This window comes from Xanthomarina arctica, assembly GCF_014638915.1.
Taxonomy (GTDB): Bacteria; Bacteroidota; Bacteroidia; order Flavobacteriales; family Flavobacteriaceae; genus Xanthomarina; species Xanthomarina arctica.
Window position 1 is genome coordinate 173014 of record NZ_BMFQ01000002.1, and the last position, 57671, is coordinate 230684.

At 34.3% G+C, this 57671-nt stretch carries 37 protein-coding genes (2 of these 37 only partly in view); 26 read left to right on the forward strand and 11 right to left on the reverse strand.

Annotated features, from left to right (window positions below):
* From IEV77_RS07135 to IEV77_RS07190, 12 genes are all read left to right on the forward strand, one after another.
* On the forward strand, positions 1–400 hold the 3' portion of the coding sequence (locus tag IEV77_RS07135) for a helix-turn-helix domain-containing protein (protein WP_188463297.1). It extends 158 nt beyond the left edge of the window; only the last 400 of its 558 coding nucleotides appear in the window; its start codon lies beyond the left edge, outside the window; the stop codon is at positions 398–400.
* A 78-nt stretch (positions 401–478) separates the two neighbouring features.
* Positions 479–682, forward strand: coding sequence for a heavy-metal-associated domain-containing protein (locus tag IEV77_RS07140; protein WP_188463299.1), 204 nt, complete (start codon positions 479–481; stop codon positions 680–682).
* Positions 683–717: 35 nt separating this feature from the next.
* Entirely contained in the window at positions 718–1182 is a 465-nt protein-coding gene (locus tag IEV77_RS07145) for a hypothetical protein (RefSeq protein WP_188463300.1), read from the forward strand.
* A gap of 157 nt (positions 1183–1339) precedes the next feature.
* Complete coding sequence (locus IEV77_RS07150) at positions 1340–1891, forward strand: AAA family ATPase (RefSeq protein WP_188463302.1); 552 nt, start codon at positions 1340–1342, stop codon at positions 1889–1891.
* 1 nt (position 1892) lies between these two features.
* Positions 1893–2186 (forward strand): phosphoribosylpyrophosphate synthetase, encoded by a 294-nt coding sequence (locus IEV77_RS07155; protein ID WP_188463304.1) that lies wholly within the window; start codon positions 1893–1895, stop codon positions 2184–2186.
* A 1-nt stretch (position 2187) separates the two neighbouring features.
* Positions 2188–3543: an APC family permease gene (locus IEV77_RS07160; protein WP_188463306.1), complete on the forward strand. Its 1356-nt coding sequence runs from the start codon at positions 2188–2190 to the stop codon at positions 3541–3543.
* Between the two features lie 13 nt (positions 3544–3556).
* Positions 3557–6070 carry a heavy metal translocating P-type ATPase gene (locus IEV77_RS07165; protein ID WP_188463308.1) on the forward strand — a complete coding sequence of 838 codons (2514 nt, stop codon included), beginning with the start codon at positions 3557–3559 and terminating at the stop codon, positions 6068–6070.
* Positions 6071–6087: 17 nt separating this feature from the next.
* Entirely contained in the window at positions 6088–6561 is a 474-nt protein-coding gene (locus IEV77_RS07170) for a DUF305 domain-containing protein (RefSeq protein WP_188463310.1), read from the forward strand.
* Complete coding sequence (locus IEV77_RS07175) at positions 6551–8329, forward strand: efflux RND transporter periplasmic adaptor subunit (RefSeq protein WP_188463312.1); 1779 nt, start codon at positions 6551–6553, stop codon at positions 8327–8329. Before IEV77_RS07170 ends, IEV77_RS07175 begins: the two co-directional genes overlap by 11 nt.
* Positions 8330–8354: 25 nt before the next feature.
* Entirely contained in the window at positions 8355–8816 is a 462-nt protein-coding gene (locus IEV77_RS07180) for a heavy-metal-associated domain-containing protein (RefSeq protein ID WP_188463314.1), read from the forward strand.
* A 301-nt stretch (positions 8817–9117) separates the two neighbouring features.
* Complete coding sequence (locus IEV77_RS07185) at positions 9118–9594, forward strand: Dps family protein (RefSeq protein WP_188463316.1); 477 nt, start codon at positions 9118–9120, stop codon at positions 9592–9594.
* 59 nt (positions 9595–9653) lie between these two features.
* Complete coding sequence (locus IEV77_RS07190) at positions 9654–10550, forward strand: 3-hydroxyacyl-CoA dehydrogenase (RefSeq protein ID WP_188463318.1); 897 nt, start codon at positions 9654–9656, stop codon at positions 10548–10550.
* 47 nt (positions 10551–10597) lie between these two features.
* Here IEV77_RS07190 and IEV77_RS07195 read toward each other — a convergent pair whose 3' ends face one another.
* Positions 10598–11281, reverse strand: coding sequence for a Crp/Fnr family transcriptional regulator (locus tag IEV77_RS07195; protein WP_188463320.1), 684 nt, complete (start codon positions 11279–11281; stop codon positions 10598–10600).
* Positions 11282–11460: 179 nt separating this feature from the next.
* Here IEV77_RS07195 and IEV77_RS07200 point away from each other — a divergent pair, with 179 nt between their 5' ends.
* The gene (locus IEV77_RS07200; RefSeq protein WP_188463321.1) at positions 11461–11838 is read left to right on the forward strand and encodes a DUF983 domain-containing protein; all 378 of its coding nucleotides are present in this window, start codon (positions 11461–11463) and stop codon (positions 11836–11838) included.
* A 53-nt stretch (positions 11839–11891) separates the two neighbouring features.
* Complete coding sequence (locus IEV77_RS07205) at positions 11892–13541, forward strand: SulP family inorganic anion transporter (protein ID WP_188463322.1); 1650 nt, start codon at positions 11892–11894, stop codon at positions 13539–13541.
* 84 nt (positions 13542–13625) lie between these two features.
* Here IEV77_RS07205 and fabF read toward each other — a convergent pair whose 3' ends face one another.
* The 7 genes from fabF to pckA all read right to left on the reverse strand — a co-directional run bounded on the left by fabF (position 13626) and on the right by pckA (position 19152).
* Positions 13626–14873, reverse strand: coding sequence for a beta-ketoacyl-ACP synthase II (gene fabF / locus IEV77_RS07210; protein ID WP_188463323.1), 1248 nt, complete (start codon positions 14871–14873; stop codon positions 13626–13628).
* 16 nt (positions 14874–14889) lie between these two features.
* Positions 14890–16131, reverse strand: coding sequence for an aminotransferase class I/II-fold pyridoxal phosphate-dependent enzyme (locus IEV77_RS07215; protein WP_188463324.1), 1242 nt, complete (start codon positions 16129–16131; stop codon positions 14890–14892).
* Positions 16132–16164: 33 nt separating this feature from the next.
* Positions 16165–16401 (reverse strand): hypothetical protein, encoded by a 237-nt coding sequence (locus tag IEV77_RS07220; RefSeq protein ID WP_188463325.1) that lies wholly within the window; start codon positions 16399–16401, stop codon positions 16165–16167.
* Between the two features lie 185 nt (positions 16402–16586).
* Positions 16587–16958, reverse strand: coding sequence for a glycine cleavage system protein H (locus IEV77_RS07225; protein WP_188463327.1), 372 nt, complete (start codon positions 16956–16958; stop codon positions 16587–16589).
* Positions 16959–17339, reverse strand: coding sequence for a glycine cleavage system protein GcvH (gene gcvH / locus IEV77_RS07230; protein ID WP_188463329.1), 381 nt, complete (start codon positions 17337–17339; stop codon positions 16959–16961). It abuts the gene before it with no gap.
* Between the two features lie 4 nt (positions 17340–17343).
* Entirely contained in the window at positions 17344–17544 is a 201-nt protein-coding gene (locus IEV77_RS17615) for a GDCCVxC domain-containing (seleno)protein (protein WP_373282329.1), read from the reverse strand.
* A gap of 3 nt (positions 17545–17547) precedes the next feature.
* Complete coding sequence (gene pckA / locus IEV77_RS07235) at positions 17548–19152, reverse strand: phosphoenolpyruvate carboxykinase (ATP) (RefSeq protein WP_188463331.1); 1605 nt, start codon at positions 19150–19152, stop codon at positions 17548–17550.
* 137 nt (positions 19153–19289) lie between these two features.
* On the opposite strand from pckA, the gene IEV77_RS07240 reads away from it, so the two are divergent.
* From IEV77_RS07240 to IEV77_RS07295, 12 genes are all read left to right on the forward strand, one after another.
* On the forward strand, positions 19290–19970 hold the full coding sequence (locus tag IEV77_RS07240) for a Crp/Fnr family transcriptional regulator (protein ID WP_188463333.1): 681 nt from the start codon (positions 19290–19292) through the stop codon (positions 19968–19970).
* A gap of 529 nt (positions 19971–20499) precedes the next feature.
* Positions 20500–23316, forward strand: coding sequence for a PAS domain S-box protein (locus IEV77_RS07245; protein ID WP_188463335.1), 2817 nt, complete (start codon positions 20500–20502; stop codon positions 23314–23316).
* An 81-nt stretch (positions 23317–23397) separates the two neighbouring features.
* On the forward strand, positions 23398–25878 hold the full coding sequence (locus IEV77_RS07250) for an ATP-binding protein (protein ID WP_188463337.1): 2481 nt from the start codon (positions 23398–23400) through the stop codon (positions 25876–25878).
* A gap of 105 nt (positions 25879–25983) precedes the next feature.
* The gene (locus IEV77_RS07255; protein WP_188463339.1) at positions 25984–26361 is read left to right on the forward strand and encodes a response regulator; all 378 of its coding nucleotides are present in this window, start codon (positions 25984–25986) and stop codon (positions 26359–26361) included.
* A gap of 5 nt (positions 26362–26366) precedes the next feature.
* Positions 26367–30092 carry a sigma 54-interacting transcriptional regulator gene (locus IEV77_RS07260; RefSeq protein WP_188463341.1) on the forward strand — a complete coding sequence of 1242 codons (3726 nt, stop codon included), beginning with the start codon at positions 26367–26369 and terminating at the stop codon, positions 30090–30092.
* Between the two features lie 177 nt (positions 30093–30269).
* Positions 30270–30683 carry a DUF7793 family protein gene (locus IEV77_RS07265; RefSeq protein WP_188463343.1) on the forward strand — a complete coding sequence of 138 codons (414 nt, stop codon included), beginning with the start codon at positions 30270–30272 and terminating at the stop codon, positions 30681–30683.
* Positions 30684–30687: 4 nt separating this feature from the next.
* Positions 30688–31113 carry a DUF7793 family protein gene (locus IEV77_RS07270; RefSeq protein ID WP_188463345.1) on the forward strand — a complete coding sequence of 142 codons (426 nt, stop codon included), beginning with the start codon at positions 30688–30690 and terminating at the stop codon, positions 31111–31113.
* Complete coding sequence (locus IEV77_RS07275) at positions 31100–32941, forward strand: PAS domain-containing protein (RefSeq protein ID WP_188463347.1); 1842 nt, start codon at positions 31100–31102, stop codon at positions 32939–32941. The genes IEV77_RS07270 and IEV77_RS07275 overlap by 14 nt, the downstream gene beginning before the upstream one ends.
* A gap of 32 nt (positions 32942–32973) precedes the next feature.
* Positions 32974–33432, forward strand: coding sequence for a response regulator (locus IEV77_RS07280; RefSeq protein ID WP_188463349.1), 459 nt, complete (start codon positions 32974–32976; stop codon positions 33430–33432).
* A 45-nt stretch (positions 33433–33477) separates the two neighbouring features.
* Positions 33478–35469, forward strand: coding sequence for a DUF8693 domain-containing protein (locus IEV77_RS07285; RefSeq protein WP_188463351.1), 1992 nt, complete (start codon positions 33478–33480; stop codon positions 35467–35469).
* Positions 35470–35471: 2 nt separating this feature from the next.
* A complete protein-coding gene (locus tag IEV77_RS07290; RefSeq protein WP_229736607.1) occupies positions 35472–36932 on the forward strand; it encodes a phage tail-like protein in 1461 nt (486 codons plus the stop codon).
* A 221-nt stretch (positions 36933–37153) separates the two neighbouring features.
* Positions 37154–39379 carry an FUSC family protein gene (locus tag IEV77_RS07295; protein ID WP_188463353.1) on the forward strand — a complete coding sequence of 742 codons (2226 nt, stop codon included), beginning with the start codon at positions 37154–37156 and terminating at the stop codon, positions 39377–39379.
* 63 nt (positions 39380–39442) lie between these two features.
* On the opposite strand, the gene IEV77_RS07300 is transcribed toward IEV77_RS07295, so the two are convergent.
* From IEV77_RS07300 to IEV77_RS07310, 3 genes are all read right to left on the reverse strand, one after another.
* Positions 39443–40234, reverse strand: coding sequence for a DUF8693 domain-containing protein (locus IEV77_RS07300; RefSeq protein WP_188463355.1), 792 nt, complete (start codon positions 40232–40234; stop codon positions 39443–39445).
* A 433-nt stretch (positions 40235–40667) separates the two neighbouring features.
* Positions 40668–51365 (reverse strand): HYR domain-containing protein, encoded by a 10698-nt coding sequence (locus tag IEV77_RS07305; RefSeq protein WP_188463357.1) that lies wholly within the window; start codon positions 51363–51365, stop codon positions 40668–40670.
* A gap of 613 nt (positions 51366–51978) precedes the next feature.
* Positions 51979–57671: the 3' portion of an HYR domain-containing protein gene (locus tag IEV77_RS07310; RefSeq protein WP_188463359.1), read on the reverse strand. 4597 nt of this gene lie beyond the right edge of the window; 5693 of the gene's 10290 nt are visible here — the last part of the coding sequence; its start codon lies beyond the right edge, outside the window; the stop codon is at positions 51979–51981.

The following is a 57671-nucleotide window of genomic DNA, read 5'->3' on the forward strand; positions in this document are numbered from 1 at the left end:
AATCCTTAAAACACACGGTTTTGAAATCATAAAAGAGGAAACGGAAGTATTGATTGAAGATATTAAGATTGCCATCATAAAAAAAATTGAAATTCAGGATAATGAAAACATCTCATCTTTTCTACCGAAAACCTTCAAAAAATCCTATTCGGCTTTGAGCAAGCTGTTCAGTAAAACTGAAGGTATGACCATTGAAAAATATGAAATCAACTTAAAAATTGAAAAAGTAAAAGAACTGATACAGCTTGGACAGTTGAATTTTTCAGAAATAGCTTACAGTTTAGATTACCATAGTAGTGGCCATTTAGCGAAACAGTTCAAAAATGTAACGGGAATGTCTATGACAGAATTTAAAAATCTGCAAAGATGGGACAGAAAATCCATAGACCGAATTGTGTAAGGATTATCCAAGATTGTACAAATAAAGCTGGGTTAGAAAAATTAACTTTGTGTAATAATCATTTAAAATAAAGAAATAATGACACACACGTATAATTTAAAAGGAATGAGCTGTGGAGGCTGTAAAGCTTCTGTGGAAAAGTATTTGGGTCAGGTAAATAATGTAACTAAGGTGGTTGCAAATGTGCAAAAAGCAGAAGTAGAAATTACAATGAATAGCCACGTTGCTACAGAAACCTTAAAAAAAGCATTGCCGGAAAAATACACTCTTTCGGAAGTGTAAATAAAAAGCAAATTAGAAATCTAAAATTAAATATTATGAGAACATTAGTAATTATTTTATCAGTAGTAGGCTTAATAACATTTAATAGTTGTAAGCAAGAACCTAACGTTCAGGCGGTGCTTGAAAATACAGAAACAAGAAATGAAACCATGAAGGCCATTGCCGATAATTCCAATTTTATGACTGAATTTATGGAGCATATGCAAGGGAATGACCATGCGATGCAAATGATGCAGGGCAATAAAGAAATGAAGAGTCATATGATGATGGGTGAAGGAAATCAGATGATGGTGAAAGAAATGATGGGAAATAAAGAAATGATGCATTCCATGATGAGTGAAATGATGGGAAATGGAGAGATGATGGGAACAATGATGCAAATGATGCATAAAGAAGGAATGATGAACGAAGATTGCATGCAATCCTGTATGAAAATGATGGGAGATAAAGGAATGGATATGAATAATATGATGGATGACAAAAATAACCACAAACATTAAAACTAAGAAATTATGATGTATTTATGGATTTTACCATTTGTAATTCTCGTATTGGTAGTTTGGTATATGAGAAAAGAAAAATAGTATAAATAAAAAGGAATGTAATATTAAGTTCCAGCAATGATCTAAAAGATTGCTCAATTTAGATTAAAATAAAATGAAAAATAACGAAACCATACAAACCAATTGGTATGTGATTACGGGTGGTCCAAGCACAGGAAAGACAACTATGATAAATATGTTGGCAGAACGCGGTTATAAAACCACCATAGAACACGCAAGGCATTATATTGATACAATGCGCGTAGATGGACAAACCGTTGAAGAATTGAGAAGTAATAAACGTGAATTTCAACATGGTGTACTTAAAATGCAGATTGAACAGGAAGCATCCCTAAATCCAAACGATGTTGTATTTCTGGACAGGGCAATCCCTGATGGATTAGCTTATTATCAGTTTTTAGGATTGGAAGTTGACAAAATTTTAAAAGAGGCAATGCGAAAAGTGAATTACAAAATGATTTTCATTTTGGACAAATTGCCATTGGTTAATGATTATGCCCGACTGGAAAGTAAAAACGACCAAAACCAAATACATAATCTTATAACCGAAGTATATGAATCGTTACCGTTTCCAGTAATACACGTACCTGTGTTACCACCATCGGAACGCACGAATTTTATATTGAACAGCATTAAAAACAATTAAAATGGAAAATTACGACACACTTTCGACCACTATGGCGCAATTGCAAAAGAAAGGCTACACCTGTGATTTTAATTTATGTTCGGGACATATAGAATGCAATTCCTTAAAACTAAAATTACATCCAGAAGATTTTGAGGTTGATGAAATGCATCGCTTTGAAGGTATGAGCAGTACCGACGACAATAGTGTGCTTTACGCCATATCTTCCAAAAGAGGAATTAAAGGTTTATTGGTAGATGCCTATGGTGTTTACGCCGAAAACATTTCAGAAGCAATGAGAAAAAAATTAAGATAAAATGAAACCGTTAAACATAAATAATCAAAAGCTTTCATTATTGGGCTCTGTATCATTAGGTACAGGTGTGATGATAGGTGCTGGTATTTTTGTTTTAATGGGGCAGATAGCGGAATTGGTTGGAGATTTATTTCCTATCGTCTTTGTGGCTGGAGCAGTAGTTGTAGCATTTAGTTCGTATTCGTACGTTAAATTTTCAAACGCTTATCCTTCTTCTGGAGGTGTTGCTAAATTTTTGACAAAAGCTTACAAGCCAGGCACTCTTGCTGGTTCATTTTCATTGTTAATGTATGTGTCAATGGTTGTAGCCGAAAGTTTAGTAGCGGGAACTTTTGGTGCCTATGCATTGCGATTATTTCCACAAGAATATGCGGGCTATGCATCTTTATTGGGTGTTGTCCTTATTGGAACAGCCTATATTGTAAATATCTCTGGTAATAGAGTTATTGAAGCAACAGCTACCTATACCGCGATTATTAAGGTTGCAGGTATTGCTTTATTGGCGATTGCTGGCTTGGCTATTTCAGGATTACCTACTATAACGGGTAATTATATGGTTTCCAACAGCCAATCAATACCTGAAGGTTTCGGGTTTATTGCGGCATTGGCATTATCAGTTCTTGCTTTTAAAGGTTTTACAACAATCACTAATCAAGGAGGAGACATTAAAAATCCTCATAAGAATGTAGGACGCTCTATTATTATTTCAATTGCCGTTTGTACAATTATTTATGTTGCCTTGGCTTTAGCTGTTGCTGGTGGATTAAGTATTGAAGAAATTATAGTAGCCAAAGATTATGCATTGGCAGCTGCTGCAAAGCCAATATTTGGCGAATGGGGTTCTACATTAACTATTTTGCTTGCAATGGTAGCAACAGTTTCTGGCGTAATTGCCAGCGTGTATTCTGCCTCAAGAATGTTAGCAATGTTAAGCAATATGAAACAAGTTCCTAGCCTGAATAGAATAAAAAATCTTAAAAACCCTGCGCTAATTGTTACCGTTTCTCTGGCAATACTTTTAACTGTTTTGTTCGATTTGACTCGGATAGCTTCCATTGGCGCAATTTTCTATTTAATTATGGATATTGCTATTCATTGGGGCCTTTTTAGACATCTAAAGAAAGAGGTGAAATTTAATCCAATTATTCCTATAATAGCGATACTAATGGATGTCGTTATTTTATCAGCATTCGTTTATTTCAAATATATAAACGACCCGTTTGTGCTTATAGTTGCAGCAATTGGAATTGTTCTCATTTTTCTTTTTCAATTTATTTTTATGAAATCCCATACTGATAAAGATGGAAATATGCATATGGGAATGGAAAATAAAGAAGAAGAAATAATGAAAATGTAAAAATGAAGATATTATGAAACACACCTATCACATACACGGAATGACTTGCAACGGTTGCAGAAGTCACGTTGAAGAAACACTTTCAAAAGTAGAAGGAGTTTCAAATGTCACTGTCAATTTAGAACAGGCAGAAGCAACGATTGAAATGGCATCACATATTCCAATTGAAACATTTCAAGAAGCTTTAAAAAAGGATGGAGGCACATATAGTATTCATAAACCAGGTGAGCATCATAAAAAGGATGAGATTCCCACTTCCGTGGGAATTAAAAAAAGCAAAGGAACAGGAACTTTCTATTGTCCAATGCATTGTGAAGGTGAAAAAACATATAACCAAGCCGGTGATTGCCCAGTATGTGGTATGGATTTAGTTGAAGAACAAAATCTATCGACTTCCACATCAGAACAATGGACTTGTCCCATGCACCCAGAAATTGTAAGAGACGAAGCAGGCGCTTGTCCTATTTGTGGTATGGATTTAGTGCCCATGAAAGCAGATAGTTCAGCAGAGGAAAAGACCTATAAAAAGCTATTAAAAAAGTTTAAGATTGCAGTCGTATTTACCTTGCCAATCTTCTTAATCGCCATGAGCGAAATGCTCCCTAACAATCCATTATACGATGTTATGGAACAGAAATATTGGAACTGGATTCAGTTTGCATTATCCATTCCTGTCGTATTTTTTGCCACTTGGATGTTTTTTGAACGTGCTTATAAAAGTATCAAAACATGGAACCTCAATATGTTTACGCTTATAGGTATTGGTTCAGGTGTGGCTTGGGTATTTAGTGTTTTTGGTATGTTTTTTCCAGACGTTTTTCCAGACCAATTCAAAACGGATTCTGGGGCAGTACACGTCTATTTTGAAGCAGCAACCGTTATTCTAACACTTGTGCTTTTAGGACAACTTTTAGAAGCTCGTGCGCATAGTAAAACCAATTCGGCAGTTAAAGAGTTATTAAAGTTAGCACCCAACAAAGCCATAAAAATAGTAAATGGGGAAGAGGTTGAAGTAACCATCGATAAGATTGTATTACATGATATTTTAAAAGTAAAACCAGGTGAGAAAATTCCTGTGGATGGCGTAATTACTGAAGGAGATACAACCATTGATGAATCTATGATTACAGGAGAACCAATTCCTGTAAACAAATCGATAGATGATAAGGTAAGTAGTGGAACAATCAACGGGAATCAATCTTTTTTGATGAAAGCTGAAAAAGTTGGAAGTGATACGTTGTTATCTCAAATCATTCATATGGTTAACAATGCGAGTCGTAGTCGTGCACCAATTCAAAATCTAGCAGATAAAGTTTCTGGTTACTTTGTGCCTGTTGTAGTTTTTATTTCTTTACTAACTTTTGCTATTTGGGCTATTTGGGCTATTTGGGGTCCAGAACCCGTGTATGTTTATGCCTTTGTTAATGCTATTGCCGTGTTAATAATTGCTTGTCCGTGTGCTTTAGGTTTAGCAACACCTATGTCTGTGATGGTAGGCGTGGGGAAAGGCGCTCAAAATGGTGTGCTGATTAAAAATGCTGAAGCCTTAGAAAAATTAGACAAGGTAGATACCTTAATTATAGATAAAACAGGAACAATTACCGAAGGAAAACCAACCGTTGAAAAAATGGGTTCATTTAACAACGGTTTCAGTGAAAGCGACGTGCTTCAATACATTGTTACTTTAAACAGTCATAGTGAACATCCATTAGCCGAGGCAACCGTTAAATACGGAAAAGAACAGCATGTTGAATTATTAAAATCGGATGGATTTAGTGCCGTTACAGGAAAAGGTGTGGAAGCTATTATTGATGGTAAAAAAGTAGCATTAGGGAATCCTAAAATGATGGCATATGCCAATGCGGAAATTACTTCGCAAATGGAGGAAGAAGCCACGACTTATCAAAAACAAGGTAAAACAGTATCCTATTTATCTGTGGATAATACAGTTGTTGGTTATGTTGTGATAGGCGATAAGATTAAGGCAACCAGCGCTAAAGCCATCAAAGAACTTCAAGAAAAGGGTATTGCAGTCATTATGCTTACAGGCGATAATCACGATACAGCACAAGCTGTAGCTACAGAACTTCATCTTACCGATTTTAAAGCAAGCATGTTACCTGAAGATAAAATGAAAGAAGTAGAGAAACTTCAAAAAGAAGGAAAGGTAGTTGCTATGGCAGGTGACGGTATCAATGATGCCCCAGCCTTAGCTAAAAGTGATGTTGGTATTGCCATGGGAACAGGAACAGATGTTGCAATAGAAAGTGCCATGATAACTTTGGTTAAAGGCGATTTACATGGAATCGTTAAAGCCAGAAATTTAAGTCATGCTGTAATGAAAAACATTAAGCAAAACCTGTTTTTTGCTCTCGTTTATAACACCTTGGGCGTACCTATTGCAGCAGGTGTTTTATTCCCATTTTTCGGAATACTATTATCACCTATGATTGCAGCATTAGCAATGAGTTTTAGCTCGGTTTCTGTTATTGCGAATGCGTTACGATTAAGAAAATCTAAAATTTAACTATAAAAGTAATAATTATGGAAAACTCTAAACAAAACAATAATTACAGAACATTCATTATCATGTTAGGTTGCTCTTTTGTAGCCATGTATATCACCATGTATCTAAATACCTACTCCATAGACCACGTGTATTTTAGTCTCACACGTTTTTATATGAGTTGTTTAGGTATTTCAACTATGGCAGTCATCATGTGGTTTTTTATGCGAAAAATGTATAAGAACAAAAATAAGAACATCGCCATTCTAGCAGGGAGCTTTATCCTTTTTGTTAGTGCATTAAGTTTGGTTAGAACACAAGCGCCTATTGTAGGAGATATACTTTGGATGAAAGCCATGATTCCACACCATTCGATAGCGATATTGACTAGTGAAAGAGCTGCTATTCAAGATCCAGAAGTAAAAGAGCTAGCCGAGGATATAATTAAAGCGCAGAAAAAAGAAATAGAAGAAATGAAAACAATGATAAAACGTTTAGAAAATGAAAAATAATAAGGTAATCATATACATTGGTCTTTTGGCTATTGGCGTTCTTTTAGGCTGGTTGTTTTTTGGTGGTTCATCAAATATTGAAGCAAATCATAATCATGAAAAAGTAGCTGAAACTAAGGAAATGTGGACTTGCTCCATGCATCCACAAATTATGCAACCAGAACCAGGCGATTGTCCTATTTGTGGGATGGATTTAACCCTTGTTGAAAGTAATTCGGAAGGTTTATTGGCAGATCAATTTAGGTTGACCCAGAATGCCATGGCATTAGCCAATATTCAAACCACGGTTGTTGGAAAGGGTATGATGGAAGATAATGTTATAAAACTATCTGGTAAAATTGTTGAAAATGAAGAAGCTAATTCTGTACAAGTCAGTTATTTCTCAGGAAGAATAGAACGATTGAATGTTAGTTTTACCGGGGAAACAGTTAGTAAGGGACAATTATTAGCAACTATTTATTCGCCAGAATTATATGCTACCCAACAAGAGCTTATTACAACTGCTTCCTTAAAGGAATCGCAACCTGCATTATATAAAGCAGTCAGAAATAAATTAAAACTATGGAAGCTTTCAGAAAACCAAATCAATCAGATTGAAGCATCTGGTAGGGTTCAAGAAAATGTACCTGTTTATGCAACGGTTTCTGGAACGGTAACTGAAAAATTAGTAGAACAAGGCGACTATATAAAACAAGGTCAACCCTTACTTAAAATAGCAAACTTAAATACGGTTTGGGCAAATTTTGATGTTTATGAAAATCAAATCGATTTATTCAAAAAAGGGCAAGAAGTTTCTATAACTGCAAATGCTTATGCAAACAAAGAATTTAAAGCGAAAGTAGATTTTATTGACCCAATATTTGATACCAAAACAAGAACATTAAAATTAAGGGTCGTTCTTAATAATAGCGATGACGCCTTTAAACCTGGAATGTTTGTTGAAGGAAAAATAAAAGGAACAGCCTCAAATAGAGAACAAGCATTAACTATTCCTTCGTCGGCCGTATTATGGACAGGAGAACGTTCTGTAGTCTATATAAAAACAAATCCAGACCAACCCGTTTTTGAAATGCGCGAGATCGTTTTAGGCAATCAGCTAGGGAATGACTATGAAGTTTTAGACGGTTTATTTGCAGGAAATGAAATAGTTACTAATGGCACATTTACTGTAGATGCTGCGGCTCAGTTGCAAGGTAAAAAGTCCATGATGAACAAAGAAGGCGTGAGAGTTATGACAGGTCATGAAGGGCATCTTGGAACGGAAGATATGGTTTCAGTTAATAAGGATAATACGTCTAATATAAATGAAAGAATTAAAGTGTCGAAGGAATTTCAAAATCAACTAAAAGCAGTTTTTAATGATTATATTAAATTGAAAGATGCCTTAGTTAAAGATGACTCCAAAGATGTAATAAGCGAATCAAAAAGACTTTTAGATAATTTGTCAAAAGTGGATATGAAACTATTAACAGATAAGGAGGCTCATAATCATTGGATGTCTATAGAAAAAGAAATCAAATTAGCTACCACTTCAATTTCAAACACATCTAAAAGTAAAGAACAAAGTACATATTTTAAAAGTCTTTCATCCAATTTAACAAATGCTATTGAAGTATTTGGGATTAATGAAAAGGTGTACCATCAATTTTGTCCTATGGCAGATAATGATAATGGCGCCTATTGGTTAAGTAAAGAAGAGCATGTTTTAAACCCTTATTTTGGTGGGGCTATGCTGAAATGTGGAGAGATAAAACAAGTAATAGAGTAAATTAATAACAATTAAATTTAAAACAATGAATTTTTCAAAGAAAAATCACGAACACAGTAAAAACAATGTTGTCAACGTGAGTAAAAAGGTAATTTTAAGTATCGCTGTAATTGCAGCAATGGTATTAACAAGCTGTAAAAACGATAGCAAACAAGAAACGGAAACCACACAAACAGATCAAACTGAAGTAGTAAATGACATGGCTATGGCTGAGGTCTCATTTGGTGTAAGAGGAAATTGTGGAATGTGTAAAGAAACAATTGAAAAAGCGGCAAATAGTGTAGAAGGCGTGTCTGTTGCAACTTGGGATGTAGATAAAAAGATAATCGCTATCTCGTTTGATGATACAAAAACGGATCCAATGGCTTTTCATGATGCTATTGCTGCTTCTGGTTATGATACTGAAAAGGTTTCAGGAAATGAAGAAGCATACAATAATTTGCCAGGTTGTTGTAAATACGACCATGACATGATGATGAATCAATAAGTTGTTTATTGGCATATTATGATTTGAATTCAAAAATTTAGAGTCCTTTTTTAGGACTCTTTTTTTTATTGAAATTAACATTGATTTTTTAGATCCGCATATTGTAAAGCCTTATTAAAATAAAGAGTTTATTCTATTTTTTACAGTGAATTTTATTTTCTAGGAATTAAGAAAGGTATAAATAATTTAGAAAGATTAGAAGCGTTAAAGTTCTATTAAAATTTTCAATACTGATTAATATCAGTAAAATTGGTTTAAGGTTCTGATATCTTTGGGTTATTATCAAACTAAACCTTAAAAAATGAAAACACCTAACATCGGAATTTCATCAGAAAACAGACAAAGTATTGCTACCCAATTATCTAAAATATTGGCAGATGAATTCGTACTCTATTCAAAAACACTTAATTTTCATTGGAATATAGAAGGTCCGGATTTTCATACGGTACACTTATATCTTGAAACGTTGTATAAAGAGCAACAGGAAATTATCGATACTGTAGCTGAAAAAATACGTATGATAGGTCATTATGTACCTGCTAGTTTAAAAAACTATTCCGAATTAACACATCTTACTGAAAAAACAAAAGGTAAAAATGATAGCCAAAGTATTTTTTCAGAATTATTGGAAGATCATGAAAGCATCATAGTTTTTTTACGAGAAGAAATTAAACCTATTGCAGAAAAATGGAAGGCTGAGGGAATCAGTGATTATATTACAGGATTGATGGAACAACATGAGAAAACTGCTTGGATGTTACGTTCACATTTAAAGTAATCCATTTTATTCAAATTCTTTTTTTGAGCTAATTACAAAATTAAATTAAAACGATAATAATGAACTATAAAAATATAACCATTGCTGGAAGTGGTGTTTTAGGATACCAAATAGCATTTCAAACAGCGTTTCACGGTTTTCAAGTTACTGTTTATGATATTAATGATGACGTTTTAGAAAAGGCAAAGTCAAAATTTAATAGTATGAGCGAGGCTTTTAAAAAAGATTTAAATGCAAGCCAGCAACAACTAGATAAAACGCGACAAAATTTAAGTTACACTTCAGATTTAGCCGAAGCTGTAAAAAATGCCGATTTACTTATTGAAGCTGTTCCTGAAAATCCAAAAATTAAAATAGATTTTTACAAAAAACTGGCAAAAGTCGCTCCCCAGAAAACGGTTTTTGTTACTAATTCTTCAACACTATTACCAAGTCAATTTGCAGAAGTCACAGGAAGACCTTCAAAATTTTTAGCATTACATTTTGCTAATACTATTTGGATTCATAACACTGCAGAAATTATGGGACATATTAATACAGATCCAAAAGTTTTTGAAGATGTCGTTAGCTTTGCTAAAGCTATTGGCATGTTGGCATTGCCTTTAAATAAAGAACAGCCAGGATACATTCTCAATTCTTTGCTAGTGCCATTGCTAGGCGCTGCTACGGATTTGTTGGTAAATAAAGTAGCAGACCCAGAAACTATAGATAAAACTTGGATGAAAGCAACTGGTGCACCTTTAGGTCCTTTTGCCATACTAGATGTAGTAGGTATTACAACAGCATATAATATTACAAAAATGGCGGCAGACAGTACAAATGATGAGTTAAAAATTAAAACTGTAAAATATTTAAAAGAAAATTTTATTGATAAAAACAAGCTAGGAGTTTCCACGGGAGAAGGTTTTTATAAATACCCAAATCCGGCCTATAAAAATCCAGATTTTTTAAATTAGTTGGTAGACATTCGCATTAAATTAAGATAACGAATTTAGTTTGGCTTTTAATTTTTTAATAATTGAAGTAGTTGTTCTCTGTTTTTTAAATAAATCACGCGTTTTTCTATTTCAATAATCCCTTCATCTTTAAACTGCTTGAGACTTCTTCCTAAGCTTTCAGAAGATGTACCAATAATATTAGCCAAATCTTCTCTTGTTAAATCAATACCACTTTTTTTATCTTGTTTTTGAAACCGATTTTCAAGAATAAGCAAATTGATAGCCAAGCGTGCGTTTAAGTTTTTTTGGGCAAGAACAGCAATAATATTAGCAAGAACTCCAAACTCATGGCCAATATTTTTTATAAAGGTTTGTTGCAGTGCTGGAATGTCTTGTAGCAATTTAAAAAAAACATCTTTAGCAATAAAATTCACTTCTAAATCCTCCAGTGCTTCACAGGAGTCTTGATACCGTTCTTCTCCAAATAAGGCATGATATCCTAAAACATCGCCAGGCGTATAGATGTAAAAGATTTGTTCCGTTCCAGAAAAACCTCGTTTAAATTTTTTTGCTTTTCCTTTTTTAATTTGGAAAATACCTGTAGGGATACCTTCTTCATAAAACAGAAGACTTCCTTTCTTTATGCTTAATGGTTCCATGGCATTAAAAACTAATTTTTGCTCGTCTGGAGTTAGAGCGTCAAAAAGTAGTTCACTTTCAAAATCGAATTGTGAATGGAAATTTTTCATTAGTCAAATATATAATAAATAACGTATAAATATATAACATATGTTAAGTTTTTTAGTAACATTTATTATATATTTGTATTCGATTTAACTTAAGAAGCTGGTGCTTGGAACGAAAGACTTCTGAATCTAGGTATATCCAACCATTCAAAACATGTTAATATCCAGTTATAAAATAGTAAATGAAAAAGGGAACCAAGCTTTACAGTATTTTAAAATTAAAATGCCCACGTTGCCAAATAGGAAACTTATTCAACAATCCTGGATTACTAGTATTTTCAAGAGTCTTGGAAATGCCTGTTAAATGCCCTCATTGTCAGCAAGATTTTAAACAGGAACCAGGTTTTTATACGGCGGCTTTATGGATTAGTTATCCTATAGTACTTATCATTTTTGTCCCATTAATCATATTGGGATTTTCATTGGATAGTCTGAGTGGCTTTTTTAAAATTATTTATCCATTTATTATTCTCTTAAGTTTCATGTTACAGATTCCGTTAATGCGAGTCTCTAGAGCTATTTTATTGAATATGACCATTGATTATTCTACAAAATGGTAAGCTCTTATATGTGATTAAATTTAATAGCTATCAAATAATTAAACAGAAATTCAATGAGTAAAGAATTTGTACCAAAATTATTTTCTCTTTTAAAAAAAGGGATATCCAAAGAAACCTTAACAAAAGATCTTCTTTCAGGGATAATAGTGGGGATTGTTGCTTTGCCACTAGCAATTGCTTTTGCCATTGCATCTGGTGTTTCTCCTGAAAAAGGAATTTTAACAGCTATTATTGCGGGAATTATTATTTCTACTTTTGGAGGAAGTCGGGTTCAAATTGGTGGGCCAACCGGCGCATTTATTGTTATTATTTACGGTATTGTTCAAGAATATGGTACAGATGGTTTGACCATAGCTACTTTTATGGCTGGTTTTATCATAATCGGTTTTGGGATTGCGCGACTTGGGAATTTACTGAAATACATTCCATATTCTCTTATTGTAGGCTTTACAAGTGGGATTGCGCTTATTATTTTTTCCTCTCAAATTAATGACTTTTTTGGACTCCATATAGAAAAAGTCCCTGCCGATTTTATAGGAAAATGGACGGTGTATTTTAATAATTTTCATAAAATAAATTGGTACGCCATTGGTATTGCTGTGGCAACTATATTAATTACTTTATATTTTCAAAAAATAATAAAAAAGGTTCCGGGCTCTATCATTGCTATCCTATTATCTACCATTTTTGTTATACTATTCGATATTCCTGTAGATACAATTGAAAGTAATTTTGGAAATATTCCAAATCAAATAGGGCTCCCACATATTCCAAATGTGAATTTTGAGACCATCCAAGCTCTTATTCAACCAGCCTTTGCTATTGCTATATTAGGAAGTATAGAATCCTTACTTTCTGCCGTGGTTTCAGATTCTATGATTGGAGGGAAACACCGATCTAATATGGAATTAGTAGCGCAAGGAGCTGCAAATATTATGTCGTCGCTCTTTGGTGGGATTCCTGCTACAGGTGCCATTGCTAGAACGGCAACCAATGTTAAAAATGGCGGACGTACGCCTATTGCGGGTATTGTTCATGCTTTAGTTTTATTAGCTATCATGCTTTTGTTTGCTCCTTATGCGAAATTAATACCGATGTCATGTTTAGCAGGTATTTTAATTGTTGTTGCTTATCATATGAGTGAATGGAAACAATTTAGATCTATTTTAAAAGGGAATAGAATGGATATTATCATTTTGCTTACTACCTTTTTTCTAACCGTTATTTTTGATCTGGTTATTGCCATCGAAATAGGAATTGTATTATCTAGTTTTATGTTTATGAAACGGATGAGTGAATCTGTTAATATTCAGGGTTTTTCATCTGAAAACAATAATGATGAACATCTTTTTGATGACGAACTATTAGACCTTCCTAAGGGCGTTATTTTATATGAAATTAATGGGCCTCTATTTTTTGGAGCTGCTAGACAGTTTCAGGAAACCATTACCAATACCCATTTGCAACCAAAAGTCATTATTATTAGAATGCGCTATGTGCCCTTAATTGATGCTACAGGATATCAGAGTATTAAAGAAATAATTAAAACCTATAAGTCTAGAAATATAAGAGTTATCATTTCAGGAATTAGAGAATCCCTGAGAAAGGATTTTGAGAAGAATGAGATGTTCTCATTTATAGAACCTGATTTTGTAGTTGAAGAAATTCATACAGCCATTAAAATAGCTAAAAAAAACTTGTAGGATGATAATTCTATAAATATACTCAAAAATTGAAAAGAGGAGGAAGGCTATAATTTATTCATATTGTAGCCTTCCTGTCTTAATTTACTCTGTATATTTTTTGAATAATACGGAGGCACAGTGACCTCCAAATCCAAACGTGTTGCTCAAAGCATAATCCACTGTTTTGGTTGCCTTTTTTTCAAGTATCACATTTAAATCAGAAGAAATAGCTTCATCAATCACCTTTGTGTTAATTGTAGGTGCCATTTGATTTGTTTGAATAGATAAACATGTTGCTATGGCTTCAATAGCTCCGGTACCACCTAAAAGATGTCCGGTCATAGATTTTGTACCACTAATGCTTATGTTTTTCAAATGGTCATTAAATAAGGATTGAATGGCTTTGGTTTCCGATATATCTCCAGGACCAGTAGAGGTTGCATGTGCATTGATATAGTTAACGTCTTTTGGTTGAATATTACCTTCCCTTAAAGCCTCTTTCATGGCAAGATAGGCGCCTTTTCCTTCAGGATGGGTACTAGTAATATGGTAAGCATCGGCAGTTTCTCCGCCACCAATGACTTCGGCATATATTTTAGCATGTCGTTTTAGAGCACTTTCTAGACTTTCAACGACTAAAGCACCGGCACCTTCACCGAGCACAAAACCATCTCGAGAGATATCAAAGGGTCTAGAAGCTGTTTTGTAATTTTCATTGTTGGTCGATAAGGCTTTCATGGCGTTAAATCCGCCAACTGCCGACTGGGTAATGGGTGCTTCAGAACCACCAGAAATAATAATATCTGCTTTTCCCCATTTAATATAATTATAGGCTTGAATTAAACCATTGGTGGAAGAGGAGCAAGCCGTAACCGTACAGGTGTTTACACCACGTAAACCGTGTTTGATAGAGATATAGCCAGCAACAGAATTTGCGATGATCTTAGTAATAAAGAAAGGGTTGAACCTTGGGTTAAATTGGTTTTGGCTGAACTCAATAATATCTTTCTCTATGGTTTCAAAACCACCTATTCCACTTGAAAACATGACTCCGATTCTATCGGTATCTAAAGTGTCGAAATTCAATTGGGCATCTTTAATGGCTTCTTCTGCCGCAATGAGTCCATATTGATTGAATCTGTCTAATTTTCGACTTTCCTTTCTTTCGAAATAATTTAAAGCATCGTAATTCTTTACTTCACAGGCAAAATCTGTTTTAAACTTTCCGGTATCAAAACGAGAGATTTTATCAGCTCCTGATACACCATTGAGCAAATTGTCCCAATAGTTTTGAATATTATTTCCTATGGGAGTTATGGCTCCTAAACCGGTTATTACTACGCGTTTCATCTTACTTATATTTTATTTAAACAGCTGTCTCAACTTCTTGTTTGTAATGCCCTTCTGTAAGTTTTAGTCTAATCTCACTAAAAACGGAAATGGTTCTATCCACATCTTCTAAGCTGTGATCGGCTGTTGGAATTAATCTTAAAATTATCATGCCTTTTGGTACTACAGGATAGACAACCATAGAACAAAAAATGTGATGATTCTCTCGAATATCGCTTACCAATGCTGTAGCTTCGTGAATGGTTCCATTTAAATATACAGGCGTAACGGGAGAGTTTGTGTTACCTATATCAAAACCAGCATCTGTCAATCCATTTTGTAGAGCCTTGGTGATTTGCCATAGTTTTTCTCTGAGTTCTGGTTTTGTTCTCATTAACTCTAAGCGTTTTAAAGCACCAAAAACCATAGGCATAGGGAGTGCTTTTGCGAAGATTTGAGATCTCATGTTGTATTTAAAAAACATGATAGCTTCTTTCGTACTTGCTATAAAGGCGCCTATTCCTGCAAATGATTTTGCAAAGGTTCCAAAATAGAAATCAATACCGTCTTGAATGCCTTGTTCTTCGCCCGTACCAGCACCTGTTTTTCCTAAGCAACCAATACCGTGGGCATCATCTACCAATAAAGAAAAGTTGTAGTTTTCTTTTAAAGCAACAATTTCTTTAAGTTTTCCTTGATCGCCACGCATACCAAAAACACCTTCGGTAATTAATAAAATAGCGCCATTGGTTTTTTGGGTTATTTTTTGAGCACGGATTAATTGTTTTTCACAATCTTCAATATCATTATGTTTAAAAACAAAACGTTTTCCCATGTGTAGACGCGCACCGTCAAGAATACATGCGTGAGACTCAGCATCGTATACAATAACATCATTTCTATCAACCAAACTATCAATAATAGAAACCATTCCTTGGTAACCATAGTTTAATAGAAAAGCATCTTCTTTCCCTACATACTCTGAAATTTCGGCTTCAAACTGTTCGTGGAGTTTTGTGTTTCCACTCATCATTCTTGCTCCCATAGGATAGGCCATTCCATAACGTCTTGCACCTTCACTATCAGCTTCTCTTACTTCTGGGTGATTGGCTAAACCGAGGTAGTTATTAAGGCTCCACACTAATTTTTCTTTCCCATTGAAAGTCATTTTATTGCTGATTTCTCCTTCAAGTCTTGGATAGGCATAGTACCCATGGGCATAATGGGCATGTTCACCTAATGGTCCAAGGCGCGTTTGTAGTTTATCAATTATATTCATAGATTAATTTTAGATGTTTTATGGTTTGGTTTTTTAAATATCGAATTGTTTGTTAATGAGTGATTTTAATTCTTTGATAGCAAGAATCTCATCATCATTTTGTGGATTTGATCTATTTTTCAAAAAGCTTAAAAAGTATAATTGGTAAATGTCGTCCGTTAAAATATTATCGAGGTTGACATTTGCAAAGCCAATAATTTTTAATTTTTCTACTCCTTGTACTAATAGCTCCTCTTTGCTTTTTTGAATGAGGTTTAAATGTTTTTCCATAGCTATTACAATTTATTTTATTGAAAGGTTTTTTATCTATTGGTTGTTAATTTTATACTCTATCTATCCGCATACTCCAAATAGGGACCAGGGTTAATACCACCAGGTTTTTTGATTGATTTTATTAATTTAAAGTATTAAAAACGGGAGGTAATAGATAAAAACTCCATTTCGGATTTAAACAGTTATTGTGTGAGTTGCTTATAATCCTGAAAAGTTAATAAGGAATTGGGATCTATCTTAGTTGTTACAATAGCAAACCAATACTTGTATGGAGCCGTATTTACATAGGCCGTTTGATTTTGCAAGTCTTTGTTCTTTTCTATAATTTCGCAATCAAATGGTGCTATTAGATTAAATGTTTCATTGATGCCATAAACCGTACCCCAAGTAGCTCCTTTTTTTATTAAGTTTCCCTTCATGGTTAGTTCAATTAAATCAATTGTTCCAATCTCCTTTTGACCGAAATCAGTAAGTCCTACATAAAAATCATACAGTCCTATTTTCTGCAACCATAAATGTTGTTTTGTGTAATAGATGTTTTTGGGAATCTGCATTTAAGAACCAATTAATAAGGCATAAACATCTGCATCTAATAAATCTTTAAGATCGGCATTGGCTTCCATTTTTAATTTGATCATCCAGCCTTCACCATAGGGATCGTCATTAACTAATTCTGGGCTATCTTCTAATTTTGGGTTCGATTCTAGCACTTCTCCGTTAATAGGTAAAAAGAGATCTGATACCGTTTTTACAGCTTCTACAGTACCAAAGACATCATTTTGATTTAATGTTTCATCTACGGTTTCAATTTCTACATAAACAATGTCTCCTAGTTCGCTTTGTGCAAAATCGGTAATTCCTATATAGGCTATATTATCTTCTATACGAAGCCATTCGTGGTCTTTAGTGTATAATAAGTTTGCTGGTATTTTCATTTTTTTAGTTTTTTTGAGGTTTAGGACAGGATTTATCACTGTAAGTGCAATAAACGCAGCAATCGTTTGCGGTTTTTATTCCAAAAACAGTATGACAAAACACACATTTACTATTAATATGCTTGCCTATCTGCGGCATTTTTTGTTTGTATTTACTACCACAGATAGGACAGCAGATTATAGCTTCGCTATCAACTTTTGGCATGCGCTATGCTTTTTGAAGTTTTGAGACTATTTTTGGTGCTCCAGAACGAATTTCATCGTTTGCAAAAGATTGATATGTTTTAAAGTTTTCGTTGAATTGCGTTGCTAGACTATTGGCAGTTTCATCATATTCTTGTTTGTTCTCCCAAGTGTTTTTTGGGTTTAATATGTTGGAGGGCACGCCTTCACAAGTTGTTGGCATTTGTAAACCAAAAACGTTGTGTTTTAAATAGTCAACTTGATCTAATTTTCCGTCTAGAACAGCAGTAATCATTGCTCTAGTGTAGCTTAGTTTGATTCGTTCTCCAATGCCATAAGAGCCACCAGACCAACCCGTGTTAATAAGCCAAACGTTTACCTTGTCTCCTTTAAGTTTTTGACCTAATAATTCGGCATATTTGGTAGGATGTAAAGGTAAAAAAGGTTCGCCAAAACAGGCTGAGAACGTTGTTTGAGGTTCTGTAATTCCAGCTTCAGTTCCTGCTACTTTTGCAGTATATCCAGAAATGAAGTGATACATTGCTTGTCCGACTGTCAGTTTAGAAATTGGAGGCAATACTCCAAAGGCATCACAGGTTAAAAAGAAAATATTTTTAGGAGCGCCACCAAGGGAAGGGTTTATTGCGTTGTCTATAAAATTAATAGGGTAGGCTGCTCTCGTGTTTTCCGTTACTTCTATATTATCATAATCAACAATATCTGAATTTTCATAGAAACGCACATTTTCAAGAAGTGTTCCAAAACGGACAGCTGAAAATATCTGTGGTTCTTTTTCTTCACTTAAATTAACGCATTTGGCATAACAGCCACCTTCAAAATTAAATACGTTTTTAGAATCCCATCCATGTTCATCATCTCCTATAAGAGCTCTTGATGGATCTGCAGATAAGGTGGTTTTTCCTGTTCCTGATAAACCAAAGAAGACGGCGGTATTTCCATCTTCACCAATGTTTGCAGAGCAATGCATTGAAAGTACATTCTTATTGTGTGGTAGAATGTAATTTAAAATACTAAAAATTCCTTTTTTAATTTCACCTGTGTAAGCGCTACCTCCAATAAGAATCACTTTTTTTGTAAAATTAATAATGGTGAAATTATGTTGTCTGGTTTTATCTATTTTTGGATCTGCCTTAAATTCTGGAGCAGCTAGAATAAGCCATTCGTGCTCAAAAGTTTCCAATTCTTTTTCTGTAGGTCTTAAGAACAGGTTATTGGCAAACAAACTTTGCCAAGGCGTTTCTGTGATGACACGAACGTTTAATTGATACTCTTTTTTGCTACCTGCTTGTACATCTTTGATATAAATTTCTCTATTAGAAAGGTGTGCTGTAACTCGATTATGTAGTTTATCGAAATCTTCTGTTGAAAAGGGATGGTTTACATCTCCCCACCAAACAGAATCTTCGGTAATGCTATCTTTAACAATATATTTGTCTTTAGGCGATCGGCCTGTAAATTCGCCTGTATCACAAGCTAAAGCGCCTGTGTTGGTTAAAACACCTTGCTTTTTTTGAAGCGTATGTGTTACTAATTTAGAAACTGGTAAATTCCAGAAGTATTCTTTTGTGGGATGAATTCCAATAGCTTTTAATTGCTCAATTTTTTTCATAAAAATGATAATTTAATTGTTGTTGCAAAGCTACCATGCTAAAAAAGATTAGCAGTTGACAGGAGTCTTTGTAAAATTTGATTTAAATCAAATTTTAGATTAAAAAATAAATAAGGTGTAACTTTGTAAGCTCAATTATGATAAAGAAATTCACATTCAATAGCCAGTTTATTTTAGACGAATTACCTACGATTGATAGGGAGTTTCTTGAAAATATTATGGTTGATAAAAAGTATCGCAAAAACCAACCAATATTCACCGAAGGCACCTTGCCTTCTGGTATTTTTTACTTGCAAAGTGGTAAGGTGAAAAAATACAAAATGGACAATGACGGGAGGGAACAAATCATTTATATCTATAATGCAGGGGAGTTTTTTGGTTATTCCTCCGTTTTAAGTGAAAGTACTTATGGAGATACGGTTGTTGCTATAGAAAATTCTACCATTTCCTTTATTACCATAACGGATTTTAATGAGATCCTTAAAGATTCTTCATCCTTTTCACGTTTGTTATTAAAAAGTTTAAGTCATGAATTTAGTGTGCTGGCAAATCTTATGGCAGTATTGTCCCAACGTACGGTAAGGGAACGCGTCGCTCTTAATTTATTGATTTTACATGATAAGTATAAAGTTGATGAAGTGGAAAACACCTATATTATGTTATCGCGCTCTGACTTAGCAAATATGACAGGAACTGTTATTGAAACGTTGGCTCGCGTACTTCATGATTTTAAACATGACAAGCTTATTTCTACAGATGGACGTAAAATTCAATTACTAAATATTGAAGGCCTTATTAAAGTTGCTAATTTTTATTAACGGATTATATTTCTAAAATATACCTGAAAAGATGGTGGTAGACTATAGTTTAGAACTAGGGGATTGACTTATGCTTTTATTTATCTAACTTTTATGATACTTAGATCTAATCTAAGTGAGGTATAAATAAATCACGACATAACCACGACATAGATATAACGTTCATGTTGCAGGTGTCTATTTTAGTTTGAGAAGACAATAGGACGCTGTACTATTTAAAAACTTTAGAGTGCTTCTTTGTTTTTTAGCACCTAGATAAGCAATGGTTAACAATGTTTAGATCGTTCTTCTTCAGGTTTTTGGTGGCAGGACAAGATGCATTTTATTTGTAATACTAAAAAAAGTGTCTTATATTTAAGTTCTCCCAATTAAGGATTCATTACGAATGCTTGCTATTTATATGCAAAAGCCTGTTATTTATACCTGCCTTTATTAGCTATTAGAGTTTTTAATTTTTTATGCAGATGTGTTTTTAGGTCTGTTATTTAAAAAAAAATATTAACTTGTTAACTTGCCCAAATCCTACTATATGAATATATACTTTACTATTCTATTCGAGCTATTATTTCTCTCCTCCAGTATTCTTCTATTGTTTAAGCTTAGAACAAAACTAGGCTTAGCTCCACTTTACATTTTTTTAGGTGCTATTCAATATTTGCAGGCCCTTACAGGATCTTTGGTGAGTTTTCAAATTTTAGGAGATTTTACAGCTAGTCTAGGAACTGTAATTGTATTTAGCGCTGTGTTATTTGCTGTATTATTAATTTATATTAAGGAAGGGGTGTCTAGTGCTAGAGCACTAATTTTAGGTATTGTTATTTCAAACCTCCTTATAACAGTTTTGTTTAAGATAACATACATTCAAGATTTAGCTACGCGAAATTTGAACAGAATAGAACCATTCTCTCTTTTTACAATAGACTATAAATATTTTATTATAGGGACTATTATTCTGTTGTTAGACTTTATTTTACTGGCTGTTGTCTATCAGTTTTTAATTTCAAAAATAAGAAAACAGTATTTCTTTTTAATACTCTTTATTTCGCTTTTTACAGTATTATTGTTTGACTCTTTTACGTTTAATATAAGTCTTAATTATTTCTCAGAGCATTTTGTTACGTTTCTTTTAGGTGATATTATTGGAAAAACTATTTTAGCGCTTGTATTTTCTTTCATTTTATATACTTATTTAAAGTATCTAGACACGGAGAAGTACAATGCCTCTTTTATTGCCAATCAACATCGAGATGTCTTTTCAATATTAAGGTATCGTAAAAAATATTTGGACCTAAAGGTGGAAAAGCAAGAAGTTGAATTAAAGTTAGTTTCTCAGTCGGAAACTGCATTGAATAATATTTCAGATGGATTTGTATCTCTTGATACTAATTGGCGCTATGTTTTTGTTAATAAAAGGGCCGGAGAAATTTTAGGTAGATCGCCAGAAAGTTTAATTGGCAAGCATATTTGGACCGAATTTCCTCAAGCTGTAGATACTATTTTTTATAAAGCCTATTTAAAAGCTGTAGAAAGCCAAGAAACACAACATATTGAAGAATATCATGAGGCATTAGACAGATGGATAGATGGTAGAGCCTATCCTTCAGCAAATGGTTTAACTATTTATTTAGCGGATGTCACCGAGGAAAAAAAGGTAGATATAGAAAATAAAATGTTGCTTTCCTTAATAGAAACGAGTGACGATTTTATTGGATTAGCATCACTAGAAGGGAAACCAATTTATTTAAATGTGAATGGGAGAAAGCTGGTTGGTCTAGGTAGTGATGAAAAATTGTCTGCTTCTATGACAGATTTTTTTCCAGAACATTTTACAGATAAAATATTAAACGATCATTTACCTAATATTTATAAAAACAATAAATGGAGAGGCGAAGTTCAACTTAAAAATTTTAAAACGGGCAGTTTGACTCCTATTGAAATGTCTGGTTTTTTAATAAAAGACAGCACAACAAGTAAACCAATGGCTTTAGGCATTGTTGCTACAGACATTTCGAAAGGTAATGAGGCCAAAGAAAAATTAATAAAAAGCGAACAATTATTTAGACGCTTATCCTCTAGTGCACCGGTGGCTATTTTTCAAACAGATAAAGATGGTGGTTGCAATTATGTCAATGAACAATGGATAAAATATTCTGGATTATCGTTTGAAGAAGCCATGGGTTTAAGTTGGACTAATGCTTTACATCCAGAGGATAAAGATAGGATGATGCATGAGTGGCAAGAAACGGTTTCTAAAGAAACGGATTTACTAACGGATTTTAGATTTCTTAATAAAAATGGAATGATAACATGGCTTTCAGCCAAAACAACTGGTTTGTACGATTCTAATAATAATTTATATGGGCATATAGGGACGCTTGTAGACGTTACTGATCGTAAGAAGGCGGAAGACCAAAGAATCAAAAGTGAGAAATATCTAGACAGCATTATTAATAATATTGGAGATCCTGTTTTTGTGAAGGATGAACAAAGTCGCATGTTATTAGTAAATGATGCCCTTTGTTCCATTTTTAACCTTAATAGAGCTGATATTATTGGTAAAACCTTAGCTGAGCACGTGCCTCTTAAAGAAAGAGAAAATTTTTTAAAGAATGATAAACAGGTAATTCTAGATGGTATTGAGAATGTTAAAGAAGAAACGTTAAGTTTCGACAAAATGGAAATGCGTACCATTTCCACAAAAAAAACGCGTTTTATTGATAGTACTGGTAATAAATTTCTAATTGGTGTTATAAGAGATATTACTGAGCAGAAAAAAGCAGAAGTAGCATTAAAAGAAAGTGAAGAAAAATTTTCTAAAGCTTTTGAATCTAATGTTATTGGAACGGCGATACTAAACAAAGAAAAAAAGATTATTGAAATTAACGAGGTGCTGACAAACATTGTAGGATTTAAAAGAGAAAACATGTTAGGGAAGACGGCAGAAGAAATAGGGTTATTCAAATTTGATAGCCAAAAGAACCTGGAAAATGAAAATAAGCTATGGAGTCAGTTTAGTAAAAATGGATATGTCTCTAATATTGAATTAGAATACCTAATGCAAACTGGAAGAGAACTTTTTATATTAATCTCTTTACGAGCGCTTCGGCTAAATAATGAAGATCATATTTTAATCACTGTTTTAGATATAACTGAAAAGAAAAATGTTGAAAAAGAATTAGAAAAGCATAGAAATAATCTTGAAGAATTAGTTAAAATAAGAACCGAAGAGGTGAATTCTAAAAATAATGAATTACAGCGTATGAATAAATTGTTTGTTGGAAGGGAGTTAAAAATGAAAGAACTAAAAAATATTATTAAAGAATTGCAGTCAAAAAATGATAATTAAATTAACTATCAAAATAAGAAATCCCTTTAATTTTATTTTACTATGAAGCGTAGTTCTATATATCTTTTTTTTAAGAAACCTATGGTAGCTGGTTTTTCCATTTTTATTCTCCTGCTTTTTATTACCCAATATATTGCTTACCAGAAGTATTTAATACATGAAAATGAGCAGAGAAAAGAAACCCTTATCCAAGTAAATGTTATTAAAGAGAAACTGCAGGCTTTGGTTATGTATAGTTATTCCGCTACCAAATCTTTACAATATATTGTGGAAAGAAATGGGATACCACCGGATTTTGAGAAGATAGCTACCGAATTATTAAATAGAAATAAATATTTTGATGTTGTAGAATTAGTTGATGGAGATGGCTTTATAACGCATGTGTATCCATTAAAGAATAATGACGTACTAGGATTAAATATTTTAACAAGTTCTGAATCTAGTAGTGGCGCACTAGCTACTTTAAAAAGGAAAGATTTTTTTATAGCGGGACCCGTTAATTTAAAGCAAGGTGGCATTGGCATGATTAGTAGACAACCTATTTTTATAGAGAACAAGTTTTCAGGATTTACTGCCGTTGTTACCAAACTTTCCACTTTTTTTAATGACCTGAGTATCGATAGCACCAATGATAACGGTTTTATATATCAATTATCGCGGGTAAATCGTGAGACAGGGAAAGAAGATTATTTTTTTAAAAGAGACATCTCGGCTTTTAAAGAATTTGCAGTACCTATAGAAATGCTTTATGGCGAATGGAAACTATATGTTATACCTACAAAGCACGAATTTAATACAGGAATTCGGTTTGCTTTAGTTGGGTTTTTAATAGCCATTGTTGGAGGTTGGCTTGTTTGGTTTTTTGCAGGACAATCTGTGAGGTTAAATAAACTTATTAATCTGAAGCTAATAAAGCAAGAATCGGAATTAGAATTAATTCATAAATCTTCTAGAAAACAAATAAAAAAGAGTGAATCAAATTTAAATAGAGCACAGCAGATAGCCAAGCTTGGAAATTGGGAGCTGGATTTAACTTTAGAGAAAGGCAATTTAACTTGGTCCAAAGAAATGTATCGGATATTCGAAAAAGATCCTGAAAAATTTGAGGTTACTAACGATACATTTTACGAAGCTATTCATCCAGATGATAGAGCTAGGGTTCTTGACATATTCACAAATGGTGTTAAAAACAATAAAGGGTATCGCATAACATATCGCTTAAAACTCGATAATAATGGTATTAAATATGTAGAGGAACAATGCGAATTTATTTATAATGAAAACCAGAACCCTAAAAAAGCTTTTGGTACCATACAAGATGTTACTGACAGAAAAAAAATTGAAGAAGTATTAAAAAATAGTGAGTTATTGTATAGAAACCTTGCTTCTAATGCACCTGTGGCTATTTTTAATTTAAATAAAGATGGTGAGTGTACCTATGTTAATGAAGAGTGGATGAGCTATTCTGGTTTGACATTTAATGAAGCTATGGGGTCCGGTTGGCAAGTTGCTTTGCATCCAGATGATAAAGAACGTATTTTAGGAGAGCTACTAGAGGCTATTTTAAAAAACATAGAGTTTAAATCTGAATTAAGATTTCAAGATAAAAAAGGGAAAATCACTTATTTAGCAGTAAAAATCACAAAACTATTAGATGCTAATAATAGGGTTTATGGTCATATTGGGATTGCATCAGACATTACCGAAAGATTTGATATAGAACAAGAACTGCTTATTTATAAAAATAATCTTGAGAAATTAGTAGATATAAGAACTGAAGAACTCAATGAGAGTAAAGAAGCTTTATTAAATCTTTTAGAAGATATTAATTCTCAATCTATAGAGTTAGAGAAGGAGAAAGTGAAAGCGCAATCGGCAGATTTAATGAAATCTGCATTTTTAGCGACCATGTCTCACGAGTTAAGAACACCTATGAATTCCATTATAGGTTTTACCAGTATCTTGCTAAAGGAATTTGCTGGCCCTTTAAACGAGGAGCAAGCAAAACAAATAGGGATGGTTAAAACCAGTGGACAACATTTGTTAGGGCTGATCAATGATGTGTTAGATATTTCTAAAATTGAAGCTGGGGAATTGAAGGTATCTCTTTACCCTTTTAATTATATCGATTCTCTTCAAAAAACAGTAGAATTTTTATTGCCTCAAGCATTAAAAAAAGGATTGTCCATTGAATCTGAAATTTCTATAATAGATATCACTCTTATAAGCGATGAAAGAAGAATAGAGCAAGTGCTCTTAAATTTGCTTTCCAACGCTATTAAATTTTCAAATATTGGTGCAATTAGAATAAAAGTGGCTGTTAAAGATCATTTTGTTGTAACTCAAATTATAGACCAAGGTATTGGAATAAATAAAACGGATTTAAATAAATTATTTATGCCTTTTATTCAATTGGAAGGCGGTTTAAGCAGGAGTCATGAAGGAACGGGGCTTGGCTTAGCTATTTCGAAAAATTTAATTGATAAATTAGGAGGTCGAATTGAAGTAGAAAGTATCGAAGGGAAAGGCAGTACTTTTACGTTCTATTTACCCATAGAATGATTTGCTTTTCAATGAGCTTTTTAATTATATTGATAATTACAATATCTAATTTATTATATTTATCAGCTATACACTTAATGTTTTAGAACTATTCACTTAAAAAATATGAAATTATCGGTTTTAATAATTGAAGACAATGAACAAAATATGTACATGTTGTCTTATCTGCTCGAAAAAAGTCATTATAATGTCATAAAAGCTTATAACGGTAATGACGGCTTAACGTTAGCACATGAAAATAAACCAGATATTATTTTAATAGATATTCAATTACCGGATATGGATGGTTATGAAATATGTAGTAAGCTGGCATTTAATGGCTTACCAAAAAACACGGTATATATAACAGTTACTTCCTATGCTATGGGAGGTGATAGAGAAAAATCTATGGAAGCTGGTGCAGATGGATATATAGAGAAGCCTATAGATCCAGACTTATTTGTAGAACAAATGGAACGTATTTATAAAGCAAAAAATAGTTAATTGTAATGAGTACGGTTTTAATAGTAGATGATACGTTCGAAAATTTATACTTGCTTAAGGTTATTCTTGAGGAGGCAGGTTATTTGGTAATAGAAGCTAAGGATGGAAAAGAGGGATTAAAACAATTGCACAAACATGATATAGATTTAATTATATCAGATATTTTAATGCCTGTAATGGATGGCTATATGTTTTGTCAAGCTTGTAAAAAAGACGATTTATTTAAAGATATTCCTTTTGTTTTTTACACTTCTACCTATACTGAAAAACTTGATGAAGATTTTGCCTTAAAACTTGGCGCTGTGCACTTTTTAAGAAAACCTACAGATCAAGAGAATATACTAAAGGTACTTAAAGATATATTTAATGGAGAAGAACCAAAAACAAAAACTACCAAAAAACCTCAGTTTACCGAGGAAGAAGTTCTAAAACTCTATAGTAAGCGCCTAATTAGTAAACTGGAACAAAAGAATTTAGATCTCGAAAAAGAAGTATTTGAACGACAAAAAGCAGAACACTTATTAATTCATGAAAATGAAGTTTTGGATTTAATAGCTGTAAATACTCCTATAGAAAAGATTTTTGACCGGTTGCTTTTAAATTTTCAATCCTTACATCCAAAATATTTTGGAACTCTAAGTTTACTAGATAAAGATGGGATTCACCTAGATTTAATCTCAGCGCCATCTATGCCAAAAGAATATGGCTTAGCTATAAAACGTATTGTAATAGGTGAAAGCGTTGGTTCCTGTGGTACGGCTGCTTTTAGAAAACAGCCTGTAATTGTTTCGGATATAAGTACAGATGCCTTGTGGCTGAATTATAAAGATCTTGCTGTAAAACATGGTTTATTGTCTTGCTGGTCTTTGCCAATAGTATCCAAAAACAATATTGTTTTAGGAACCTTTGCTATTTACAGTATGGCTATTAGTACGCCATCCTTAGAAGATATACGCGAACTAGCATTAGCTGTTAACTTAGCTCATGTGGCAATCGAAAAATACCGTATTGTTACTGAAATTAAAAAGAAAGACGAATCTTATAAATCTTTAATAGACCAAGCAAGTGATGCTATTGTAACTTATACATTGGATGGTACTATTTATAATTTTAATAAAGCTAGCTATACTACTTTAGGCTATACGGAAAAGGAATTTTTGAAATTAAAAGTCCAAGATTTGATAGTAGGAGATATCATAGATAATCCATACACTATAACTCAGTTACAAAAAGAGAAACCTGTAATTTTTGACAGGCAGTTTAGGCATAAAAATGGATCGATACTAGACGTAGAGATTTCTGCGAAACTACAGAAAGAAGGTAAGGTTGTTGGGATTGTTCGCGATGTTACGGAGAAGAAAGAAAATTTAAATAAAATTAAAAGAGCTAAGGAGTTTTCAACAGGGCTATTGAAGTCGATGAGAGAAGGCTTAGTTGTAATCAATTTAGAATCAGAAATAATTAGTGTGAATCCTGCATTTTGTGAAATGACGGGTTTTACTGAAAAAGAATTACTAGGTGTTAAACGTCCATTTCCGTATTCTCCACCAGAATTAAGAAAAGAAAATGATAAGCGTTATGCAATGTTATTAAAAGGAGAAAATAAGGGTGATTATGAAAATACGTATATGCGTAAAAACGGAGAGCGTTTTCCTGTACATGTTTTAATTTCAAGTATTTATGATGAGAATGGCGTGAAAACGGCCAATTTCTCAACTGTTCAAGATATTACACAACGGAAGAAAGCTGAAATAGATTTAAAATTGGCCAAAGAATTTACAGACAACCTGGTTATGTCTATGCAGGAAGGGCTAATAATAATTAATCTAGATGTGAAAATTATTCTGGTAAATAATTCTACTTGTAGAATGCTAGGTTATTCTAATGATGAGTTAATGAGTATGGAGTTTCCTTATCCATTCATTAAGCAGGAAGATTTTGAAGAAATTATTAGAAAGAGAGAAAAAATGATTCGTGGCGAACATAACTATTTTTTGTTTGAATTTAAAAGGAGAAATGGCGAAACGTTTTTAGCATCATTCTTAATAGGAAATATAAAAAATGATAGTGGAGAGGTCATTGCTTTGTTTGCAACCATGAAAGATGTTTCTGAAGAAGAAAAAGCTAAAAAAGTGTTACAGGATAATGCCAGAAAATCTTTAGAACGTAAAAATGTTATTTTAGAATTAGCCAATTTAGTAGGAACAGATTATAAAAGTGCCTTGAGACGCATTACGGCACTCTCCGCAGAAACTTTAAATGTTAGACGTGTTGGGGTTTGGAAATTCAATTCTGAAAAAAATAAGATTGTTTGTGAGAAACTGTTTGATTTAAAAGATCAAACTTATGGAAATCAAGGTTTAGAACTAATAGAAAAAAGCAATCCTAATTATTTTGAAGCCCTATTTAAAAATAAAACTTTAAGGATAGATGATGCTCTAAAAAATGATGTTACTAAAGACTTTGCAAAAGATTATTTACTACCTATAGGTATCACTTCCATAATGGATGTTGTTATTCGGGTTTCTGATGATTTTTATGGGGTGTTGAGTTTTGAACATATTGGAGCTAAACGAAAATGGAGTGAGGATGAAGAGGAATTTGCTACCTCTATCTCTAATTTGGTTTCTTTAATGATTGAGAGCTCACAAAGAAAAATAGCTGAAGAAGAATTGGTTGTCATTAATAAACAACTTAACAATACTCTAAATGAGGTCATTGAATTAAAAAGTCAATTAGAACAAGAAAATATTTATCTAAGAAATGAGTTAGACCTAGTGTTTAACTATGAAGAAATGGTTTATGGAAGTGTGGAATTTAGTAATGTTTTAAACGAAGTAGAAAAAGTTGCGCCTACCAATGCCACTGTATTATTGTTAGGAGAATCTGGTACGGGAAAAGAGTTGCTTGCAAGAGCCATTCATAATATAAGTTCTAGAAATAAAAAACCATTAATAAAAGTGAACTGCTCTGCTATTCCAAGAGAGCTTTTGGAGAGTGAACTATTCGGACATAAAAAAGGCTCGTTTACCGGTGCGTTTAGCGATAAAATTGGAAAGTTTGAATTAGCAGATGGGGGTACGTTATTTCTAGACGAAATTGGAGAGTTGCCTTTAGATATGCAACCTAAAATATTAAGGTTCTTACAAGAAGGAGAAATAGAGGTTGTTGGAGGTGCTGGTACAAAAAAGCTAGATGTAAGAGTTATGGCCGCCACAAACCGAAATCTTTTGGAAGAGATTGAAAAGAAGCAATTTAGAGAGGATTTATATTTTAGGCTTCATGTATTTCCTATAGAAGTTCCAGCACTACGCAAAAGAAAAGATGATATCCCGTTGTTAGTGGAGCATTTTGTCGATAAATTTAATAAAGCCTATGAAAAGCATATTAAGTTTATTTCAGATGAAGCCATGAGTCAACTAAAAGCTTACAACTGGCCTGGTAATATTAGAGAGTTGGAGAATTTAATAGAACGTGCATCCATACTCTCAACCAGTGACACTTTAGTTATACCTGGTTTTGAAACTACCAATCAAAAAACCAAACATCGAATAGATAGTAAAGACGTCTCACTTGATTCTATTTTACGAAATCACATCCTTCAAATTCTCGAAGAATGCCAATGGAAAATTAGCGGACCAAAAAGCGCTAGTGAAATGTTAGGTTTGAAAGCGAGCACTTTGCGAGATAAAATGGCCAAATTGGACATAGTAAAGCCGGAAAAAATTTAACGGTATACCGTGACTTTGGTTTATTGACTTGAATAGTAACGGTATACCGTTACCGTGTTAATTGGTTAAATTATAAATAAAAAACACAAAACACTTGTAATGAGGGTTTTGTGTTTTTTTTTATGCTTTATTTAACTCTTGGCACTTGTATTGGAGTAAGCTTTCGAAATGAAACACATGGAAAAACAATTACTCATCGGTCATTCTAAATTTTGGATAGATAAAAAAATTATCTATTGCAAAGTAGATAGTGATTTTAATACTGAGAAAGTTGATGAAAATGTAGAGGTTCTTTTTGTACAAACTATAACGGTTTTATCTCAGGGTAAATTTTTACCCTTCTTAATTGATGTAAGAGAACTTGATTTTAATCAATCAATAAAGTTATTAAAGCTTCTTTCTAATTGCGCTAGAATTAAGTCATTAATACTATCTAAAACATTCCTAGTAGATTCTTATAAGTTCAAGGTTCTATTATCCATATATAGTTTTATATGTAATCCTATTGTTCCAGATTTTGTTTTTAAAAACGTTAAAAGGGCCGTTGAACATTGTGATGACGATAACATGATATTTAATGCAGTGAACTAATCATATGAACAACGAGGACAACATTATTACTATAGGATCAACAAAGCTTTGGACAGACGCCAAGGACATCCTTTATTGTAAATTTAGTAGTAATGACCCTAACTCACAATTAGATTCCATTAGAGCAAATAAATACATAAATGCCATTGCTCTTTTGTGTAATGGTAAAGCCATGCCATTTTCAATAGATTTAAGAGGCTCTCGTGGCACTTTTTTACCAAACGCCGCCATTCTTATTGCTAATTCTCCCACACTAAAAAAGCTCCGGATTTCTGAAGCTTTTATTACAGATTCAATAGGTATTAAATTGCTAATAGCTTCATACAAAAGGATTTATGACCCTACAACACCATATCGTATTTTAAACAATACGGAGCTTGCTCAGCATTATTGCAAAGAAACAAAAAACAAGTTCTATGGAAGCAATTAAATACTATTTACCAACAAATTTAAATGAGAGTGTGCTGTCTTTAATTAAAGACAATACCATTTTTACTCTTACAGATTCATTAGGCAGAATAGAATATGCCAGTAATGCTTATTGCTTACTTGTAGAAGTTCAGGAACATAGACTTATTGGTGAAACTCACAAATTATTAAAATCTCATTTACATTCAAGTTCGGTTTATAAGAGTTTATGGAGAACCATTAAAATGAGAAATAAATGGCATGGTGTTTTAACAGAAACTTTAAATAATGGCAAAGTTATTTGTTTAGATACAACCATCATACCTATAAAAGATGAGATTGAAAACAATATAAAGTATGTCGCTTTATATCAAGATATTACAGAGCAGTATTTGCGTAATAAAGACATGGTTGCTACAAATACTAAAGATGAAGACTTTCTAAAAAGTATGCCATATCATGTGTTTTCCATAACGAAACACGGTAAAATTTTAAATGCAAATAAGAGCTATCATCAGCTAGAAGTTTCAGAATTAATAGGCACGTATGTTTATGATTATATCAAATTAACCTCTTTAGAAGATTTTAAAACACATATTGATTTAGTGTTTTCTAAAAAGGTGCCTAATCAATTTGAAATTCGTGAGGCTGATTCAAACGAAGTTATAAAGCCATATACGGTTTTAATCTCACCAATTTTTAATGAATTGGGAGGTGTGTTTTCTGCTACTGTTACAATTCAAGAAAGCTTTAAAACGGATATAATAAGTAAAGAAGAAAGAGAAGCTGAAACCAAATGCAAATTAATTTATCAATCTATTAATGTAGGAATTATAGTTGTAGCAGATAGTAATGGAAATATTACGGAATGGAACAAAGGAGCAGAGTTAGCATTTGGCTATTCTGAATCGGACATCTTAGGAAAACCTCTGACTATTTTAATCTCTAAAAACTTTAGAAAAGTGACTATTAAAGAGTTGCTTAAAGTGTCTCATAAACTTAAAAACAATCAAAATATTGATTTAATTGAAATGTACTGTCTGAATAAAGATGGACAGGAATTTCCAGTCGAATTTGCTTTAAGTAGTTTGAATTTTAGAGGTGAGAGAATATTTTGTGCCATGATGTTGGATATCACTAATCGTAAAGCATTAGAAAACAAATTAAAGCAAAAAACGAAAGATTTAGAGTTGTTTTTATACCGTTCTGCTCACGATTTAAAAGCACCTTTTTCTTCGGCAGAAGGCTTGTTAAATTTATTAAAAGACGAAAAAACAAAAGATAGACTCAAAATATTAGACATGCTTGAGACTACTATATCTCAAGGGAAAATTTTATCAGATAATTTAGCACAAGCTTCTCTTAGCTCCATAAGTAAGAGAGTTCATCATAAAATAGATTTTCATGATATTATTAAAAATATATTAGATGTATTTTCATTTACTAACAAGCTGGATCTTTTTGATATTGATATAGATATTGATGCACCTTATACTTTTTATTCTAACCCAGATTTACTGAACTCCATATTTCATAATTTAATTCAAAACTCCGTAAAGTATTCAATTGAACCTAACCAATTGCATAAGCCTTACATCAAGATATCTGTTAAAACCTACAACGATATTGCACTAATTAAAGTGCGTGATAATGGCGTTGGAATGAATGAAAATGACTTGAAAAATATATTTGATTTATACTATAGAGCTAATAAAAAAGACATTCCCGGGAATGGTTTAGGTTTATATGTTGTTAAGAATATTATAGAAGATTTAGAAGGAGAGATAGGTGTTAAAAGCACTCTAAATAAAGGCTCCTGTTTTGAAATTACTTTGCCCAATCCCAAATAAACTTATTTTCTAACCCCAAATAGAACCTACTTATGAAGTTAAATATCATGCTCATTGACGATAATAAAATTGACTTATTCGTCAGTAATAAAATTATTGAGAGAACCTGCGTTAATTCGAGTGTGAGAACATTTGAAAGAGGTAGCACGGCCATTAACTTTTTAAAAATCTTTGAAAAGATTAATAAGCACCAAGACCAATTTATACCTGATGTTATTTTATTAGACATCAATATGCCAGAAATGAATGGCTTTCAGTTTTTGAAAGAATTTAATAAACTGGAAATTCTAAGAGACAAACCTATTAAGATCTTTATGTTGTCTTCATCAACTCATTTACATGATGTTATTAAGGTGAAGAGAGAGAAGCATTGTGCTGGTTTTTTGAGCAAACCATTAACAATGAAATCGTTAAATAAGGTTTTGAGCGAATCGCAACCTTATTTTAACAGAAAATATTATCAAAATTATACGATGACTAAGTCGTATTAATCGCCCCCTAACAAATCTATTACTAACCATTAAAAACACCTACTTATGAGATTAAAATTTTACTTATGTAACATTTTTGCTTTTTCAAGTTTTATTTGTTGCTATTCCCAAATTGTAAATGAGGGCATACTGCAAATAGATTCAGCAACAAATGTCTATTTCGAAAACGAATACACTAATACAGTTAGTGGTATTCACAGCAGTGATGGCAATTTATATTTAAACCATAATTTTATTAATGATGGTTCAACTATGGCATTATCTGGAACAACTAAATTTAAGAGTGCTACAAATCCGTTATCAAGTATTTCTGGTGCCACAAAAGCTATTAATTTTTATAATTTAGAAATTGATATTACAGCTCCAAATACTAAAGGGTTGTCTGTAGCAGATAATTTTGAGTTGAATGTTAAAAATGCCATTCATTTGGCACACGGAACGCTTCGTTTAATTGGAAAGGCGCAACTTATTCAAAGCCATACGGGTTTGGATGCAAACACGAGTACTTCTGGTAACATGTTAATTGACCAATATGGCTATGCATCAGCATACAAATTTAACTATTGGTCTTCTCCTGTTAACAATAGTGGGACATTTTCCTTATCAGGAGGTCAGTTTGATGGTACAGATTCTAGTATCAACCCATTTGAACCACAGCAAGTCCTTTTTAACTCTGGTTCTCCATATAATGGAATTCCATCTGTTCTTGATGGTGGTAATAATGTTACTACAGCTTTAACCATTAACACACAATGGCTTTATCGTTATGGACAAGGAACAGGATCTTATGCAGATTGGATTAGTATAAATGCTTCTACCGTTTTAAATCCAGGAGAAGGATTTACCATGAAAGGAACTAATACCTTACTGACTGATCAAAATTATGTGTTTTCTGGAGCTCCAAACGACGGAGATTATTTTTCACCTATAGTTGCTGGCGAACAATCGTTATTGGGGAACCCGTATCCTTCAGCACTAGATGCAACTGAGTTTATTACAGATAACCTGACCTTACTTGAGGCTGTCTATTTTTGGGTAGATGGAGGTTCCACTTCACATGCTTTATCAGATTATTTAGGAGGTTATGCCATTCGTAATTTAACAGGAGGAACGCCACCTTCTATTGCCTCTCCATTAATTAGTGGTGTTGGTACTTCTGGTAGTGTCACTGACCCTTCTCAATATATTCCAGTAGGTCAAGGTTTCTTTGTAGAAGCTATTGGAAGTGGAGATATTACTTTTAAAAATTCTCAAAGAGTCTTTAATGTAAATACAACAGAAGATACCATTATTCCTATAGAATCAGAGGAGTATGAAGAGTCTGCAGTAGCTGGAGAACCTACATTTGTTATGGAAAATCAATACCTACGAATTGGTTATGAAGATCCAGAAGGTTTTCATAGACAACTTCTTTTAGGTTTTTTACCAAATTCTAATGCAGATTTGGATTATAACGTTGGTTATGATGCCATTTTAACGGAACATAGAGATGACGATTTATTTTTTGTTATTGAAAACGATTCAGAAAAGAAATATGCCATTCAAGGTTTAAGCAGTTATTCCAATGTTTTGGAATTACCCTTAGGGATATTAATTTCAGAATCGGGTACACATAAAATTATGTTAGATGGTATTGAGAATTTTCAAGATACTGTTTATCTAAAAGATCATGTATTGAATATCACTCATAATTTAAGCGAGTCTAGCTTTGATGTTAATTTAGCCTTAGGAGAACACTTAGACAGATATTCTATTGTTTTCTCACCAGCAACAACCTTATCAACTACTAATGAAACCGTATCTAATATTGATGTGTTTTATGATGGTCATGGTCAGATTGTAGTCAATAACATTGAAAGAACCCAAATAAAAAATATTAAAATATTTAATGTTTTAGGACAAGAAGTTTTAAAACTAAACACCAATCTTAATAGTGTCAATAAATTACAAATACCATTTAATAATAGTCATGGTATCTATTTTGTAAACGTCGAAACTATTAATAGCAATTTTACTAAAAAAATCCTAAACTACTAATTATGAAAAAATTAAACCTACGATTAAGAATACTAACTTTAGCAGTTTTTGCTAGCTTTAGTTTTAACGCCATATCTCAAGTTGGTATTGGTACATTAACTCCAGATGCTTCAGCCATGTTGGATCTAAGTTCTACAGAAAAGGGGCTTTTAGCACCAAGAATGACTTCTGCTCAAAGAATTGCAATAGCAAGTCCAATAGAAGGTTTATTGGTATATGATATTACAGAAAGTGCTTTTTACTTTTATAAATCTAGTGCTTGGACAAAACTTGGTTCAGAGTCGAGAAACAATCATAAAATTATTAAATCTGCTGCAGATTTAAGTGCAGAACTTACAGCAGGTGGTGGTAGTAAATATTTATTATCATCCAATATTTTGTATGAAATAAATGGTACAATTACTTTAGCTCAATCCATAGATCTAAATAATGCTTATATAGCTGGTATAGATACAAACGAAGATGTTTTAGTCAAAATTGGAGGAACCATGTTTGTAGGAAATACAGGTGGAAGTATCAAAAATGTTACGCTTTCTGCTCCTGGAGGAACCATTTTTAATCTAAGTGGAAGCAACACTGAAAATATAATTTTTAGAGATTGTTTTGTTGCTAATTCAGGATCGGTTGGTTCAATAAATGGTTATGGCTTAGTTTTCTTAAGTGTTGTTCAATTTGTTGGAAATACGGCTGGAATTACTTATAGTAATATAACCGATTTGTTAATGAGTAATACGGGTTGGTCTGCTTCTAATGGTGGAACGTATGAAACTTTTACTGGAACTTTTGGTTTTATTGAAAAACAAGGTGGATTTTCTAAAGTTGATGGATCTGCTATAGGTGTAGATTTTAGTAGTAATCCTGTTGTAAATGAAGGTGTATTAACTGGAACTAGCTTTAGTGGAACGAGTGCACAATATGTAAAAGGATATACTGTAGGTTCGTATACTGGTTTTAATTTTAATAATGCTTGGACAGTAAATTGTCCAGGAATTCCAGTAGAGTCAGATCAGGTTGCATCTGGTAATATTTATTATGATGGTTCAATAACAAATGGGTTCGGACAAACATTTAATAATGGGAATGCTCGAAATTTAGCTGGAAATAGCAATACCAATTCTACAACAGCTGTAAACTTAATGAGGGTATCTTCACCAGTAGACAATAGAATAACCTATTTAGGTAAAAAAACAAGAACATTTCAAATAAATGCATCTTTGTCTATTAGGGGAGAAAATGGTCTTGGGAATTATTACGCATTTTTTATAAGAAAAAATGGGTCAACTACTTTAACGGAAACCAATACGCTGATGAGAGTTAACAATGTAGATGACGTTTCAAGTAATTCAATTACTGGTACTGTTGAGTTAGATCCAAATGACTATATAGAAATATGGGTAAAAAGATTAACAGGTACCGGTTCAACTGAAATAGCTGTGTTTTCATTAAATCTAAATATGAAATAAACAAAAATAAATTTCCCTAAGTATATTAATAGTGTTAATTGAAGGTTTGTATCCCTATAAACCGAATAAAACATCTTCTCTAAATTTTAATAGAGGAGATGTTTTTATTTTATATAGCTATTAATTATAAAGAAAAGTTTAAAAGATGCTACTATATTCCCACAAAATATTATCCGTTGGTTTTGTTGCTAAGTTGTACCTTTGTCAATTAAACGATTAATTTGGATCAGGTAGCTCAAATTTTCTCTTCAAATTTTAAAAAACTCCTGCAGTTTTTAAAAAGCAACGATTTCTCAAAAGCCGTTTTGATGGGAATTGCGGTCACTGCACCCATAATTTTGGGATTAACCCTAGAACATTTGGAGGTAGGATTAGCACTTTGTTTTGGAGCTTTTTGGTGTTCCCCTAGTAATGTTAGTGGAAGTCTCAACCACAAAATGAAAGGAATTTTGCTTTCAGCCTTATTGATTATGGTGGTCAGTTTTTTTGGAGGTTATTTACATTATAAAACTTGGCTAATACTTCCTGTTTTAGGATTTCTAACTTTTGGCATTGCTTTTATTTCTGTTTATGGATTTAGAGCCTCCCTGATTAGTTTTTCAGGGTTATTAGCACTAGTTCTTAGTTTTGCTCATACCAGTCAAGAACTTGAAATTTATCAATACGCTTTGTTAATTGGAGTAGGAGGGCTGTGGTATTTGTTATTAGTGGTTATCTGGCACTATATCAATCCGAAAGCTCAAACCGAAGAGATTTTAGCCGAAACCTTTATTTTAACTGCTAAATTTCTAGAAACTAGAGGGCAACTTGTAGGACAGCAAACAAATAGAGAGGCCTTGCAAACCAAATTATTAAATTTGCAATCGGAATTAGTAGAACATCATGCCACTTTAAGGGATATTTTAATACAATCTAGAAAAAGCTCTGGAATTTCTTATTATAAAGGAAAACGCTTGTTGGTTTTCGTTCAATTAGTGGAAATGCTTGAAACAGCCATTGCTAATCCGGTAAACTATGAAAAAATGGATGTGCTTTTTAAACAACATCCTGGTTATATAAATAGCTTTCAGGATTTTATTTTCGAAATGGCACAACAGCTTAGGTTTATTGCCGAATTTGGAAACGATATTAAAAAACTTCCTAAAAGCAAGGAATTAAGTATTTGTTTTGAAAAAATAAAGGAGGAAGTAGGACTGCTTAAAACTTCAGAAGGCAAGGCAGATTATGAAGACTACTTAATGCTCCAAAACTTATTGGAATATCAAGAAAAACAATTTAATAAAATTAAAAAAATTAAATGGCTTTTAGGAAATCCGGATATGGATGCTAAAGATTTTATTGATAGAAACGAATCTAAGCGTTTTATAGTTTCACAAGATTACAATCCTAAAGTATTGTTGAGAAACCTGAGTTTTAGATCCAATATATTTAAGCATTCGTTGCGTTTAGCCGTTACTGTAATGATTGGTTATGTGGTAGGTAATTTCTTCGCATTTCAAAATCCGTATTGGATTCTTTTAACTATTATCGTGATTATGCGTCCTAGCTACGGACTTACAAAAACACGTTCTAAAGATCGGATTATTGGGACTCTTATTGGGGGAGCGATTGCTTCTGGGATGGTGTTATTGATTCAGAATCCTTATATATATGGCGGATTAGGAGTAGTTTCTTTAATCATAGCTTTTTCTATGGTACAGAGAAATTATAAAGCTTCGGCTGCTTTTATTACGTTGAGTGTTGTTTTTATTTATGCCATTATTCAGCCTGATATTACTGCCGTAATACAATTTCGTATTATAGATACCATACTAGGTGCAGCCTTATCTTTTATGTCTATGCTTTGGCTGTGGCCAGCTTGGGGTTTTCTGGAAATTGGAAAGAATATTGAAACAAGTGTGGTGGCTAATAAAGATTTTTTAGGAAAGATATCTCATTTCTATCAGCATAAGGGCAAGGTGCCTACAAGTTATAAGTTATCGCGTAAAACGGCTTTTTTGGAGACTTCTAATCTAAATGCCGCCTTTCAAAGAATGACTCAGGAGCCTAAATCGAAACAGAAACATTTGGATAAAATCTATGAGCTAGTCGAATTGAATCATACATTTTTATCGTCCTTAGCTTCGTTGAGTTCCTATATCCAATTTCATCCCACTACGGAAGCTTCGGAGAGGTTTAAAATGGCCATTACTAAAATAGATGATAACTTGTCTCAAGTTATCACATCCTTAAACGGAGGAAAGTCGCAAAATATGGCTTCAACGATTCTTCAAGGGGATGTCTTTTTTAAAGAACAGTTAGCTCATGAAAAACTATTTCTGGCACAAGAAGACAAACATCTGGAAAGACATGACCAAGAAGCCCATTTGGTTTGGGAGCAACTTAGATGGTTATACACCATTAGTGGAAGCATGTTAAAACTAACTTCTTCTATTGATTTTGATTAACCAAGTTTCAACTTGAAACTATTAGAAGGCTTATTATAAATTAGTTTACTAAATAATAACTAATTATTGGAGCGCAAGTTTTTTATTTGTGGCACCTAGATTTGTATGCACTCTAACAATGCTAAAAGTTTCTTTTGTAAATAGAAATGGTAATCTCAATTCTCTTTTATTAATATTATTAATATCTAAGATTCGTTTCCCCATTAAATTAAAAATTTCCATTTTGGTAATTGTTTTATTTGAAAGCACTAATATCTCTTGAGACTTTCTTAAATACGAAATAGAAGTATTTGGAACGCTACTAACATAATCATTTATGTTTAAGCCGTTGTCGTTTAAGTTGTTAGTAAAGGCAAGAGAGTAACGATCTAAATAAGTTCCTGGACTTACATTCTCTTGGAAGTCCATTTCATTTAAAAGCGTGTAGGTATTATTGAAAGCATCAAAAATAAAGATATCAATATCCGTGTCAAAATTTTCCAAAGAATTGAGCGCAATTGTTATATCTCCTGCATTTGTAATAAACATACCTAAAGGATAGTGGTTTGTATTATCAAATTCTCCAACACCTTGAATTACATAGCGTTCTCCTTCAATCATCCAATTTAAATCGTCTGGAAAATTATCTACATTTTGTGCATCGTAACCATAGTCAATTCCTTCTGTAGCAGCATTATCTGGTGTGAATGCTAACAGTAAATGACGTACATAACCATTTGGCATGGTGAAATCTAATCTGACACGTTGAATCTCGTTAAAATCATAGGTTTCAGTTATTTCTTTTGAAAAGGGATTTGCATTTGTAAGTGTTGTAGTACACAGTGAAATAAGTAATAAGTAGATTAGTTTGTTCATTTTCTTTAGGGTTTAAATGAATTGGTATAATTTGGGTTTTACAAATATAGAAAAGCATTCCAAAAAACCTTTGAAATACAGATTAATTCGATTAAATACATCCTTTTTGTAAAGTTATTCGTGATTTTGTAGGAAGATTAATATGTAAATGCCTTATTTATTGGCTGTTGGATTAAGCTTTGAGCTTTCGTGAATAAGCTTGTCTTTGTTTATACACTCTTCATACATTAGCCATACTTGAGCTATACATTAGCTATACATGAGCTATGCAATTTAGCAAAGGCATGTTGATAACGATGTTGTTGGTTGTTTGTTGTTAAGTTGTTTAGGCTTCCTTGTATGAGATTGTCGCGTTCGTTCCTCTCTCGCAATGACACAGCAAAAAAAATGGCGACCAATTGGTCGCCATTTTAAATATATTTAATTTAAAAAATTAATTCTGGTCTATTACAATCTTCTTGTTAATCATTTTGTTATCTGAGGTTCTCACTTTAATGATATACGATCCTTCAGAAATTTTACTTACAGGAATTTTACATTCATCAGACAGTGGCGCATTGGTAGCATTCCAAGATCTTACCGTTTGTCCTAACATGTTTACTAGATATACTTGTTTGATATCCATTGATGATGGCACATGGATATAAATTTCGCTTGTTGCACTTAAGAAATTTACAAGTACATTAGAGAATTCTTCGTCAACAATGTTTAATGTGGCATCTTCTTTAAAAGTTATAAAATATCTATTGGCATGACTTCCGGCGTCTAGGACTATTTGATAATTAACAGCGTTGATTCTAGAATAGGTACCTAATAAGGCATCATATACATAGACGTCTATTGGATCCTCAAAATTTTCTAAGGCTGTAAGTTCTATTTCTATATTTCCAGAGGTATCCAAGTCTATAACAAGGGGATACATGTTATCACTATTAAATTCACCAACCCCTTGAATGATATACTTATCATCTTCAATTAAGAATGACATATCACTTGGGAATAACTCTTCATTACGTGCGTCATAACCGTAATCAACACCCTCTGTAGCAAGGTTATTCGGTGTGAAACCAAGCAGTAAGTGTCGCACAGCATTTTCAGGAGATTTAAAATCTAATCTGATTAACTGAGTATTGGTTTCGTTATTTTCGGTTTCGTCTTCATTATTTTCTTCATTAGAAGAACGCATAAAAATAGATAATCCGCCAGATTCTTTTTCAAAGACACGCTGTGAATTTTTAAAGATAAAATTCCCACCAGAAGCATTTGCAGTTGCCATAAAACCTTGTCCAACCGGGATGTAACGTTTTGGTATTTTATTGGCATCTCCAGTTCCATTAAGATCTGGCGACGAAACAGCTGCAGTACCACCTGTATTATTATAATAAGCGTAACCTCCTTGATATTCAACGGTTATATGCGAATTGTTACTTGGGGCATGTTCCCAATAACGGATGGTACCATCTAATAAGACTGGCGCATTGTCTGCAATTACAGCCATTGCATCAAGTGCTGATGGATAGGGGTTTCCTAATAAAGCTTCATCGTTTGATCCGATGGCTCTCAAAATTGTTCCCGTATTAGGTTGTCCCCTAAAGGTGTAATTTTGTAAAGCTGAAGCGCTACCACTACCTTTCATTAAGAAACCTAAACCGACTTCGATGTTATAAAACTGATCAATTTTATGCCAATCATAGTAAGAATCATATGGGTAACTTTCGTATAAATACAACCAGCGCGTACTGATAGATACCGGGGTGGTTGGAGCTCCATCATAACCACCAATCCAGTTAACTTGAGCATTTCCGTCGTAAAGAGCATCCTCGAGATTATAAGATATTGGATGGGTATTAAGTGCATTAAAAGTGTTGCTTACGGGACTTCCCCAATAATTGTAATTATAAACATTAGAGGTTCCTTGTTGGTCTCTCTCCATGTGACCAGTACCGGCATAATCAACGATACTTCCATCATATTGTAATAATTGAGACTCTCCTTCAAGATCTAAGACGCCGTCAATTTTTAAATATTTGGTCACATTTAAAAGTTGATCGTTTTGTATTGAAAGTTTATTGTTATCTACAAGTAACCCTTGCACCACGGTTTTATATAAGACATTGGCTGGTCTATTAGCAGTTACATCAGTCTCTGTTCTAACAATATTCCATGTTTGTTCCGGACCACTGATACTATTTATTCGAGAGTTAGGGATTTGCTGTACACTTCCAGATGCCCAAGTGCTGGCACTATCCCAACTACCATTGTTATTAGATATATATGGAAGAGGTGCGTTTTCATTTTGAGAGGCTGTCATGCCTACAAGCGTCCCTTGTATGTTAGATAAAGAAATATCTTCAATATTTCCTCCATTAACGTTGTTTCCATCTGAACCATCCTTCATTTGGTAATACCCTTTTAAATTAGTCCATAATAAACCACCAGTAATAGGCAGAGGAATTACTTCTCCCATAACATTAGAACCAGCTTGTTTAATTTCTTGGTTCATCATTTCGCGAATTTGGGTGACACTTAATGCGGTGTCCCAAATACGGACTTCATCTATAGCACCATCAAAGTGATTTATTGGCAAGGCATTTGTTGTATCCATGGCACCAATAAGTGCTTTATTGGTATTGGATATTGGAGAAGAACCTGTTTTTGTTTGCACAACAAAGCCATCTATATACATCGTATATGTATTAGATCCATTAAAGGTAACAGCAACATGGTACCATCGGCTGTTATTCATAGTAGCTGTTGCTAACATGTCCTGATTGTTCCAACGGAAATGTAGTCTGTTTGCAATTAAACTTAGATCGTAACCTGAATTTAAGGCATTACTATTACGTTTAGAAATAATGGTTCGAATTCCTGAAACATTATCTGGTTTTACCCAAGCTTCCATACTAAATGAACCGTTACCTAACCCGTAATTGTTTGCAAAACTGATATAATCTTCATCTCCTTCAAAAATTAGATTATCACCACAATTAGGAATCACAATTTCTACAAAATCTGCGGTATTGCCACATAGTACATTATTGGTTGCTGTCCAAGTTAGTATATAGGTTGTGCCACTTTCTCCTGTGAAAGTGGAATTATAGGCTGCGGGATTAGAAAAGAAACCTGTGTTAGGTACTGCTGTCCATTGTCCAGTTGCATTATTAGCCGCAAGTGTAACCATTGTGACATCGCATCCTATAGTTGTTTGTTCTGCACCGGCATCTGCTATTACATATGGTAAAATTTCAACATCTACTGTTTCAATGGCTCTGTCACAATTGGTTGAGGGCTCATTAGATGTAAATGTGAAGGTAAACACTCCACTTGTGTCAATGGTGTATGTACCGGTGGCTACGTTTCCACCTGTAGTTATTGTTGGAATTGGAGTTCCAGAATGACTCCATTGACCACCAGTTGCAGACCCACTTAAATTGGCAATTAAATCAATTGTAGTTTCTGAAGCACAAATTTGTGGAATAGGAGCAATGGTAACCACTGGAGCTTCATTAATCGTTAAAATACCTTCAGACGATTTAATATCACAGGTAGAAGAGGTTTCTACACTGTACTCATAAATACCTTCACCTGTTGGGGTACCACTTATTTCATAAGTTAAGCCATTAAAAACGAACCCTAATCCATTAGGAAATACATTCAGAGCTAAAGGTGTTCCATTATGTGTCCATTGTATAGTTGGAGGTGTTAAGCCACCACCAATATCGTATGCTATGTCTTCTATAGGTGTATTCTGACAGGTAGTTTGTAAGTCGGTACCAAGAGGAGTTATTAACCTAATAAATGTAGAAAGAGTAGCAAATGAAATGTCATCAATCGCATAATCATTTCCACCAGCACTTCCATTGTCATTTATAATTCTTATGTTCACAGAGGTGTCTGCTGGTCCAGAGGTCCAATTACCATAAAATCGTTCCCAATTGTCGCCACTTGGCCCGTTTCCGGTTCTTGGAGGAGGTATAACATCAGTTCCAACAGGTACGCCGTTGACCTCAAATTGTAATCTAGGAGGGCTACCGTTAATCAATCTCATTACCCAGGCTGAAAAATAATAGGTGGTGTTTGGAAGTACAGGTGTATTATCCTGTCTCCATGCATCTATACCAGCATCTCCATTTATAGCCATAAAATTTTGTGCTCCTACAGTATTGTCTGTATGATCACTTCCATGAAAACCACTATGTACATCTTGTCCGCTATGGGTTATAGTATAGCCTAGTAAACCTCCATCAGCGTATAATTCCCCTTGACCAGCGGGAACAAGACCCGGCTGATTTGGAACAAAAATATGTCCACTTTGAAAAGGATATGCACTGTTATCCATAATATCTAGATTTGTAAAATCCCCATCTATTACAAGTTCCTGAGCAATGGCAATAGTACCTGAAGTAGAACAGCCCCCAGAAAGGGTTCCTACAACCGTATAAACATCTGCTATATCCACTAAAATCGAAGAACCAGTTTGTACTGGATTCGTTTGCCATTCATAAGTCACATTGGGATCTGAGGGAGATGTGGCAACCAGTTGGACAAATTGACTTTCATCAATTTCTGTATCAGAATCATCCACAACACAATATTCAGCAGTTACAAATATTTCAGGTGCAGGAGATACGTTGACTAGAACAGTTTCAGTATCTATACATCCATTAGCACTATTTTGAACCGTTAAGGTATAGTTTGTATCCAACGTTGGGGTTACCTGTATGATGCTATTGGCGGTTGAAGGTACTGATGCACTAGCAGGTAATCCTGCCGCGGCTCCAGTATCTGCAGTCCAAGAATAGGAGACAACGTCTCCACCAATACTCCCTTGTAATTGAAAATTATCAATACGAATATAAGGGTAGTTGCCACCGCTACTTCGACCATCATTCACATATAATTTTATTTCCAATTGATTTGCGTAATCGGCATCAGCGGGCAAAGAAAATAAAACTTCTCGCCAAGCAAGGGATGAATTATCATTTAACATGTCGTATCTCATGACATCAATAAACGCTCCCGTGCCATTTACGCGGTAGGAAATATCTATGTATTTAGGGTTGCCTGCGATGTTATTTCGTATAGTCTGAAAATACACTCTAAAATCTCTATAGTCATCTAATACAGAGCCGCCCACATTAAAAATCCATGCACCATCATCATCATGGCCATCATTATCATTCTGAAATAAGGATCTAGTAGCATTTGAACCCTCTGGATTTGAAGCAAAAGCATTTGTATCTGTAGCAGTACCATTTGATCCAAAATTATAAGTCATCGTACTATTATTCAAATGAGATGTAATACCTGGAATTTCCTGGCCATTATAAGCTCCATACCCTGATGGGGCAGGGCTTACATTGAAGTTGTAATTAATTAACGTTCTTTTATTTGGAGGATTACTCAAAGGTTGTAAGTTGGCTTGAATGGTCACCGTTTCTCCAGAACATAACGGATTAGTAGATGCTATTACTGTATCAATAACAGGCGACTCAAGAACTTGAACAGAAGATGTTGTATTGGAACAACTGTTTGCGTCTGTAAAAGTAAAGGTTGCAAACCCTGGAAGAACACCAGTAATTATTCCCGCATTATCTACAGTAGCTATTGCAGGATTACTAGAACTCCAAGTTCCTCCAGAACTAGGGGTTAGGCTATTTGTAGCTCCAACACATACTGAGGCAGGAGCAGTTAAAACAGGTAAGGCATTTATGGTTACATTAATAGGACTAGTACAACCTCCAGAAGCACTTGTGAAGGTAAAAGTGACTACCCCAGCAGACACACCATTAAAAACTCCGGCATTATTTACTGTAGCGATGGAAGGGTTACTTGAGCTCCAAGTACCACCCGTACTTGGTGATAAATTATCTGAAGCACCTACACAGATTTCTGTAGGTCCGGTCACTATAGGAGTCGGGTAAACCGTTATAAATATAGATGTACTTTGTACAGGCGTGTTACAATTTGTTAGCGACGATTGCAATTGCACATAAATCTCGTCCGCATTATTTAAACTTGTAAACGGTTGAAAAGTTGGGCTATTTGTTCCTTGGGATATCCCATTGATAAACCATTCGTATATAGGTGATGCACCACCATTTATTGGAGTAGCCGTAAATTCGATATCTCCATCCTGACATATCGGGTTGTTATCCACATTAATTTCAACACCGGCGCTTGCTGCTGGATCTAATACGTTTACAATGGCAGTACACGTTGCTGTATTGCCAGAAGTGTCAGTAACTGTTAAGATTACAGTATTAGAACCTAGGTGGGTACAATCAAAATCTGTCTTATTTAAGGCAAATCCCTGTATCCCACAATTATCTGTGGATCCATTATTAATATCGGCAACTACAATGGAGGCATTACCTGAGGAATTTAAGGTAATATCTATGGAGCCTACACAATTTGCTATTGGATTTTGTGTGTCATTAACCACAACCGTATAATTACATGTATGTGTCTGACCATGTCCGTCGTTCGCAACCGCCGTTACAGTGGTTGATCCCGAAGGAAAGGCATATGGAAAGGTAATTGGAGTACCAGAAATAGTATAGGTAAATGTAGGTGTTGATGCGGTGCAATTATCCGTAGCCGTTGCTGGAAGCGATAACAATGCAGTACAAGATCCAGAATCTGTTGGATAACTAGCTAAAACGGTTGGACAAACTATTTCAGGTGCTTGATTGTCGTTTACAACCACGTTAAAACTACAAATATCGGTTAAACCATTTGTTGTAGTAGCAAGAACGTCTACGACTGTTGTTCCTATAGGAAAATTGTATGGAAATGAAATTGAAGTTCCATCAATACTATAGGTGATTACCGGAGTATCGCAATTATCTGTAGCAGTAGCCGTAAAAGTTAGACTTGTTGTACAAGAATCTAAATCTGTATTATAACTTGCTGAAGGCGTTGGACAGGTTAACACCGGACTTTCGTTATCTGTAACTGTTACAGTTGAAGAGCAGGTGGCTGTATTAGAACCATCATTTATGGTATAAGTAACCGTTGTAGCCCCTACATTAAAATTGTAGTTGCCTACTTGTCCACTTCCACTACCAGAAGTTGCGCCTGTCATGGTCCATGTCAATGTTGGAGTGACTGCACAATCATCTGAAGCCACTACTTGATAGTTGAAGCTTGCGTAACATTCACCTGCATCATTAAATATAGAAACATTTGAAGGACAGTTTATAACGGGTAAGGTGCTATCAATAACAGTTACATCAAAGGTATCTATAAAAGTATTACCATGAATATCAGTTATTTCATATTCTAGTGTGGTTGTTCCAAGAGGGAAGGAACTACTACTAGTATAGCCCGACCCATCTATTTGATTTATTGAAGCTACACCGCAATTATCATTTCCTGTAATTGTAGGGTATGTCACAGTCGTGTTACAGCCATTTGCCGTAATATCACTTGGGAGATTCAAGGTTGGTAATTCGTCGTCAGTCACTACTACATTAATAGACAAGGTGTTTTGTAAGGCAGGCGTATTATTATCTGAAACGGTATAGGTGATCACCGACGTTCCTACATTAAAGAATCTAGTTCCTACTTGATTATTCGAGCCAGAACCTGTTGTAGCTCCAGAAATGACCCAACTCAATAGAGATACTGAACAATTATCATTAGTAATAGCATTTGGAATTGCAATAGCCAATGTACAATTTCCTGTTCCGTCTGCAGATGTGGTTGAAACCAGATCTGTTACTTCATTAGGGTGCGAAATGGTTGGAGCTTCTGTATCGGTTACAGTCACCGTAAAACTATCTGTAATAGAATTCCCAGAAGCATCCGTGGCTTGGTAGCTAACGGTGGTTGTTCCTATTGGAAAGGTATATGGGTTGGTAAAACCTGTAGTTTGTAATGGGGTTATTGAATCACAATTATCGGTTGCTGTAGGTTCTGTCCAAGAGACAGAAGCACCACAAGTATCTGGATCACTCGAAACCGTAATATCTGCTAAGGCAGACATGGTAGGGTCTTCGTCATCTATGACAGTCACAGTACGCGTTTTTGAAATGGTATTCGCTGGGCTTGCTGAATCTGTTACGGTATATGTAATGGTTGTTACTCCAAGATTAAAGGTAAAAGGACTTGGTACTTGTCCAGGAGTAGAGCCAACAATAGTTGCTCCAGTCATTTCCCAAGATAAAATACTTCCAGAACAATTGTCGTTAAAAGATACAGAACGAATGACAACAGCTACTGTACAGTTTTCATCTGTTTCGGTAGAGGTATTTACATTAATAACAGTCGGATTAAGAACTGTTAGAGTAGGAGCTGTATTGTCTACTACAATTACGTTTTGAGTATCTGTAGATGTGTTTCCTGCGTTATCGGTAACCGTCCAAGTTATTATGGTTGTTCCAATTGGGTAAGGTGGAATCCCATTATGGGTTACACTTGCAACCCCACAGTTATCAGCTGTTGTAGGTGCTCCTAAAGACAATGCATTTACTTGACAATCTACGTTTGCTGACACGGTGATATCTGCAGGCGCTGTAATGGTTGGGTCTTCGTCATCAGAAAGTGTTACTAACATGCTATCTGTTGCCGTATTTCCTACATTGTCTGTAACCGTATAGGTTATGGTTGTTATACCAATATTAAAATCTTTAGATCCTACTTGTCCTGTTCCAGTTAAAGTTGTGGCTCCGGTGAAACTCCAAGTTAATGTGCTATCCGTACAATTATCTGTAAAAGAAGCATTTGGGATGGCTATGTTGGCGCCACAAGTATCAAGATCTGTTGACGGCGTTATATCATTCGGTGCTGTAATTGTTGGGTCTTCATTGTCCTCTACGGTAATCGTGAACGAACAGGTTGCTAATAAATTATTATCGTCAAGCACTTGATATTCTATGGTTGTATCTCCAATAGGAAAGGCGTCACCAGAATTTAATACATTACCATCAATGCGAGTGATGGAATAGGTTGAACATTCGTTTACTGTTGGAGGATCAAAGGTTACAACTGCTGTACATAATCCAGCATCCGTATTTTGAACTATATTTGTAGGGCATGTAATTTCTGGGTCTGAATTATCTTCTACCGTTACTAATTGCGTGCATTGTACAGAATTTCCAGAGGCATCTTCTAAAGTCCAAGTAACAGTTGTTATCACACCAAAAGGAAATGCTGCTGGAGCATCGTTGGTTATCGTTAAAGATGCAGTACAATTATCCGTACCTGTTGGAGGTGTTAACACCACTCCTGTTGCTTCACAACTAACGCTATTGTCCGCACTAACTGTAATAGGAGCAGGACAGGTTGTAATTATAGGGGCTATGCTGTCAACTACATTAACGGTATGCACGCAAGTGTCTGTATTTCCGGCGGCATCAGTAGCAACTAAAGTTACAGTTTGTGACCCTATGTCTGAACAATTAAAATCTATTGCGGCTCCTGCTGCAAAGACTTGAAATTCTGCAATTGATAATGGTTCATTATTATTAAGTTGGGTAACTCTTACCTTATTAGCTATACCTGTTAATGTTATAATGTCAAGAGAAGCATTTCCCATTATATTGAAGTCTTGGAAGCCTATGATGACAGCATTGTCATATAGAGTGACCCTAAAGTTATTTAGGCGGTTTGAACAGCAGTCTGTACGGTTCCAAATTTTCATAGCAGCTATGTCAAAATATCCTTGTAAATCCACTTCCCAGTATTCTACATTTCCATTGATATCTCGAGTATGTGTTACAGAGCCATCTCCCCAACGACCATTTGTATCACCATCTACTGCTTTTCCAGAAACCCCTTGTGGGCTATAATCTGAAGTTTGAAAGGTTGGTTTACCTTCAGCGATGTTATTAGTTAAATCCGGTAATCCACCAAGAAATGAAAGGTTAACAGGACCACAACTATCATTGGAGCCATTATTCACATCCGTCACCGAGATGGAGCCATTTCCTGAAGCATCTAGTTGCACTGTTGAAGGGGTCGTTTGGCAAATGGCATTTGGAGGCGTCGTATCGTCCACCGTAATAATTTGTGTGACATTAATTGAGTTTCCAGCAAGATCTGTTACACTATAAGTTCTGGTAATAACTTCTGGGTTCGAACTTCCATTAGAAACATCATTTACATGAGCCACCGTAATTGTACCAGGACAATTATCGGCTTCATCATTTACATCCGCAATATTTACTGGCGGTACATCACCTGCACATTGAACGTTAACAGGAGAAAGGTTAGAAGTTGTAGGATTGGTAGTATCTTCAACTGTAATAATTTGAGTTACATTAATTGAGTTTCCACTAGCATCCGTTACCGAATAGGTTCTTGTAATAACTTGAGGATTAAATCCAGAAGATACATCACCATCATGAGCTACAATTATGACTCCTGAACAGTTATCCGCTTCATCATCTACATCCGCAATATTTACTGCCGGTACATCACCTGCACATTGAACGTTTACAGCAGGAAGGTTAGATGCTGTAGGGTTGGTTGTATCTTCAACTGTTATAATTTGAGTTACATTAATTGAGTTTCCTGAGACATCTGTTACGCTATAAGTTCTAGTAATAGTTTCTGGATTGAAATTTCCATCCGAAACATCTCCAACATAAGCTACTGTAGGAGTACCACAATTATCAGCCTCGGTGGTTACATCTAATGGATTAGCGGCAGGAACAGCCCCTAGACACTGAACATTTATATCTGCAGGGTTGGTAGCAGTAGGTGGTAAATTATCCACGACAGTTACAGTAGCGAAACAAGTTGTTGTTGAATTATCACTATTTTCAGTTAAAGTAAGAGTTATATTATTTGTACCAATATTAGCGCAGGTAAAAGTTGTTTGACTAGCAGATAATGTATATAACGGATTTCCGGTATATGTACCATCTTCAATCTGTGCAGGCGTAATGGTTACATTCCCACTAGCATCTAACGGTACAATTATATTTTGACATATAACAGCTGGCGCAAGATATCTGTCATAATTAGGACGAAAAGACACATAGCCTTCCAAAGGATTATATATTAGAGTTTTGTCTGGGTTGTGGTTTAAAGAACTATATAAGTTGTCTATAGATTTAGACAAGCTATTTAGGCTAACAAAAAGACATAATATTAGTAAAGAAAAAGTAGTTTTTTTTGTCATAACGTTTAATTTTTAGTAAACTTTAGATAGTCATTTTTGTGAATAGACTAGCCTTTACATAAAATGTAATTGCTATTAATAAGAGGGGAGGTGACGAAATTAATGTTTGATATTCAATTTCACTAATAAAATCGACCAAATGCTTAAACAACCATTAAAAGTTAATAATTCCATACATTTAAAACTGGAAAGGCTTGATAGTATCTTAGTTAATAATATTAAATGAGTTGGTTTACATGAGTTTTTTGCTGCATATAGGTGTTCTTTAAACTTGATTGATCTAGATCAAGCTTTTATGCAGGTACTCCAGCTTATTCCCATGCTTAAATAATTCATTGAACTATTTTTTTTAGTTTAATCGCCACTTTGATTATTCAAACTCCCATTTTTTTTATCTCTGTTGCACTGGGTTACTTATTTGCTAACGCTCCATCTCGCCCGCCTTCCGTTCATTTAATCTAGAATTCGGGCAGGCCCCTTCGCTAAAATAGTCCACAGGACTATTTTTTAACGCTCGGTCGCCTCTTTAACTAAAGAGGGGAGCTGGGAGTCTAGAGCCACAAAAAAAAGGCTACCAATTGGTAGCCTTTTTTGAAAGTAATTAATTTAAAAATTAATTTTGATCTATTACAATCTTCTTATTAATGAGTTTGTTGTCTGAAGTTCTTACTTTAATAATATAAGTGCCTTCAGAAATTTTACTCACAGGAAGTTTACATTCATGTGCCAATGGCGCATTGGTTGCGTTCCATGATCTAACTGTTTGCCCCAGCATGTTTACTAGATACACTTGTTTTATATCTATTGATGTTGGTACATTGATATAAATTTCGCTAGTAGCATTTAAAAAGTTAACTACTACATTAGAGAATTCTTCATCAACAATATTCAAGATCGCATCTTCTTTAAAGGTTATAAAGTATCTGTTTGCATGACTGCCTGCATCTAAAGCTATTTGATAGTTAACGGTATTAATTCTAGAATAGGTACCTAATAAGGCATCGTATACAAAGACATCGATAGAGTCATTAAAATTCTCTAAGTCTGTTAACTCAATTTGTATAGTTCCAGAGATTCCTAAATCTAGGGTTACTGGATACATGTTATCAACATTGAACTGACCAACACCTTGAATAACGTATTTCTTGTCCTCAATTATAAAAGACATATCACTTGGGTTGTCATCCGAATTTTTAGCGTCATACCCATAATCAAAACCTTCTGTAGCTTCATTGTTTGGTGTGAAAGCTAATAATAGTGGTCTGATGGCACCTTCTGGTGTGGTGAAGTTTAAACGGATACGTTTAATAAGATCCTCATTGTCTTCGTCGTTTTCAGTTCTTAAGAAAACAGAATCTCCAGAAGCTTGAGTTTTAAAAATACGTTGGCTGTTTTTAAAAGTAACTTCAGTATCTACTTGATCAACATAATCGGCAGCAGTAACAAAGAAACCTTGTCCAACCGGAATATATTGTTTAGGTATTGCTGAGGCAGCATCTCCAATTCCCCCCACTCCTGGTGGTGAAACAGCTGCTGTTCCCCCAGAAAGATTAAACGTTGCATAACCACCTAGGTAATCTGCTGTGATATGTGAATAATTAGAAGAAGCTTGTTTCCAAAAATATAATGCACCGTCCACACTTCCTGTGGTTCCAGTGTTTCCACCAGGAATATTATCCCTAATAAATTGATCTGCATCAATAGCTGAAGGGTACGGATTACCTACCAAAGTTTGATTAATTGCTCCATTGGTAGCAGTTACGTTAGCACTTATATCTCCATTATTAGGCATTCCTTTAAAGGTGTAGTTTTGATTTGAAGTTGAAGCTCCACTTCCTTTCATTGTAAATCCTAAGCCTACATTAAAACTTCCTGTCTGACTTTTATAAATCCAATCGGAATAATCATTTTCTAATCCTTCTTCAAAGGAATAGATCCAACGATTACTTATAGTAAGCGGAGTAGGAGAGCCGTTGTAACCAGATGTCCAAATTACTTGCGTACTACCGTTATTGAAAATAGCATCTAAAGTATATGTTCTGGAAGCCGCTGTACCTGAAGTACTAACTGGACTACCCCAATAATTATAACTAAACGTATTTGCAGTTCCTTTTTGATCACGTTCTAGTTTACCAATTCCTGAATAATCAACGATACTTCCCATAGGCTGTAATAGTTGCGATTCTCCAACTAGATCCAGAGTACCATCTATTTTAAGGTATTTATTAACATAAATTGGTTGTCCGCCTTCAATACTTAATGTATTACTATCAACTAATAGTCCAAGAACAGTTGTTCGTCCCGAAATAGGAGCTCCTGTAGTTCTGTTAGTTGTAACATTAGTAGCTGTTCTAACAATATTCCATGTTTGTAGACCATTAGCAACGATACTGTTTGCTGCTGAGTTAGGTATTTGTTGTACCGAACCTACAGACCAGGTTGAGGCATTATCCCAAACATTATTTTGTCTTGATACATATGGAATAGGTGCTGTTTCAGCTTGATTGGTAATCATTGAGTTTAACTTACCTGGAATAGGAGAAACTGTAGAAATATCTTGAATGATACCTCCGGATACACTAGTTTGATCTCCTGTATTCATTTGGTAATAGCCTCTTAAATTATTCCATAATAATCCACCACTAATATCCATAGGAACAACGACACCTTCCACATTACCAGTGGTAATAGTACTGGTTTTTATTTCTTGGTTCATCATTTCACGAATTTGTGTTACAGATAAAGCTGTATTCCAAATGCGAACTTCATCAATACCACCATTAAAATAATTGGTAGGGGAATTATCTGTTATGTCCATGGCACCTATTAACGCTTTGTTAGTATTTCCTGCAGGAGCTGATCCAGCAGTTGCGCCACGCGCTTCAAACCCATCGATATACATGGTATAAGAACCGTTATAAGACACGGCTACATGGTACCATTTACTTGTATTCATAGAATAATTGGAAACAATTTGTGAACCGTTATAACGGAAATATAAGCGATCGCCAATCATGCTTAAATCATAACCAGAAGCTGTTGAAGTTCCATTTCTTTTAGAAATAATTGTTTTAGTACCTGTCAGGTTATTGATTTTTATCCATGCTTCAATACTAAATGAGTTATTTAAATTATAATTATTGTCAAAATTTATATAATCATCACCACCATCAAAAACTAAGTTGGCACCACAATCTGGAATAATAACGTCCATAAGAGCTGTTGTATTTATATTACATGCTCCTGTATTAGTAGCTTCCCATTGTAAGGTGTAAGTTTCTCCACTTTCGCCCGTGAAAGTAGCATTATAAGCATTTACATCAGAGAAAAAATAACTATTTGCAGGTTGGCCAGAAGTCACACTCCATTGTCCTGCAACATTATTCCCTGTTAAAGTAACTTGATTGGTAGCACAATTAGCCGTAGTTTGATTAACGCCTGTTGTTGCAACTACATATGGGCTTATTTCAATGTCTAAGGTTTCTATGGCACGTTCACATACTCCAGATGGATTATTTGATGTGAAGGTAAAGGTTAACAATCCTGATGATACAATAGTATAAGTTGCAGAAGCAACGTTTCCAGCCATTGTAGTTGTAATAGGTGTACCAGAAATGCTCCAAACACCACCAGTTGCACTACCACTTAAAACGGCACTTAACAATATGGTACCGTCAGATGCACATACAGCAGTTGGTGGAGTGGTTATAGTTACAATAGGAGCTGGGTTGACAACTATAGTTCCTGAAAAGGTTTTATTTCCACAACTGGCATTAGTTGAAATTGTATAGTTAAATGTGCCTGTATCAGTAGGCGTACCACTAATTATATATTCCAAGCCATCGAAAGTAGTTGTTAATCCAACAGGAAGTCCAGTAGCGGTAGGACCTGTTAAACCTCCACCTACATTAAAAGTAATATTTTCTAAAGGTGTATTTTGACATACGGTTTGATTTTCTGTTGCAGGAGGCGATGTTAAATTTATAAATGTAGATAAGGTTGCAAAAGAGACATCATCAATAGCAAAGTTGTTACCTTGTAAATCTCCATCTATGTTTCGAATTTCAACAATTGCAGTTGTATTTGTACCCGAATTCCAAACTCCCCAAAAACGGTCCCAATCAGCACCTTTTACTAAATCAAGTGGTGTACCAACATCGGTACCATTGATTCTAAATGTTAAATCAGTAGGTCTTAACCCTGGGTTTCCAGGGTCGGAAATATCAATACCCCACGCAGCGAAATAATAGTCTGTATTAGGTTCTACAGTAATTTCTTGTCTCCAAACAGCCAAAGTTAAGTCGTTACCATTAACAGCAAGGTATTGTGCAGCAGTATCCCCCGTATGATCCGTGACACTTCTAAAGATGCCAAGATAGAATGGTTGAACATTATCCGTTACGGTAAGTCTGTTTTGATAAAGAATTGGATTTGCATAATATCCATAACCACCATCAAAATCAAAACCGAGAGATGTCATGTTATCAGCGAATGGTCCATTGACTGTTTGTCTAGCAAAAGAGAAATCGCCATTAATAACTAGTTCTTGCGATATATTAACTGTCGCACCGGCACTACATCCATTTGCGGTTGTTGCAATAACATTATAAACTCCAGCAATATCCACATAAATGGTATTACCTGTTTCACCGGTGTTCCACTCCCAACTAATTATGGGTTGATTTGCTGAGGCTACAAGTTGTACCATATTACTTTCATCTTGCGGGGTACTAGCAATATCAGCAGGACAATAGTCTGCCGCAATAGTAATTTCTGGTGAAGGAAATACATTTACGGTTACCGTTTCAGTTTTAGGACAACCATCATTATTGGTTACAGTTAAAGTATATTCTGTAGTTACCATTGGATTAACTGTAATAACATTATTAGTCGTGGATGGTGTACCTGCATTAGCAGGTAAACCTGCATTGATACCTGTATTAGCAGTCCAAGCATAATTAACACTATTACCAACAGTGGTGCCTTGAATTTGCAGATTGTCTATATAAATATGAGGTTCGTCTCGCCAATAAGAATCAGAACCATCATCTACAAGGAACATAAACTGTAGTCCATCTGTATTATTAAAAGTAGCTGGCAGGTTTATTATAGCAGTGTTCCAATTATTGACATAGTTGTTATTGTAACGAGGAACATTTACTGTTGTAGTAGTCCATCCAGACCAATTAGTACCAGCACCAGGATTGGTGTCGTATCTATAATAAACAACAATTTCTTTATCATAACCCCAATATGTGGCTCTCCTGTATTGGAAAGAAATACTTAAATCTTCGTAGTTGTTTAAGTCATTTCCATCGACATCCAGCCTCCATCGTCCATCGTCCGGTTGTCCATTTGGATTTCCATCTCGCCAATCATCTACTTGCATAAGTGAATTTCCTGCAGGCGTGTTGTTTGTAAAAGCCCCTCCAGTTGTTCCATTTCCAGTATTGAAAGGAATATTGTTGTTGTTACTTGGACTATAAAAATTAGAGTTAATGTTTGGAGTTGTACTAATATCATTTAACTGATTATAATTGTTACCCGTGTTAAAATCATAATTCACTATGGTTTCAGTATTACCTCCAGCACCTTGAACATTAGCGGTTAAAACACTAGAGTCTCCAGCACAAACTGTATTTGGAGATGCAGTCACTGAAGTAATATCAGGAATACCCAACACTTCTATAGAAGTTGAAGTTACTGTACAATTTGTAGTTGAATTTGTAAATGTAAAGGTGGCATTACCAGGGCTAACTCCAGTAATAATCCCTCCATTAGTAATTGTTGCTACACCCGGACTGTTACTTGTCCAAGTACCACCAGTAGATGGAGACATGGTGTGTGTTTCGCTTTCACAAATGGTGTTTCCTGTTGGATAGCTCGCTATTGTTGGAAAGGCATTAATTGTTACAATGTTGGTCGTATTGTTACAAGTAGTTGATCCACTTGAAAAGGTAAATGTCGCCGTTCCTGGAGCTATTGGAGTAATTACCCCAGCATTATTAACAGTTGCAACTCCTGGGTTATTACTAGTCCAAGTTCCACCTGTATTAGGGGTTAGATTTCCCGTACTTCCCATACATATTTGAGTAGGGGCTGTTACACTTGGAGAGTCATTTACAGTTACTTCAATGCTATTACTAACTTTTGGAAGGGTACATGCAGTAAGACTAGATTGCATTACCACATGAATGTTGTAAACCCCAACCGTTAAAGGTGTAAATGGTGTAAAGGAAGGGCTAAAGGTTATTCCTTGGCTTGCCCCATCAATAAACCACTCGAAAGTAGGAGTTGCTCCACCAT

Excerpts from the sequence above, each read along its gene's own strand:
- IEV77_RS07175 (WP_188463312.1), top strand. The coding sequence starts at position 6,551 with ATGAAAAATAATAAGGTAATCATATACATTGGTCTTTTGGCTATTGGC.
- IEV77_RS07215 (WP_188463324.1), bottom strand. The coding sequence starts at position 16,131 with ATGAATATAATTGATAAACTACAAACGCGCCTTGGACCATTAGGTGAA.
- IEV77_RS07200 (WP_188463321.1), top strand. The coding sequence starts at position 11,461 with ATGAAAAAGGGAACCAAGCTTTACAGTATTTTAAAATTAAAATGCCCA.
- IEV77_RS07250 (WP_188463337.1), top strand. The coding sequence starts at position 23,398 with ATGGTAGCTGGTTTTTCCATTTTTATTCTCCTGCTTTTTATTACCCAA.
- IEV77_RS07265 (WP_188463343.1), top strand. The coding sequence starts at position 30,270 with ATGGAAAAACAATTACTCATCGGTCATTCTAAATTTTGGATAGATAAA.
- IEV77_RS07140 (WP_188463299.1), top strand. The coding sequence starts at position 479 with ATGACACACACGTATAATTTAAAAGGAATGAGCTGTGGAGGCTGTAAA.
- pckA (WP_188463331.1), bottom strand. The coding sequence starts at position 19,152 with ATGAAAAAAATTGAGCAATTAAAAGCTATTGGAATTCATCCCACAAAA.
- IEV77_RS07285 (WP_188463351.1), top strand. The coding sequence starts at position 33,478 with ATGAGATTAAAATTTTACTTATGTAACATTTTTGCTTTTTCAAGTTTT.
- IEV77_RS07185 (WP_188463316.1), top strand. The coding sequence starts at position 9,118 with ATGAAAACACCTAACATCGGAATTTCATCAGAAAACAGACAAAGTATT.
- IEV77_RS17615 (WP_373282329.1), bottom strand. The coding sequence starts at position 17,544 with ATGCCAAAAGTTGATAGCGAAGCTATAATCTGCTGTCCTATCTGTGGT.
- IEV77_RS07145 (WP_188463300.1), top strand. The coding sequence starts at position 718 with ATGAGAACATTAGTAATTATTTTATCAGTAGTAGGCTTAATAACATTT.
- gcvH (WP_188463329.1), bottom strand. The coding sequence starts at position 17,339 with ATGAAAATACCAGCAAACTTATTATACACTAAAGACCACGAATGGCTT.
- IEV77_RS07150 (WP_188463302.1), top strand. The coding sequence starts at position 1,340 with ATGAAAAATAACGAAACCATACAAACCAATTGGTATGTGATTACGGGT.
- IEV77_RS07305 (WP_188463357.1), bottom strand. The coding sequence starts at position 51,365 with ATGACAAAAAAAACTACTTTTTCTTTACTAATATTATGTCTTTTTGTT.
- IEV77_RS07155 (WP_188463304.1), top strand. The coding sequence starts at position 1,893 with ATGGAAAATTACGACACACTTTCGACCACTATGGCGCAATTGCAAAAG.
- fabF (WP_188463323.1), bottom strand. The coding sequence starts at position 14,873 with ATGAAACGCGTAGTAATAACCGGTTTAGGAGCCATAACTCCCATAGGA.
- IEV77_RS07225 (WP_188463327.1), bottom strand. The coding sequence starts at position 16,958 with ATGCAGATTCCCAAAAACATCTATTACACAAAACAACATTTATGGTTG.
- IEV77_RS07290 (WP_229736607.1), top strand. The coding sequence starts at position 35,472 with ATGAAAAAATTAAACCTACGATTAAGAATACTAACTTTAGCAGTTTTT.
- IEV77_RS07275 (WP_188463347.1), top strand. The coding sequence starts at position 31,100 with ATGGAAGCAATTAAATACTATTTACCAACAAATTTAAATGAGAGTGTG.
- IEV77_RS07255 (WP_188463339.1), top strand. The coding sequence starts at position 25,984 with ATGAAATTATCGGTTTTAATAATTGAAGACAATGAACAAAATATGTAC.
- IEV77_RS07240 (WP_188463333.1), top strand. The coding sequence starts at position 19,290 with ATGATAAAGAAATTCACATTCAATAGCCAGTTTATTTTAGACGAATTA.
- IEV77_RS07180 (WP_188463314.1), top strand. The coding sequence starts at position 8,355 with ATGAATTTTTCAAAGAAAAATCACGAACACAGTAAAAACAATGTTGTC.
- IEV77_RS07220 (WP_188463325.1), bottom strand. The coding sequence starts at position 16,401 with ATGGAAAAACATTTAAACCTCATTCAAAAAAGCAAAGAGGAGCTATTA.
- IEV77_RS07300 (WP_188463355.1), bottom strand. The coding sequence starts at position 40,234 with ATGAACAAACTAATCTACTTATTACTTATTTCACTGTGTACTACAACA.
- IEV77_RS07160 (WP_188463306.1), top strand. The coding sequence starts at position 2,188 with ATGAAACCGTTAAACATAAATAATCAAAAGCTTTCATTATTGGGCTCT.
- IEV77_RS07170 (WP_188463310.1), top strand. The coding sequence starts at position 6,088 with ATGGAAAACTCTAAACAAAACAATAATTACAGAACATTCATTATCATG.
- IEV77_RS07165 (WP_188463308.1), top strand. The coding sequence starts at position 3,557 with ATGAAACACACCTATCACATACACGGAATGACTTGCAACGGTTGCAGA.
- IEV77_RS07205 (WP_188463322.1), top strand. The coding sequence starts at position 11,892 with ATGAGTAAAGAATTTGTACCAAAATTATTTTCTCTTTTAAAAAAAGGG.
- IEV77_RS07245 (WP_188463335.1), top strand. The coding sequence starts at position 20,500 with ATGAATATATACTTTACTATTCTATTCGAGCTATTATTTCTCTCCTCC.
- IEV77_RS07270 (WP_188463345.1), top strand. The coding sequence starts at position 30,688 with ATGAACAACGAGGACAACATTATTACTATAGGATCAACAAAGCTTTGG.
- IEV77_RS07280 (WP_188463349.1), top strand. The coding sequence starts at position 32,974 with ATGAAGTTAAATATCATGCTCATTGACGATAATAAAATTGACTTATTC.
- IEV77_RS07190 (WP_188463318.1), top strand. The coding sequence starts at position 9,654 with ATGAACTATAAAAATATAACCATTGCTGGAAGTGGTGTTTTAGGATAC.
- IEV77_RS07260 (WP_188463341.1), top strand. The coding sequence starts at position 26,367 with ATGAGTACGGTTTTAATAGTAGATGATACGTTCGAAAATTTATACTTG.
- IEV77_RS07195 (WP_188463320.1), bottom strand. The coding sequence starts at position 11,281 with ATGAAAAATTTCCATTCACAATTCGATTTTGAAAGTGAACTACTTTTT.